This is a genomic window from Wigglesworthia glossinidia endosymbiont of Glossina morsitans morsitans (Yale colony) (assembly GCF_000247565.1).
GTDB lineage: Bacteria > Pseudomonadota > Gammaproteobacteria > Enterobacterales > Enterobacteriaceae > Wigglesworthia > Wigglesworthia glossinidia_B.
This window is the reverse complement of sequence record NC_016893.1, coordinates 576715-634385: the sequence shown is the minus strand read 5'-3', so window position 1 is coordinate 634385 and position 57671 is coordinate 576715. Positions and strand designations below refer to the sequence as shown.

Annotated in this window: 50 protein-coding genes (2 of these 50 only partly in view); 14 read left to right on the top strand and 36 right to left on the bottom strand. The window is 25.3% G+C overall.

Annotated elements, in window-relative coordinates; translation table 11 throughout:
- Together lipB and lipA are read left to right on the top strand one after the other, a co-directional pair.
- Window positions 1-404, top strand: partial view of a lipoyl(octanoyl) transferase LipB gene (gene lipB / locus WIGMOR_RS03055; protein ID WP_014354360.1) — the 3' portion only. It extends 247 nt beyond the left edge of the window; only the last 404 of its 651 coding nucleotides appear in the window; its start codon lies off the left edge, out of view; its stop codon occupies window positions 402-404.
- 86 nt (window positions 405-490) lie between these two features.
- Entirely contained in the window at window positions 491-1423 is a 933-nt protein-coding gene (lipA, locus tag WIGMOR_RS03050; RefSeq protein WP_014354359.1) for a lipoyl synthase, read from the top strand.
- Window positions 1424-1526: 103 nt separating this feature from the next.
- Here the strand turns inward: lipA and cspE are convergent, their stop codons facing one another.
- From cspE to phrB, 6 genes are all read right to left on the bottom strand, one after another.
- A complete protein-coding gene (gene cspE, locus WIGMOR_RS03045) occupies window positions 1527-1736 on the bottom strand; it encodes a transcription antiterminator/RNA stability regulator CspE (RefSeq protein ID WP_011069981.1) in 210 nt (69 codons plus the stop codon).
- A 275-nt stretch (window positions 1737-2011) separates the two neighbouring features.
- On the bottom strand, window positions 2012-2764 hold the full coding sequence (gene rlmB, locus WIGMOR_RS03040) for a 23S rRNA (guanosine(2251)-2'-O)-methyltransferase RlmB (RefSeq protein WP_014354358.1): 753 nt from the start codon (window positions 2762-2764) through the stop codon (window positions 2012-2014).
- Between the two features lie 344 nt (window positions 2765-3108).
- A complete protein-coding gene (locus WIGMOR_RS03035) occupies window positions 3109-4389 on the bottom strand; it encodes an adenylosuccinate synthase (RefSeq protein WP_014354357.1) in 1281 nt (426 codons plus the stop codon).
- Window positions 4390-4689: 300 nt separating this feature from the next.
- A complete protein-coding gene (gene pta / locus WIGMOR_RS03030; RefSeq protein WP_014354356.1) occupies window positions 4690-6816 on the bottom strand; it encodes a phosphate acetyltransferase in 2127 nt (708 codons plus the stop codon).
- A 35-nt stretch (window positions 6817-6851) separates the two neighbouring features.
- A complete protein-coding gene (locus WIGMOR_RS03025; protein WP_014354355.1) occupies window positions 6852-8060 on the bottom strand; it encodes an acetate kinase in 1209 nt (402 codons plus the stop codon).
- 141 nt (window positions 8061-8201) lie between these two features.
- A complete protein-coding gene (gene phrB, locus WIGMOR_RS03020) occupies window positions 8202-9635 on the bottom strand; it encodes a deoxyribodipyrimidine photo-lyase (protein WP_014354354.1) in 1434 nt (477 codons plus the stop codon).
- Window positions 9636-10050: 415 nt separating this feature from the next.
- On the opposite strand from phrB, the gene miaA reads away from it, so the two are divergent.
- From miaA to hflC, 4 genes are all read left to right on the top strand, one after another.
- Window positions 10051-10998 (top strand): tRNA (adenosine(37)-N6)-dimethylallyltransferase MiaA, encoded by a 948-nt coding sequence (gene miaA, locus WIGMOR_RS03015; protein ID WP_014354353.1) that lies wholly within the window; start codon window positions 10051-10053, stop codon window positions 10996-10998.
- 84 nt (window positions 10999-11082) lie between these two features.
- Window positions 11083-11373, top strand: a complete 291-nt coding sequence (gene hfq, locus WIGMOR_RS03010) for an RNA chaperone Hfq (RefSeq protein WP_014354352.1) — start codon at window positions 11083-11085, stop codon at window positions 11371-11373.
- 435 nt (window positions 11374-11808) lie between these two features.
- Window positions 11809-13032, top strand: a complete 1224-nt coding sequence (hflK, locus tag WIGMOR_RS03005; RefSeq protein WP_184486937.1) for an FtsH protease activity modulator HflK — start codon at window positions 11809-11811, stop codon at window positions 13030-13032.
- A gap of 21 nt (window positions 13033-13053) precedes the next feature.
- Window positions 13054-14031, top strand: coding sequence for a protease modulator HflC (gene hflC, locus WIGMOR_RS03000; protein ID WP_014354350.1), 978 nt, complete (start codon window positions 13054-13056; stop codon window positions 14029-14031).
- Window positions 14032-14040: 9 nt separating this feature from the next.
- On the opposite strand, the gene WIGMOR_RS02995 is transcribed toward hflC, so the two are convergent.
- The 5 genes from WIGMOR_RS02995 to coaE form a co-directional block, all read right to left on the bottom strand.
- A complete protein-coding gene (locus WIGMOR_RS02995) occupies window positions 14041-14721 on the bottom strand; it encodes an amino acid ABC transporter permease (RefSeq protein WP_014354349.1) in 681 nt (226 codons plus the stop codon).
- A 20-nt stretch (window positions 14722-14741) separates the two neighbouring features.
- Window positions 14742-15470: an amino acid ABC transporter permease gene (locus WIGMOR_RS02990; protein ID WP_014354348.1), complete on the bottom strand. Its 729-nt coding sequence runs from the start codon at window positions 15468-15470 to the stop codon at window positions 14742-14744.
- A gap of 10 nt (window positions 15471-15480) precedes the next feature.
- Window positions 15481-16260, bottom strand: coding sequence for an amino acid ABC transporter ATP-binding protein (locus WIGMOR_RS02985; protein ID WP_014354347.1), 780 nt, complete (start codon window positions 16258-16260; stop codon window positions 15481-15483).
- Window positions 16261-16290: 30 nt separating this feature from the next.
- Window positions 16291-17085, bottom strand: coding sequence for a transporter substrate-binding domain-containing protein (locus WIGMOR_RS02980; RefSeq protein WP_014354346.1), 795 nt, complete (start codon window positions 17083-17085; stop codon window positions 16291-16293).
- A gap of 379 nt (window positions 17086-17464) precedes the next feature.
- Complete coding sequence (coaE, locus tag WIGMOR_RS02975; protein WP_014354345.1) at window positions 17465-18052, bottom strand: dephospho-CoA kinase; 588 nt, start codon at window positions 18050-18052, stop codon at window positions 17465-17467.
- Between the two features lie 527 nt (window positions 18053-18579).
- Here coaE and lepA point away from each other — a divergent pair.
- The 6 genes from lepA to WIGMOR_RS02945 all read left to right on the top strand — a co-directional run bounded on the left by lepA (window position 18580) and on the right by WIGMOR_RS02945 (window position 24279).
- Complete coding sequence (gene lepA, locus WIGMOR_RS02970; RefSeq protein WP_014354344.1) at window positions 18580-20370, top strand: translation elongation factor 4; 1791 nt, start codon at window positions 18580-18582, stop codon at window positions 20368-20370.
- A gap of 33 nt (window positions 20371-20403) precedes the next feature.
- Window positions 20404-21369: a signal peptidase I gene (gene lepB, locus WIGMOR_RS02965; RefSeq protein ID WP_014354343.1), complete on the top strand. Its 966-nt coding sequence runs from the start codon at window positions 20404-20406 to the stop codon at window positions 21367-21369.
- Between the two features lie 76 nt (window positions 21370-21445).
- On the top strand, window positions 21446-22126 hold the full coding sequence (gene rnc / locus WIGMOR_RS02960) for a ribonuclease III (protein WP_014354342.1): 681 nt from the start codon (window positions 21446-21448) through the stop codon (window positions 22124-22126).
- Between the two features lie 117 nt (window positions 22127-22243).
- Window positions 22244-22978 carry a pyridoxine 5'-phosphate synthase gene (locus WIGMOR_RS02955; RefSeq protein WP_014354341.1) on the top strand — a complete coding sequence of 245 codons (735 nt, stop codon included), beginning with the start codon at window positions 22244-22246 and terminating at the stop codon, window positions 22976-22978.
- On the top strand, window positions 22975-23403 hold the full coding sequence (acpS, locus tag WIGMOR_RS02950) for a holo-ACP synthase (RefSeq protein WP_014354340.1): 429 nt from the start codon (window positions 22975-22977) through the stop codon (window positions 23401-23403). The genes WIGMOR_RS02955 and acpS overlap by 4 nt, the downstream gene beginning before the upstream one ends.
- A gap of 135 nt (window positions 23404-23538) precedes the next feature.
- Window positions 23539-24279: an RNA polymerase sigma factor FliA gene (locus WIGMOR_RS02945; protein WP_014354339.1), complete on the top strand. Its 741-nt coding sequence runs from the start codon at window positions 23539-23541 to the stop codon at window positions 24277-24279.
- Window positions 24280-24286: 7 nt separating this feature from the next.
- Here the strand turns inward: WIGMOR_RS02945 and secA are convergent, their stop codons facing one another.
- The 16 genes from secA to ftnA all read right to left on the bottom strand — a co-directional run bounded on the left by secA (window position 24287) and on the right by ftnA (window position 44190).
- Window positions 24287-26800, bottom strand: a complete 2514-nt coding sequence (secA, locus tag WIGMOR_RS02940; RefSeq protein ID WP_014354338.1) for a preprotein translocase subunit SecA — start codon at window positions 26798-26800, stop codon at window positions 24287-24289.
- Between the two features lie 511 nt (window positions 26801-27311).
- Window positions 27312-28187 carry a UDP-3-O-acyl-N-acetylglucosamine deacetylase gene (lpxC, locus tag WIGMOR_RS02935; RefSeq protein ID WP_014354337.1) on the bottom strand — a complete coding sequence of 292 codons (876 nt, stop codon included), beginning with the start codon at window positions 28185-28187 and terminating at the stop codon, window positions 27312-27314.
- Window positions 28188-28254: 67 nt separating this feature from the next.
- Window positions 28255-29418 carry a cell division protein FtsZ gene (gene ftsZ, locus WIGMOR_RS02930; protein ID WP_014354336.1) on the bottom strand — a complete coding sequence of 388 codons (1164 nt, stop codon included), beginning with the start codon at window positions 29416-29418 and terminating at the stop codon, window positions 28255-28257.
- A gap of 57 nt (window positions 29419-29475) precedes the next feature.
- Window positions 29476-30732: a cell division protein FtsA gene (gene ftsA / locus WIGMOR_RS02925; protein ID WP_014354335.1), complete on the bottom strand. Its 1257-nt coding sequence runs from the start codon at window positions 30730-30732 to the stop codon at window positions 29476-29478.
- A gap of 26 nt (window positions 30733-30758) precedes the next feature.
- A complete protein-coding gene (locus tag WIGMOR_RS02920; protein WP_014354334.1) occupies window positions 30759-31496 on the bottom strand; it encodes a cell division protein FtsQ/DivIB in 738 nt (245 codons plus the stop codon).
- Window positions 31497-31537: 41 nt separating this feature from the next.
- Window positions 31538-32968 carry a UDP-N-acetylmuramate--L-alanine ligase gene (gene murC, locus WIGMOR_RS02915; RefSeq protein ID WP_014354333.1) on the bottom strand — a complete coding sequence of 477 codons (1431 nt, stop codon included), beginning with the start codon at window positions 32966-32968 and terminating at the stop codon, window positions 31538-31540.
- Window positions 32969-32993: 25 nt separating this feature from the next.
- On the bottom strand, window positions 32994-34070 hold the full coding sequence (murG, locus tag WIGMOR_RS02910; protein WP_014354332.1) for an undecaprenyldiphospho-muramoylpentapeptide beta-N-acetylglucosaminyltransferase: 1077 nt from the start codon (window positions 34068-34070) through the stop codon (window positions 32994-32996).
- Entirely contained in the window at window positions 34067-35218 is a 1152-nt protein-coding gene (gene ftsW / locus WIGMOR_RS02905) for a cell division protein FtsW (RefSeq protein WP_014354331.1), read from the bottom strand. Before ftsW ends, murG begins: the two co-directional genes overlap by 4 nt.
- A 15-nt stretch (window positions 35219-35233) precedes the next feature.
- Entirely contained in the window at window positions 35234-36550 is a 1317-nt protein-coding gene (gene murD / locus WIGMOR_RS02900) for a UDP-N-acetylmuramoyl-L-alanine--D-glutamate ligase (protein ID WP_014354330.1), read from the bottom strand.
- Window positions 36551-36557: 7 nt separating this feature from the next.
- The gene (gene mraY, locus WIGMOR_RS02895) at window positions 36558-37640 is read right to left on the bottom strand and encodes a phospho-N-acetylmuramoyl-pentapeptide-transferase (protein WP_014354329.1); all 1083 of its coding nucleotides are present in this window, start codon (window positions 37638-37640) and stop codon (window positions 36558-36560) included.
- Window positions 37621-39006 carry a UDP-N-acetylmuramoyl-tripeptide--D-alanyl-D-alanine ligase gene (gene murF, locus WIGMOR_RS02890; RefSeq protein WP_014354328.1) on the bottom strand — a complete coding sequence of 462 codons (1386 nt, stop codon included), beginning with the start codon at window positions 39004-39006 and terminating at the stop codon, window positions 37621-37623. The genes mraY and murF overlap by 20 nt, the downstream gene beginning before the upstream one ends.
- On the bottom strand, window positions 39003-40499 hold the full coding sequence (gene murE / locus WIGMOR_RS02885; protein ID WP_014354327.1) for a UDP-N-acetylmuramoyl-L-alanyl-D-glutamate--2,6-diaminopimelate ligase: 1497 nt from the start codon (window positions 40497-40499) through the stop codon (window positions 39003-39005). The genes murF and murE overlap by 4 nt, the downstream gene beginning before the upstream one ends.
- A gap of 11 nt (window positions 40500-40510) precedes the next feature.
- Window positions 40511-42202 carry a peptidoglycan glycosyltransferase FtsI gene (gene ftsI, locus WIGMOR_RS02880; RefSeq protein WP_014354326.1) on the bottom strand — a complete coding sequence of 564 codons (1692 nt, stop codon included), beginning with the start codon at window positions 42200-42202 and terminating at the stop codon, window positions 40511-40513.
- A gap of 17 nt (window positions 42203-42219) precedes the next feature.
- Window positions 42220-42510: a cell division protein FtsL gene (gene ftsL, locus WIGMOR_RS03610; protein ID WP_408068266.1), complete on the bottom strand. Its 291-nt coding sequence runs from the start codon at window positions 42508-42510 to the stop codon at window positions 42220-42222.
- A 34-nt stretch (window positions 42511-42544) separates the two neighbouring features.
- Window positions 42545-43468, bottom strand: a complete 924-nt coding sequence (gene rsmH / locus WIGMOR_RS02875) for a 16S rRNA (cytosine(1402)-N(4))-methyltransferase RsmH (RefSeq protein WP_014354325.1) — start codon at window positions 43466-43468, stop codon at window positions 42545-42547.
- 227 nt (window positions 43469-43695) lie between these two features.
- Window positions 43696-44190, bottom strand: a complete 495-nt coding sequence (gene ftnA / locus WIGMOR_RS02870; protein WP_014354324.1) for a non-heme ferritin — start codon at window positions 44188-44190, stop codon at window positions 43696-43698.
- A 67-nt stretch (window positions 44191-44257) separates the two neighbouring features.
- On the opposite strand from ftnA, the gene WIGMOR_RS02865 reads away from it, so the two are divergent.
- Complete coding sequence (locus WIGMOR_RS02865) at window positions 44258-44482, top strand: DNA polymerase III subunit theta (RefSeq protein ID WP_014354323.1); 225 nt, start codon at window positions 44258-44260, stop codon at window positions 44480-44482.
- 10 nt (window positions 44483-44492) lie between these two features.
- Here the strand turns inward: WIGMOR_RS02865 and WIGMOR_RS02860 are convergent, their stop codons facing one another.
- Window positions 44493-45590, bottom strand: a complete 1098-nt coding sequence (locus WIGMOR_RS02860) for a D-alanine--D-alanine ligase family protein (RefSeq protein ID WP_014354322.1) — start codon at window positions 45588-45590, stop codon at window positions 44493-44495.
- Window positions 45591-45841: 251 nt separating this feature from the next.
- Here WIGMOR_RS02860 and gpmA point away from each other — a divergent pair, with 251 nt between their 5' ends.
- A complete protein-coding gene (gene gpmA, locus WIGMOR_RS02855; protein WP_014354321.1) occupies window positions 45842-46540 on the top strand; it encodes a 2,3-diphosphoglycerate-dependent phosphoglycerate mutase in 699 nt (232 codons plus the stop codon).
- 29 nt (window positions 46541-46569) lie between these two features.
- On the opposite strand, the gene WIGMOR_RS02850 is transcribed toward gpmA, so the two are convergent.
- The 8 genes from WIGMOR_RS02850 to infB all read right to left on the bottom strand — a co-directional run.
- Window positions 46570-48324, bottom strand: a complete 1755-nt coding sequence (locus WIGMOR_RS02850; protein ID WP_014354320.1) for a SmdB family multidrug efflux ABC transporter permease/ATP-binding protein — start codon at window positions 48322-48324, stop codon at window positions 46570-46572.
- A 13-nt stretch (window positions 48325-48337) separates the two neighbouring features.
- Window positions 48338-50083 carry an ABC transporter transmembrane domain-containing protein gene (locus tag WIGMOR_RS02845; RefSeq protein ID WP_014354319.1) on the bottom strand — a complete coding sequence of 582 codons (1746 nt, stop codon included), beginning with the start codon at window positions 50081-50083 and terminating at the stop codon, window positions 48338-48340.
- Window positions 50084-50316: 233 nt separating this feature from the next.
- Window positions 50317-52062 (bottom strand): DEAD/DEAH box helicase, encoded by a 1746-nt coding sequence (locus WIGMOR_RS02840; RefSeq protein WP_014354318.1) that lies wholly within the window; start codon window positions 52060-52062, stop codon window positions 50317-50319.
- A gap of 122 nt (window positions 52063-52184) precedes the next feature.
- Window positions 52185-54272 carry a polyribonucleotide nucleotidyltransferase gene (gene pnp, locus WIGMOR_RS02835; protein ID WP_014354317.1) on the bottom strand — a complete coding sequence of 696 codons (2088 nt, stop codon included), beginning with the start codon at window positions 54270-54272 and terminating at the stop codon, window positions 52185-52187.
- Window positions 54273-54375: 103 nt separating this feature from the next.
- The gene (rpsO, locus tag WIGMOR_RS02830) at window positions 54376-54648 is read right to left on the bottom strand and encodes a 30S ribosomal protein S15 (protein ID WP_014354316.1); all 273 of its coding nucleotides are present in this window, start codon (window positions 54646-54648) and stop codon (window positions 54376-54378) included.
- Window positions 54649-54749: 101 nt separating this feature from the next.
- Window positions 54750-55676 (bottom strand): tRNA pseudouridine(55) synthase TruB, encoded by a 927-nt coding sequence (gene truB, locus WIGMOR_RS02825; protein ID WP_014354315.1) that lies wholly within the window; start codon window positions 55674-55676, stop codon window positions 54750-54752.
- A gap of 17 nt (window positions 55677-55693) precedes the next feature.
- Window positions 55694-56047 (bottom strand): 30S ribosome-binding factor RbfA, encoded by a 354-nt coding sequence (gene rbfA / locus WIGMOR_RS02820; protein ID WP_014354314.1) that lies wholly within the window; start codon window positions 56045-56047, stop codon window positions 55694-55696.
- Between the two features lie 41 nt (window positions 56048-56088).
- Window positions 56089-57671, bottom strand: partial view of a translation initiation factor IF-2 gene (infB, locus tag WIGMOR_RS02815; RefSeq protein ID WP_236607842.1) — the 3' portion only. 1021 nt of this gene lie beyond the right edge of the window; the window shows 1583 of its 2604 coding nt (coding positions 1022-2604); its start codon lies off the right edge, out of view — the gene reads right to left on this strand; the stop codon is at window positions 56089-56091.

Below are 57671 nucleotides of genomic sequence, written 5' to 3'. Positions count from 1 at the left end.
ATTTTTTATTAAATGTTAAAAAATTAAAAATTGGAATTAAACAATTAATATTAATTTTAGAACAAATTGTTATTTCTACATTATTATATTTTAAAATCTACAGTTATCTTATTAAAGGATATCCAGGAGTATATGTACAAAATAAAAAAATTTGTTCTTTAGGATTAAGAATTTATCAAGGTTATTCTTTACACGGATTAGCATTAAACGTAAAAATGGATTTATCTCCTTTTTCATATATATATCCGTGCGGTAATGCTAATATAAAAATGACACAAATAAGTGAATTTTTTCCTAAAATTAATTTAAATATGATTTTGCCAATTTTAATTAAAAATTGTAAAAAATTTTTAATGATAGAAAAAAAAAACATTAATTTTTTTCATTCTATTAAATTATGTTAATTTTTAAGAAAAATATCGCTGTTTATTGATTTAAAAAAATTTATTTTTTATAAAAACAACAAATAACAATTTTACTAATTTAAAAAATGCAAAATATATCAAACAAACAGAACAAAAATATAATATCAACTATTACTTTGATTAACAGACAAGATAAGTTAATTCTTAATAAACCAAATTGGTTAAAAATTAAACTTCCTACAAATACGGATCAAATAGATAAAATTAAAAAAATTATAAAAAGTCAAAATTTACATACTGTGTGCGAAGAAGCTGCATGTCCTAATTTGCCAGAATGTTTTAATCGGGGAACAGCAACATTTATGATTTTAGGCGCTATTTGCACGCGTCGTTGTCCATTTTGCAATGTTATGTCTGGAAGACCAAAAATAATTGATAAACAAGAACCTGAAAAATTAGCAAATACCGTTATAAAAATGCAGCTAAAACATGTTGTAATTACTTCTGTAAATCGAGATGATTTAAAAGACGGTGGCGCACAACAATTTGCCGATTGTATTTATTCAATCAGAAAACTTAATTTTAAAATTAAAATTGAAATTTTAGTACCAGATTTTCGTGGATGTAATAAATATGCTTTAAACATTCTTAATAAATTTCCTCCAGATATATTTAATCACAATATAGAAAGTGTACCTCGATTGTACGCGAAAGTTCGACCGGGAGCTAAATACGATAGATCTATAAAATTATTAAAAAATTTTAATTTACTTAATCCTAAAATTCCAACTAAATCTGGATTGATGTTAGGTTTAGGAGAAACTAAAGAGGAAGTGATTCAAGTTATGAAAGATCTGAGACAATCATCTGTTAGTATGTTAACGATAGGACAATATCTTAGACCTACACCTAAGCATTTACCTGTTGTCAGATACGTTCACCCCGAAGAATTTTCAAATTTCAAGAAAATTGCAATAAATTTGGGTTTTACCAGTGCTATGTGTGGTCCTTTTGTACGTTCTTCGTATCATGCAGAAAAACAAAAAAATAATATTTAAAAATAAAAAAATCAAAGATGCAGTTTTTCTTAATTCAAATTATTTTAAATAATATATAATGATTAAAATTTTCACTGCATCTGATTTTTATTTCAAGTTTAATTTAAATCGTAGTCACATGAGCAGCCGATGGTCCTTTGGCTCCATTAGTGATTTCAAATTCTACACGTTGCCCTTCTGCAAGAGTCTTAAAGCCATTGCTTTGAATTGCAGAAAAATGTACAAATACGTCTTTACTTCCATCTTCTGGAGTAATAAATCCAAATCCTTTTGATTCATTAAACCATTTCACATTACCTTTAATTTTAGACATGCAACTTACCTTTAATAAAATTATAGAAATAAAACTTATATTGTTTGCTAGTAAAAATTAAATTATTTTTCTAGCATGTAAATCATAGCATAAATTTTTAATAATCGTTAAAAGATAACTCTCTAATAACTTTTATTTTTAATAAAAATTTTTGAACATAATGAGTTTTTAATACAATTAAAAATAATATATTTATCTTAAATAAAAGTATTATCAATTTTTAATTTAACTCTTATTAATATTATTATTTTTTTTTAAAAAATCAAATAAATAATTTAGTTGTGAGATGATTTATTATAATATTTTTGTCGAATAATCTCAAATAAACAAATTCCAGTAGCTACTGAAATGTTTAAAGGAAATTTTTTATTAACTACAGGAATTTTTATTATTTGATCACAATTTTTCTGAACTAGATTACTAATTCCTTTATTCTCTGCTCCCATCACTAATGCGATAGATTGATTTAAATTTTCTAAATATAAATTATTTGCGCTTACATGTGATGTTCCGATAACTTTCACATGATATTTTTTCAATAATTTGATTGTATATATTAAATTTGTTACCTGTATTATTGGTATAAGATCTGTAGACCCACTAGAAGTTTTTTTTACTGTAGAATTAATTTTTACAGAACGATTTTTTTTTATAATCACTCCGCTAATTCCTGCTAAATAAGCTGATCTTATACATGCTCCTAAATTTCTTGGATCATTGATATTATCAAAAATTAAAAATAAATATGATTTTTCTTTTTTAAGAATTTCTAACAAGTTTTTTTCTTTTAACACTTGAGATGATTTTATATAAGCTATTAAACCTTGATGCTTGTTATGTTTAACAGTTTTTGTCAACCATTTTTTTAAAACAAATTTTATTGCAATATTATTTTTCTTTGCTTGAGAAATTAATTTTTTAAACTTTAAATCTTGTCTGGTATGTGAAAAAAAAATACATATTATCTTATTTGGATGATTATCTAATAATTCTTCTATTACGTGGATACCATATACTATTTCGCTCATATTTTTATATTTAAATTTTTATCAAAACATAGATTAATATTTTATATACGATATATAAGATTATCTATTTAGTATATAAATTTATTTAAAATTATGCATTTGTATTTTTTTCTTGCATGATATTAATTTTTTTAAAAATGAATTTAATAAAATAATTAACAATTATTAAGTAATAAATTTATTTCTTTTAATACACATTTAATTTTTTAAGTGATTAAAATATTGTATTTAATATTAAATTTCAACTAATATAAACATATTGAGTTCAAAAATTAACAATTCAAATTTTTTAAATAAAAAAATTCCGTTTAAATTAATTTTTATAATCATTCAAAAATTTAATTTTATAATACAATTATGTCGTTTCTTTCTGATCCAGTAGAAATCATTTTTATCGGAATTTTAATTAAATCTTCTATTCTTTTTATATAATTTTGAGCAAGCACAGGAAGATTATCAAATTTTTTTATTCCATGTGTTTTGCTATTCCATCCTGGCATAGATTCATATATAGGTTTCGCATAACTCCAATATTCTGAATAATTAATATTATTAAATTGAAAATTTTTTGGAAATTTATATGCAATACAAATTTTTAGTTCTTGTAAATTATCAAGTACATCGATTTTTGTTAAACAAAATTCTGAAAAAGAATTTAACTGTATAGAGCGTTTTACTGCTACAACATCAAACCAACCAATTCTCCGATTTCTCCCTGTAGTAGAACCAAATTCTTTTCCTTTTGTTAACAAAATATTACTGATTTCATTAAATATTTCTGTAGGAAAAGGTCCTTTGCCTACTCGAGTAGAATATGCTTTTAATATTCCTAATATAGAATCAATCTTAAAAGGAGAAAATCCGGTACTAGAAATAATTCCTCCTATAGTTGTATTCGAAGAAGTAACATATGGATACGTTCCATAATCGATATCAAGTAATGCACCCTGAGCCCCTTCAAACATAATAGATTCATGATTTTTTGTAGCAATTTTTAAAAAATTCGGAATATCTATAATCATAGATTTTAAAATTTTAGAATATTGTATCAATCTTTCAAAATTTTCTTCATAACTAATAGAATTAACTCGGTAATAATTTACTAATTGAAAATTGTAATAATCCATAATAATTTTTAATTTATATTTTAATTTTTTTTCATTAAACAAATCATTAATACGTAAAGCGCGCCTTGCAATTTTATCTTCATAGGCAGGTCCAATGCCACACTTTGTAGTACCAATATGTATTGTATTTTTATTATTTTTTTCTCTCGCTATATCTATAGCAATATGGCATGGTAGAACTAACGGACATAAAGCTGAAATAAAAATTCTATTTTTCAAATCAACTTGATTATTTTCTAACATACGTATTTCTGATACTAAAGCATCTAAAGATACTACTACACCGCTCGAAATAATGTTAATTGTTTTTTTATTTAAAATGCTTGAAGGTATAAGATGCAAAACAATTTTTTTATTTTTAATTACTATTGTATGTCCTGCATTATTTCCTCCTTGACATCGAATTACGTATCGTATTTTTTGAGATAAAAAATCAATAATTTTTCCTTTACCTTCATCTCCCCATTGAGCACCTAAAATAACAATATTTTTTTTCATAATTTTATTAAATCTCAAATAATAAACTATTAGAAATTTTCTTAAAATAAAATTATTACATTATCATTTAATCTTTTATAAAAAAATTTTAAGTATTTTTAAAAATTAAAATTATATGATTTATTTTATTTTAAATTTAAATAGGTTTTAAAAAAATTAAAGTATTAAATAAAAAAATAAATATTTAAAAATATTAGATAGATAATTTTAAAAATTAAATCTAAATAATATTTAATACATTATGTGATTCTTACTATATACTTGTATGTATTTATTTTCAATAAATCCATAATAATTATACTATTTCATAGACTGAATTGCAGTCACAGCGATTACATATATAATATCTTCGACGCTTGCACCTCTAGATAGATCATTTACTGGTTTTCGAATACCTTGTAATATTGGACCTATACAAGAAATATTAGCTGATCTTTGTACAGCTTTATATGTTGTATTTCCGGTATTTAAATCTGGAAAAATTAATACTGTTGCATTACCAGAGATACAAGAGTGTGGAGATTTAGATTGCGATATTTTTTGCACCATAGCTGCATCATATTGCAATGGCCCATCAATAATAAATTCTGGATATTTCGATTTAACTATACAAGTAGCTTGTCTGACTTTTTCTACACTTATACCGGTTCCTGAATACCCAGTAGAATACGAAATCATAGCAATTTTTGGATCAATGCCAAATTGTATTGCAGAATTAGCAGATTGTATTGCAATTTCAGCAAGTTGGTAAGCATTTGGATCTACATTAATTGCGCAATCCCCGTATATTACAGTTTTTTCTGGTAGTAACATAAAAAAAATTGAAGAAATTAGTGAATTTTTTTGTGTAGTTTTAATAAATTGAAAAGCTGGCCTCAATGTATCTGCAGTAGTACTAATTGCTCCGGCAACTAATCCATCAACGACTCCTGCATCTAACATTAGCGTAGCTAATATAATATTGTTTTTTAGTTGTTTTATTGCAATTTTTTCGGATATTTCTTTTTTTTTTCTTAAATTCATTATACGAGGAATATATTTTTTTTGTATATCTAAAGGATTAACAATATGAATATTTTTTTCTAACACAATTCCATTTTGGTATGCTATTTGTTGAATATTTTTAGGATCTCCTAATAATGTGCAGCGAGCAATATTTTTTTTAGCACATATATTCGCTGCTTTTAATATTCTGAGATCACAAGCTTCTGGAAGAATAATATTTTTTAGTTCTTTACGTGCTAATTGTAATATATTGTATTGAAAGATTTGTGGAGAATCAATTTTTTGTATATATGAGGATGTATTTAAAGAAGAAATCCAAGTATTATCAAAAAATTTTGCAATGTATGCATTTGTTTCAAAAATATCTTGATTACTTTTTAAGTATTTCAATTTTAGATATTTTAATTTTTTCAGAATACTTAAGTAGTCTGTTTCTAATGAAAGTAAAATAATTTTTTTATTATCGGCTATATTACAAATATTTTGGATTTTTTTATAATTATTTTCTGAACCAACTAATAAAATTGCTTGAAATTTTTCTAAAATGCTATAAAAATTTTTATTGATTTGGTTTGTTAATATAATTAATAAAGATTCTTTATAATATTTTGCATATAAAAATCTTTCAGAATTCTGAAAAATTGCAATGAATTTTATAATCAGATCTTTTCTATAATTGTTAATAATTTTCGCGTTAAAATATTTTTTTAAATTATATAAGCGTATAAAATCTAAATTAGAGTCCCATGGAATTTTAGCAATTATTGGAATAGAATTGTTATCTTTTAATTTTTCTAAATTTTTATCAATTTTTTTTGTATATTTATATTTATTAACTTCTAATAATCTTATCCAATCTAAATCTTTTTTTATATTAGAATTTTTTAAAAAATTAATTTGATTTAATATTACTCCTTTAATTCTTTTATTTTTTGTTCCACCATATGGCAAACTAATAAACTCAATATACTCTACAAAAGAATCAAAATAATTTTTATTAAATTTTGATATTAAAATAATATCAGCATTTAACATTTTAGCGATTTCACAATTTAATTGCATAAAATCAAAATATTTATTATGAATAGAAATTCCGGGTATTAAAGTAATTGCGCTATTTTTTTGTTGTTGATAGAAAGTTTCAATGATGTTTTCCATTAAAATATGTTTTTGATTAGAACATAATAGTTGAATTATATTTTTAAGAGAATATTGTGATCGCATTGAAGTATACGATATATTATAAATGCTAGATGAATATTTAATAATATCAAATTTATTTTCATCCTCATAAATATAATCAATAGGACGAAAAACAGTGTAAAGAATACTTGCTTGACTTATAGCATGCATAATTCCAGAAAATACATGAGACAGTCCGATATTTTTTTCTGTAGGAATAAGCATTATTGTACGAGACATATATATTTCTCCAGCACATAAATTATATTTTTTAATTATAATTTTCCAGTGATTCGAAAAGTTTCTTGCGCGATCACCAGCTCTTCATTCGTTGGAATTACTAATACAGGTCGACTATTTTTTTTCGTAATAATTCCTGATTTACCTAAACGTATTGTTAAATTTTTTTCTATATCGATAAAAAATCCTAAAAATTGTAACTTTTTAATTGATAATTCTCGCATATTACATGCATTTTCTCCAATTCCTCCGGTAAAAACAATACCGTCTAATTTATTATTCATTAATGTACTGTATGCACCAATATATTTGGTTAGACGATGACAGTATATTTTCATAGTTCTTTCAGCAATAGGATCACAAAAAAAATTTTTTTCAACATAACGAAAATCGCTACTTGTTTGTGTTAAACCTAATAATCCAGATTTTTCAGACAAAATTTTACGAATATTTTTGATTGGAATATTAAATTTTTCATTTAAATAAAAAATTATAGCTGGATCTATATCTCCACATCTTGTACCCATAACTAAACCTTCTAATGGTGTTAAACCCATAGAAGTATCAACACATTTTCCGTGCAAAATAGCAGCAACAGATCCTCCGTTTCCTAAATGACATGTAATAAAGTTAGATTTTTCAATAGGAATTTCTAAAATTTCTGCAGCTTTATGACTTACGTAATAATGACTAATTCCATGAGCACCATATCTACGAATATCATAATTTTTATAAAAAGAATATGGAATAGCATAAAGATATGATTCTTCGGGCATAGTTTGATGAAATGCTGTATCAAAAACAGCTACATTCTTTTTTATAAGATTTGGAAATATTTTAAAAGATTCTTGTATTCCTATTAAATGTGCTGGATTATGTAATGGAGCGAAAGGAATAGCATTTCTTATATTTTCTAAAATTTTTTCATTTATAATTACAGATTTTGTGCATTTTTTGCCGCCATGCACGATACGATGTCCTATGCCGCATATTTGTTGCAATATTGTTTTTTTTTGCGGTAAAATTACATTTACAATAAAATTTAATGCGTAATTGTGATTAGAATATTTTTTTAAGCTTTTTTTATGTGCAACATGATCAGTATTCCATTGAATTGAAGCTTCCGGTAAGTTTAAACATTCGGCAATACCAGAAATGTATTTAGTTTCTGTATTTGGGTGGATAATAGAAAATTTTATAGAAGAACTGCCATAATTTAATACTAGTATTAGTTCTTTTGACATAAAATACCTTTTTAAAATTCTAATATCTATTGTATAAATAATAAATACTATTTTAAATAGTATTACATTCCACATTATTAGTATATGATTTAATTTAAGTTTTTAAAACATATTAATTTTTACATTTATGTGAATATAAACTTATTTTAAATTATTTTTAGCATATAAATATGCTGTTCGAAATTTTATATACGAAGTTTTATATTGTACTATTGGAGCGGGATAATGAATTTTAATATTATTTTCTACTGCCCAGTTATGTGGAAAATGAATACAATGATCTGGAACTGCAGATAATTCTGGAATCCAAAATCGTATAAAGTTCCCATAATGATCAAATTTTTTTCCTTGCAGAATAGGATTAAATATTCGAAAGTAAGGCGCTGAATCTGTTCCTGTTGATGCAGACCATTGCCAACCACCGTTGTTTGAAGATAAATTGCCGTCAATTAAATGCGAAATAAAATACTTTTCTCCAATCCTCCAATCTACGAACAAATTTTTAACTAAAAAACTTGCGGAGATCATACGTAATCGATTGTGCAACCAGCCAGTTTGTTTTAGTTGATGCATGGATGCATCAATAATTGGATATCCTGTAGATCCATTTTTCCATGCTTTTATATATTTAGGATTATTTTCCCAACATATTTTATTTGTCCATTTTAAAAATGGCTCAGACATAGATAAAAAAGGGTACGCTATCATTAAATGTTGGTAAAATTCTCTCCATATTAATTCGCTATACCATTTAAATAAACCTGGATTTTTTTCGTTAGTAAAATTTTTGCTATTTTTTTTAATTAAATATAAGCATCTGCTTGCTGATAATGCTCCTACGGTTAGATAAGGAGATAATTGGCTTGTAGAATTTATAGAAAAAAAATCTCTATTTATATGATAATTATTTAATTTTGTATCTACGAATTTTTTCAATTTTTTTAACGCATAATTTTCTCCAGGTAAAAAATAATTATATTTTTTATTGTTGAAAATTTCACATCTATCAAATTCTAATAAATTATTTTTTATAGTACTATATTTGCGTATTTTAGGTGGTGGTAAAATATATAGTATATTTTTAGAAAAAATTTTAGTGCATCGTTTTAAAAAAGGTCTGTACACTCGATAATTTTTTATTTTTTGTGTCATGATTTGTTTTGGAGAAATAAGTAAATTTCCATTAAAAGTAATACATTCAGTAATATTGTGTAATTTTAATTTTACTAAATTGTCTCGTTTTTTCTCATTATATTCGTATTGACGATTAAAATATAATTTACTTATTTTATTTCTATGACAAAAATTAAATATCCAATCTGCAGATTCTATAAAATCTTTACATGTATGTATAATTAATTCAATTTGTATTTCGAGTAAGTTTTTTTTCAATTCTAATAAGTTTTTATATATAAAATTAATTTGACAATTTGCAACAAAATGTTTTTCCCACTGTTTAGGCGTAGCAACAAAAACACCGGATACTAGTGCTTCGGGATTTGTACATGCGTAGTGCAAAGCTGGATTATCATGTATTCTAAGATCATTTCGAAACCATACTAAATATTTATTCATAAAAAAATTTAAGTATTATATTAATAAAAAGTATTATATGTATTTAAATATAAAACATTAGCATAGTTTGTTTTAAAATTTTTGAATTAATCATTTGAAATTGTTTCATAAATAAGTAAATTTTAATATTTTTGTTAAACTAAATATTTTTTATATTTTAAAATATTATTAATATAATATTGCAATTAAATATATTCATGTAAATTTCTTTTTTTTAAGATTTGATACAAAAATAAAAATATTTTTCATTGTTTAAAAAAATGTATATTTAAATACAAAAAATTAAAATATTTATTATTCAGTTAAAAAATTATATTTAATGCTTTAAATATAAATGATATTGAAAAAAACTAATAAAATATATTAAAATATATTTTAATTCAATTATATAACATTTTATGTTGATATTTAACTTATGCATGTGACTTTAAAGCTTAAAAAATATCCTCAAGCTATTTTTCTTATGGGTCCAACAGCTTCAGGTAAAAGTGAAATAGCAGAAAAGCTCAAAAAAAAATTGCCAATTGAAATTATTAGCGTAGATTCAGCATGTATTTATCGAGATATGAATATCGGTACTGCAAAACCTTCTTTAAGTGAGATGGGATATGCTCCATATCATTTAATTGATATTTGTGATCCATCAGAAAGATATTCAATCAAAGATTTTAAAAATGATGCATTAAAAATAATGCATAAAATCATTTCAAATGGTCGTATACCACTTTTAGTAGGTGGAAGTATGTTATATTTTTACAGTTTATTTTATGGATTATCGCCGTTACCTCCATATACGCCAAAAATTCGCAATAACTTAAAAAATAAAGTTAAAAAATTTGGTTGGGATTATATATATAGAAAACTAAATAATGTTGATCCAAAATCTTCATATCGTATTCATCCCAACGATCATCAAAGATTAATACGTGCTTTAGAAATATATATTGCTTCTGGGTTTACACCTACTGAATTGTTTAATTTTCCAAAAAAAAAGTTTCGATATGATGTATGTCAATTTTTTATATTACCTAAAAAAAATATTTTACATCAAAATATTGAAAATCGTTTTTATAATATGCTCAAAAATGGTTTTCAACAAGAAGTATATAATCTTAAACTTAGAAAAAATCTAAATAAAAATTTACCTTCAATGAACTGTGTTGGTTATCGACAAATGTGGGATTATTTATCTGGAGAAATAAATTATGAAAATATGGTTTATCTCACGCTGAAAGCGACGAAAAATCTTGCCAAAAAACAAATTACATGGTTAAGTAAATGGAAAAAATCATGCTATATTATTAATACTTATACTAGTGCTTTTGCTGCGGAAAAAATATATGATCTTTTTAAGAAAAAATAATTTTTCAAATCATACTTGATTTTAAAAATTTTTTCATAGAAATGTATTAGATATATTTTTATAATATTTTATTGGGAAATAAACATGTCTAAAGGACAATCTTTACAAGATCCTTTTTTAAATACTTTACGACGCGAACGTATTCCGGTTTCTATTTATTTAGTAAACGGTATTAAACTTCAAGGTCATATTGAATCGTTTGATCAATTTGTAATTTTATTAAAAAATAGTATTAGCCAAATGATATATAAACATGCTATCTCTACAGTTGTACCAAACAATGTAAAAAAGCAAGAAACTACTTCTGATTTATGTCGCAATATAAATTACGTATGTACATCGAAATCTTCAAGTAAAGATTTTATTAATAAATAAAAAAATTTTTATTTATTAGTATGTAGTTATTTTAATGAATTAATTTTTTTAAAAAAATTATTAATATATATTTATATATATTTTACTTATTTATTTTTTTGGGTATTAACGAGTTGTTCTATTAGAAAATTTTGTTTAAAAATTTATACAACTATAATATGATATAAATTTCATGATTTTATTTAATTATTTATTTTTTTATAAAAAATGAATTAAAACTTTTCAAAATTTATTAATTTAGAAAAATTAAAAATAAAAAAATTTTTTTATATATTCACGATAGTATTCATGAAAATAAACATATATTTTTTATTCTTAATTACATTGATTTAAGTTGCGCATAATATTTAAATATTAATATTATTTAATATAAAAATTTTTTTAAACCATAAAAATCTTAAAAAATTTCTATATGAGTAAAACATGGAACATAATATGACATATAAAAATAATATCAGTCAATACAATGATCCTTGGAAAAAAGATCAGAAATATTCTGATTGCAAAGATAAAAAAGTTAATGAATATGATGCATTACCTCCAGATCTTGATGATATTTTTCGAAAATTAAGCAAAAAGTTTAACAAATTTAAAAAGAAAAATATTACAAACAAAACAAAAAAAAATCCAAAATTTTATATTGGATTTGTATTAATATTTATTTTGATTACATGGATAAGTAGTGGATTTTATACTATTAAAGAAGCAGAAAGAGGAGTAATTCTTAGATTGGGAAAATTCCATCATATCGTGCAACCAGGTTTAAACTGGAAACCAAGTTTTATTGATACAATATATCCAGTAAATGTAGAGTCCGTTAGAGAATTAGCTGCATCTGGAATTATGTTAACTTCCGATGAAAATGTAGTTAGAGTAGAAATGAATGTGCAATATAAAGTAATTCATCCTAAAAATTATTTGTTTAGTGTAACTAATGCAGATAATAGCTTACGTCAAGCTACCGATAGTGCACTGCGTGGAGTTATCGGAAAATATACTATGGATCGTATCCTGACGGAAGGACGCACACTAGTACGTAGTGATACACAAAAAATACTAGAAGAAACTATCCAACCATATAACATGGGAATTGAACTATTAGATGTAAACTTTCAAACAGCTAGACCTCCCGAAGAAGTAAAAGCAGCTTTTGACGATGCAATTGCTGCACGTGAAAATGAGCAACAATATATTAGAGAAGCAGAAGCTTATGCAAACGAAGTGCAGCCGCAAGCAAATGGAAAAGCGCAACGTATTTTAGAAGAAGGAAGAGCGTATAAAGCTCGCACTATCCTAGAAGCACAAGGAGAAGTACAAAGATTTACAAAAGTTCTACCAGAATATAAAATAGCTCCTAAAATAACAAGAGAAAGGTTATATATTGATACTATGGAACGTATTTTAAGTAAAAATAAAAAACTTTTTATTTATAATTCGCAAACTAATAATCATAATTTACTTTTATTTCCATTAGATCAGTTGCTTAAATCTTCTGAATTTAAAAATTCCACACAAAATTTAAATTCTGATAATTTTTATCAAAATCGAAATGAAACGAATAATAAAAACGACCAAGAAAATCTTGAAACGTCTCAGAACTACAAAAAAAACTTAAATACAAAAAGAAATAACATCAGAAATGAATTAATTTTACGATAAAATAAAAAATGAGTATATATAATGAAAAAATATCTCGTAACTATTGCTTTTTTATTAATTTCTTTATTTTTATATTCTGCACTTTTTATCGTGCAAGAAGGTCAAAGAGGACTAGTATTAAGATTTGGAAAAGTATTACGCGGAGTAGATAATACTCCAATAATATATGCTCCTGGAATGCATATAAAAATGCCACTAATAGAAACAGTGAAACATCTTGATGCAAAAATACAAACTATGGAGAATCAAGCAGATCGATTTGTTACTATGGAAAAAAAAGATTTGATCGTAGATTCTTATATTAAATGGAAAATAATAGATTTTAGTAGATATTATTTAGCGACAGGAGGTGGAGATGTAGCACAAGGAGAAGTACTATTAAAAAGAAAATTTTCCGATAGATTACGTTCAGAACTTGGTCGTTTAGATGTAAAAGGAATTGTTACAGATTCTAGAAACAAGCTAATGAGCGACGTACGTTTTTCATTAAATAATGGTACATCCGGAATAGAAGAAGAAGATAATACATATAATAAAAAGATAGATACTATTTCAGTAGAACAAACACAAGAAATTGGCATACACCCTAATAGTATGGCCGCATTAGGCATCGAAGTAGTAGACGTAAGGATAAAACAAATTAATTTACCATCTGAAGTTTCTGATGCTATTTACCAAAGAATGCGTGCTGAAAGGGAAGCCGTAGCAAGACGACACAGATCACAAGGAAAAGAAGAAGCAGAAAAATTGCGTGCTACTGCGGATTATAAAGTCACTCGAACTTTAGCAGAAGCTAAACGACAATCTTTAATTATTAAAGGAGAAGCGGATGCTGAAACAGCAAAATTATACGCACTTTCATTTAATGCAGATCCGGAATTTTATGTTTTCATAAGAAGTTTACGTGCATATGAAAATAGTTTCAATAATACACAAGATTTAATTTTAATTGATTCTAAAAGCAACTTTTTACGTTTTATGCATAATACAAATAATTAAAAATTTTATCTAATAAATTTTAGGCAAAAAATATTTGACAATAATTTCAAAAGATTTACATAGCATATAATATAAAAAAGCAACAAATAAAAAAATTTCTAAAGAATATACCTGGAAAACATTGTTTAATTGACTTCCTACTGTAGTAAGTTCTGGTACATTTAAAATAAATGCTAAAGAAGTATCTTTAACTAAATTTATTATTAAATTATTCCAAGAAGGAAAAGAATTTTTAATAGCTTGAGGAAGTAAAATTTTGCAGAAAATTTGTAAATTACTTAATCCCTCTGCCAGTCCAGCTTCGTGTTGACCTTTAGGTAAAGCATAAATTCCAGATAAAATAATATGCATAACAGCTGATGAATTAAACCAAATTAAAGAAAAAATTATCGTAATTTCTCTTGAAATGTAATTTGAAAAAAAAAATGGAAAAATAAAATACATCCAAAAAATAATAAATATTAAAGGTATTCCTCTAATAATTTCAGAAATAAAAAATAATATTTTTTTAAAAATTTTTGGAATGCACCATGATAGCATTGCCAAAAGTATTCCTAGTAAAATGGAAAAAATTCCTGCAATTACAGTAATAAAAAATGTCAGAAATAAACCTCCGGGTTCGCCAAAAAAAGTATTTCCAAAAATAAAATATGAAATATTTTCTAAAATTACTGACCATTGGAAATGCATAATTTTTCACCTTAAAAATTTTACGATTTTTTTTGAAAAAAATAAGATAAGCTTGTACTTAATAATAATCCTAAAATTAAATATAAAAATGTTCCGATGGCAAACGCTTCAATTGAATGTGCATTAAAACTTTCTATTTGATGAATATGATATGTTAATTCTCCAAAACCAATAGCAGAAGTTAAAGAAGATAGTTTTATTAAATTTAAATATTGACTAATTATCGGTTGCCAAGCATTTTTTATGCCTTGAGGCAATAATATTTTGTAATATATACACCACATACTTAAACCTTGTGAAAGAGCGGCTTCTTTTTGACCTTTAGATAATCTATTTAATCCCGATTGTAATTCTTCTATTAAATAAACAGAAATAAATAAAGATAAAGACCATACTGAACAAATAAATTCCGAAGTAAACAAATAAATATCATATTCAAATATTTTAATATTTGAATAATTAGATATAGTTTCAATCCAATAATTAGGTAGTGCATTCCAAGCAGCAAAATACCAAAAAAATAATTGTATTAAAAATGGAGTTTTTCTAATAATTGATGTCAATAAATCAATGAGAATTGTAATTAAATGATGAGAAGTTTTTTTAAAAAAAAATAAGATTATAGTCAAAACTGTCGCAAAAATAGAACTAATTACAGTAATTAATACGGTATTAATTAGTCCAGTTATTATCCAATTAATAGATTCTCCCTGAAAAATAGTAACCCAATCGAATTGTAAACGTTCCATATACTTATCTTTAAGTGTGTTTTAATGGAAATAATATTTTTTTTAAAAATTTTTTAGCACGCGGATGTTTAGGGTTAGAAAAAAAATTTTTAGGATCAGATTTTTCTAAAATTTCTCCGGATGACAAAAATACTATTTGATCTGCTATTTTTTGTGCAAATTGAATTTCGTGTGTTACTACTATCATAGTAATTTTATAATAAATCAAATTTTTTATTACTATCATGACTTCGCTAATCATTTCTGGATCTAATGCAGATGTGGGTTCATCGAATATAATAATTTGAACATTGGAAGCTAAAACTCTTGCAATAGCAACCCTTTGTTGTTGACCTCCCGAAAGCTCATGAGGATAAGATTTAATTTTATCTAGCAGTCCTACTTCTTTCAGTTTTTCAATGGCATGCTGGTGCGCTTTTTCTTTTTCCCAATTTTGAATTTTAATTAAAGATAAAGCTACATTATTTAAAACATTAAGATTTTCATATAAATTAAATTTTTGAAAAACAAATCCTATTTTCATACGCAATTTTCTTAAAGCATTACCTTGTAAATTAGATATCGGTTTTCCATAAATAAAAATTTCTCCATTATCAAATTCTTCTAATCGATTAATTAATCGTACTAAAGTAGATTTTCCAGATCCAGAAGGACCACAGATTACAATAACTTTTCCAGATAAAATATTTAAATTAATATTATTCAAAATTTGTACTTTATTAATTTTTTTATATACTTGGAAAAATTTAACTGCTACTTTTGTAGTATCTTGTATTTTTTTTTCTTCCATAAATAGCCTAAATATAATTTAAAATTATTTTTATTGTTTATATTTATTCAAATTGAACCATTTATTATAAATATTATTCTTTATTCCAGAATTTTCTAATTTCATCAAATTTTTATTAATTTCGTTTAATAATCTTTCTTCCCCTTTTTTAACACCTATTCCTATAGTTTCTTCGCTAATAGAATTTGATAATATTTTATATTGATTTCGGTCGGGAGCTCCAAAAATTAATCCTTCTAAAATAGTGCTGTCTTGAGTAATAGCTTTAACATTTTTATTTCTTAAAGCAGAAAAAGCCATTGGTATATCGTTATAAGCAATGATTTTTGCTTCTGGAAAACGATGACTTAATGTTTGCTGACCAGTAGTGCCTTTTACCACACCAATACGTTCCTTCGCGTAATCCTGCAAATTATCTGAAGAACTTATATGTGTTAAAATTTTTTGTTTTGTAGAAAAATATGGGATAGAAAAATTAATTACTTTTTTTCTTTCTGGAGTAATGGTGATATCCGCAATTATTAAATCAACTTTTCCTGATTGCAATAGTGGTATTCGATTAGATGGATTAGTAGAAATTAATTGCAATTGAACTTTTAGCATTTTAGCTAATTCTTGAGCAATATCTGCATCATATCCTATAATTTGATGTGATTTAAAATCAATTTTTCCAAATGGAGGGTTAGAATCAAATATTGCTACTTTTAAAATTCCTGATTTTTTAATATCATTTAATTTGTCAGCAAATACTATTTTTAGTGGTATTAATAAAATAATTAATAACGTAATTTGACGAGATAAATTTAAAAAGAACTTAGTAAACATTATTTTATACCTAATAAATTTTTATTCAAACTGGTTAATATTGTGTTATTAAAACTACTTATAAAATTTTTATAAAAAATTTTTTCATTTTTAAAAAATAAATAAAAATATATTTTATAATATTTATCCGAAATAAACTTATTTCAAAATATTTTATGAAATTGCATGTTGCACTAAAAATTAAAATATTTATTTTTACGAAATTTTTAACAGCTTAAATATAATAAAAATTAAGAGTTTTAATGTAATACGTTATTATAAATATAACAAAGTTTTATTTTAAAATTTTTTTTATCATAAAAATAAATATATTATGTTAAAAAAAACAAATCGATTTAAGGTTGATTTTTTAACATTATTAATTTTTTAATAGATTCACTTAAATAATATTTGTGTAAAAAAAAACCTTTTTTTTTACTGTATCTAAATTATAGTTATTAATAACATCATGAGCATATTGTAATCTGTTTTCTTGAGAAATTTGAAAATTAAAAATTTTAAATATTTTTTCTTTTTCTAATTTGTCTCTTAGCGATGCTCTTTTTAATTGTAAATCTGGATCAACGTTAATTAATAACACTCGATCTACAAAAAATTGAAGATTATTTTCGATTAGTAAAGGACTGACCCATATGATATATGGAAATTTTGTATATTTTTTGATTATATTTTTTATTTTTCGAATCACTATCGGATGTATTAATTGATTTATCCACAATAAATTATGACTAGATTCAAAAATATATTCTCTTAAAACAAAATTTTTATTTTTTAATTTTGTATTCATTCCTACTTTACTTTTTATTTTTTTATAAATGTCTTTTTTGAAAAAAATAATATTTTTTGCAACTAAATCTGATTCTATTATGGGTATATTAAATTTTTTAAACATTTTTGATATTGTACTTTTCCCGCTTCCAATTCCTCCGGTGAGTCCAACGATATAAGGATTATTAATATATTTCATATAATTAAAATATTGATTGCAAATATATATGATAAATGAAAATAAAATTTCAAAATGTTTTAAATAGATAATACTTATTATTTAATAAGAAGTAAATTTTTATTTTCAATTTAAAATTTAATTATATTTTTTAAAGTATTAATAAATTTTATTTTTATTAAAATTTTAATTATAAAAATTCAATTTAAATAAATAATGAAAATAGGTATGTATAAAATATATTATTTAATACTTTATGTTATTATTTTAATATATTTATTTTGTAATATAAAAAATTAATAAATTGAACTATATTTACTTTATACAAATAAAGTATATGATATATTCAATATATAAACTTTATTGATTTTAGATTTTTTTATATTTAAAATTTTCTATTAAATTATATTTTTAATGATTAAATTTAAGCATAATATATACAGATAAAAATATCATTATCGTGTATATAAAAATAATGTAAAACTGTTAAATATAAAAATTTTTAATTAATACTAAGTTAATACTAACTCAAATTAAATTTATTTTTTATGAAAAATATAAGAAACTTTGCCATTATTGCGCATATTAATCATGGTAAATCTACTTTATCTGATCGATTTATTCAAATTTGTAATAATTTGTCTTCTCATGAAATAAAAAATCAAATGCTAGATACTATGGAGTTAGAGCAGGAAAGAGGTATTACAATTAAAGCACAAAGTGTTAGACTAGATTATACAGCAAAAAATAAGAATCAATACCAGTTTAATTTAATTGATACTCCAGGACATACTGATTTTTCATATGAAGTTTCTCGATCTTTATCAGCTTGCGAAGGTGCATTGTTAATTATTGATGCATCTCAAGGAATAGAAGCGCAAACTATTGCGAATTTTCATATTGCATCAAAAATGCAAATTAAAATTATACCGATTTTAAATAAAATAGATTTGCCTCATGTTCGTCCTGAAAAAATTACTAAAGAAATTGAAAGTATTATTGGTATTAAATCAAATAATATTTTGCAGTGTTCTGCAAAAACTGGTTTAGGTGTGCCTTACATTTTAGAATATATTACAAATAATTTAAATCCACCATGTGGAAATCCCGATTCTGAATTGCAAGCATTAATTATAGATTCTTGGTTCGATAACTACCTTGGAGTAATTATATTAGTTAGAATTAAAAATGGTTATTTAAAACAAGGTGTAAAAATAAAAATTATGAGCACCCAAGAAATTTATTCTGTTGTTCATATGGGAATATTTACTCCAGAAAAAACTAATATCAAATCTCTCAAATGTGGAGAGATAGGCTGGATTGCTTGTTCTATTAAAAAAATACATGGAGCACTTGTAGGTGATACAATTACTCTTGCTTCACGTGCATCTCAAAAAATGTTACCTGGCTTTAAAAAAATTTCTCCTAAAATATTTGCAAGCATATTTCCAATTGTTTCAGAAAAATATACATCTTTAAAAGATAGCTTAAAGAAACTCAATTACAATGATTCTTCTTTTTTTTATGAACCTGAAAATTCTTATGCATTAGGTATGGGATTTAAGTGTGGATTTCTTGGATTATTGCATTTAGAAATTATTCAAGAACGTTTGGAAAGAGAATATAAGATCAACGTAATTGTAACTTCTCCTACAGTGATGTATGAGGTATTAACAAAAGATAGAATTATTATGCACATTCAATCACCATCTCAAATACCTGAAAAAAAATACATATTAGAATTAAGAGAACCGATTGCTTTATGTTATATTTTGTTTCCATCAGAATATTTAGGCAAAATAATTACTTTATGTAATGAAAAAAGAGGAACACAAATCAATTTGTTATATTATGATATGAATGTTATGTTAGTTTACGAATTACCTATGGCAGAAATTATATTAAATTTTTTTGATCGATTACAATCTATTTCTAAAGGTTATGCATCTTTAAATTACAAATTTAAATTTTTCAAAAAAACTAGCTCTGTCATAATAAAAACACTTGTGAATAAAACAGTTTTAGATGCTCTTACATGCATAGTACATAAAAATTATATACATATTTATAGCCAAAAAATTATAGCAAAATTAAAGAAATTAATTCCTCGTCAACAATTTGATATTGTAATTCAAACGTCAATAAATAATCAAATTATTGCAAAAGGGACAGTAAAACAATTAAGAAAAAACGTTTTATCAAAATGTTACGGTGGAGATGTAAGTAGAAAAAAGAAATTACTTAAAAAACAAAAGATAGGAAAAAAAAGAATGAAACAAATAGGAAACTTTTGCTTACCTCAAGAGGTTTTTTTTTCTATTTTAGATGTTAAAAAATAATATATGGATACATGGATAATTTGAGGAGAAAATTTGATTAATTTATTTTCTTTACTATTAATTAGTATTACGTTAATTACAGGAATTTTATGGGTTTTTATAAAATTTTTAAAAAACAAAATATACAAAATACAACTTAATTCTGATGCTAAATACAATAAATTAATTCAATTTACAAAAAATAAATATTTTACTTGGATTCATTCAATTGCATCAATGTTTCCAGGATTATTGTTAGTAATTATAGTAAGATTTTTTTTATTTGAACCATTTCAAATTCCTTCTGGTTCGATGATGCCAAATTTATTAATTGGAGATTTCATTTTAGTTAACAAATTTATATATGGCATCAAAGAACCAATTACACAAAATACTATGATATCCGTTAATTCTCCATGCAGAGGCGATGTTATTGTATTTAAATATCCTTTAAACAATAAATTAGATTATATCAAAAGAGTCGTTGGAATTCCTGGAGATAAAATCTCATATAATCCAATAAATAAAGAAATTACTATTCAGCCGCAAGTAATTTCAAAACATACAATTTCTTCATCACGTTCTTTATCAACTACTTATAGTTATTCTGTACCAAGCATTTTCGTGCAAACTTTATTATTTCAAAAAAAAAATCAAATTAATAATGAATTTATAGAATTAGATTTTAACAAACCTGTTTCTATGGGCATTCGTATGTTATTAAAAAAAGAAAAAATTGAAAATCATAGTCATGATATTTTAACGTTACCAATATATCAAGATCAATTAAATAACTACTATGCACAATCTAACCAAAGCTTAGGTAATTGGGTGGTACCTAATGGTAATTACTTTGTCATGGGAGATAACCGTGATAATAGTTCAGATAGTAGATATTGGGGTTTTGTACCTGAAAAAAACGTCGTAGGAAAAGCTTTTTTAATCTGGATGAGTTTAGAAAAAAAAGAAAATCAATGGCCTACTGGAATACGCATACATCGTATTGGAAAGATACAATAACGATTTATAAATTATATTTTAAATATTTTTAATTAAACAAAAAACAATTTTAATTAATTAAAATTTACTTATTTATATGAAGATAGATACTGCAAGAACATTACAAAAAAAAATAGGATATATTTTTAAAAAAAATACACTTTTGCAGCAAGCTTTAACACATCGTAGTTTTAGTAATAAACATAATGAAAGATTAGAATTTTTAGGTGATTCTATCTTAAATTATATTATTTCAGATGTATTATATCGTAATTTTTTAAATATTGCAGAAGGTGATTTAAGTCAAATGCGTGCCTCTTTAGTAAGAGGTTATACATTAGTAGAAATTGCAAATGAATTTTGCTTAGGCAACTATTTACTTTTAGGTGTTGGAGAGATTAAAACAGGAGGTCGAAAACGTGAATCTATTTTATCTAACACAATAGAAGCATTAATAGGAGGAATTTTTTTAGATAGTAATATACAAACAACTTATAAAACAGTTATTCATTGGTATCAAACAAGATTGAATATTATTCAACCAGGAAATATACAAAAAGATCCTAAAACAAGATTACAAGAATATTTGCAAAGTAATCGATATCCATTACCAAATTATTCTTTAAAAGAAATCCAAGGAGAATCGCACAATCAAGAATTTATTATATATTGCTTAATTCATGGATTAAATACACAGACGATTGGACGCGGTACTACGCGTAGAAAAGCAGAACAATCTGCAGCTAAAAAAGCTTTAATATTATTAAATATAGTTTAAATTAAATTTATTTTTTAATTAAAAAATAGAATATATAATAATATTTCTTGACAAAAACATAATATACTTATATTTATATTTTATTCGTTATCATTATAAAATTTTAAAACTAAATTTATGTCTCAATTATCTTTAGGTATTAATATCGATCATGTAGCTACTTTAAGAAATGCACGTGGAGGGAAAGATCCGAGTCCAGTACACGTTGCTATAATTGCTGAATCTGCAGGAGCAGACGGCATTACAATGCATCTTCGCGAAGATCGTCGACATATTCATGAAAAAGATCTTTTTTTAATAAAAAAAATTATACATTCAAAAATTAATTTAGAAATGGCTCCTACAGAAAATATGTTTAATATTGCACAAAAATTACTTCCAAATTCTTGCTGTTTAGTGCCAGAAAATAGAGCAGAAATTACTACAGAAAGCGGTCTTGATATCATTAAACAAAAAAAAAATTTACATAATTTAATTTTAAAATTAAAAAATATTGGCATTAAAGTTTCTGTATTTTTAGATCCTATAAAAGAACAAATTTTAGCTGCTTCTAAAATTTCTGCAGACTGTATTGAAATAAATACGGGAAAATATGCAAATCAAAATAGTTTAATAAACAAACGAATAGAACTAAAAAAAATTCAAAATTGCTCTAAGTATTGCAATGACCTTGGTTTACAAGTACATGCAGGACACGGATTAAATATTTTTAATGTTTATGACATTGCAAAAATTGAAAATATAAAAGAAATTAATATAGGACATTCTATAATTAGCAGAAGTATAATATTAGGTATTTTTAAATCTATTCAAGAAATGAAAAATATTATATATATGGCACGTAATACATGACAATAATCGGAATAGGAATAGATATTGTAAGCATAAAAAGAATTAATAAAGTTATTTTATATTATGGAAATAGATTTATAAAAAAAATTTTGTCTAAGAATGAAGAAATTCAATATTATGGATTATTAAATACTCATATCAGAAAATCTATTTATTTTCTTGCAAAACATTTAGCAGCTAAAGAAGCAGCAAGTAAAGCACTAGGCATTGGAATGCGAAAAGGATTATCATTTGCGCATTTTGAAATTTTCCACGATCATTTGGGAAAACCTTATTTAAAATTAAATTCAATAGCCAAAAATCTTTTAAAAGATTTAAATATCACTGATATACATCTTAGTTTAACTGACGAACGCAAGTATGCATGTGCTATGGTAGTACTCGAAAGTAATTTAATTAATAAATTAGGAACAAAAAATATTTAATTTAATAAAAATATATTTTATAAAATTTCTTATCTGACCTCAAAAAATGCAAAATATCTATTTTAAGCATAAATTATTAAATTATTATTCGCATACAATATATAAAATAACAAATTTATAATAAATGAGATAAAAATGCATACAAATACTGTGTATACTCAATCAGGATATGTATTAAACAAAAATGATATTTTTTTATGGAAACAATACATACCTATGATTCGTCATGAAGCATTAAGATTGCAAGTTAAACTTCCTAGTAATGTTGAATTAGACGACTTAATTCAATCAGGAATGATAGGATTTCTCTCTGCTATAGAAAATTTTGACATTAATCAAGGTGCGAGTTTTTCTACGTATGCTCGTTCCAGAATTCGATGGAGCATGCTAGATGAACTCAGAGAGCGTGACTGGGTTCCTCGTAGTGTTAGAAGAAATGCAAGAGATATTGCATCTGCCATACAAAGATTAGAACAAAAATTAGGATTATCTGCTACCGAAAAGCAAATAGCAGAAGAACTCGGAGTATCTTTATTAGAATATCAAAAAATGCTTCAAGAAACTAATTGCAGTCAAATTTTTTCTTTAGAAGATTTAGGTAATTACCAAGAGACTCTTGGTTTTAAAGGGATTAATATACTTGAAGACACTAAAGATCCATGTCAATTATTGTTAATAAATACTCTAAAAATGAAAATTATTCAAGAAATTCGTAATTTGCCTAAACGCGAACAAGTCTTATTGAATCTATATTATCAACAAGAATTAAATTTAAAAGAAATCGGTTTAGTATTAGGAGTTGGAGAATCACGTGTCAGTCAGTTGCATAGTTTAGCTATAAAAAGATTGCGTGCTCGTTTAAAAGATAACATTTAAAAAAATTTTACTTGCATTTGCTTATTTTAAATTGAAATGAATTTATTTTGATTGTACTTAATGTTTTAATTACTTCATGTTTTAATGTATATAGCATGTTTTCGAACATAGTAAACGATTCTCTTTTATATTCTTGTTTTGGATCTTTTTGTGCATATCCTCTTAAGTGTATCCCTTGTCTTAAATAATCTATAGATGCTAAATGTTCTCTCCAAAGAGTATCTAAAGTTTTTAGCATAATATTTTTTTCAAAATTTCTTAAAGTTTTATAACCAATTTTTTGTTCTTTTTTTTGATAATTTTTTAGCATTTCTTCCAAAGTACGCTGATATATTACATGAATATTATTTTGTAATACTTCAATTGATAAATAAACATCAAAGTTTTCTTTTATTTTTTTTTGCAAATCTTTTATTTTTAATGATACATGGGATTCTTGCGTAGTATACTGTTTGAAAAAATATTTTAATACATCTTTACGTATATTATGAATTATTTCTTGAACATTTTCAGAATACAAAATTTCGTTTCTTTGATGATAGATAGCTTTTCTCTGCTCATTAGCAACATCATCATAATCTAATAATTGTTTTCTCATATCAAAATTACGATTTTCTACTTTGCTTTGTGCATTAGAAATAGCTTTTGTAATCCATTTATGCTCAATTGCTTCACCGGAACGCATACCTAATTTTTGCATAGTCTGTATAATACGATTTGAAGAAAAAATTCTCATTAAATTATCTTCCATAGATACATAAAATCTCGACGAACCAGGATCTCCTTGACGACCCGATCTACCTCTTAATTGATTGTCAATACGACGTGACTCGTGACGTTCGGTACCAATAATATGTAAACCGCCTAATTTGATGACTGTTTGATTTCTAACTTTCCAGGCTTCTTTAATTTCTTTAACTTTTGTTCTATTTAAATTTTTTTTATATTTTATAAGTTCAGATTTCCAATTTCCTCCAAGGATAATATCCGTGCCTCTTCCTGCCATATTTGTAGCTATCGTAATAGCTTGAGGATATCCTGCTTGAGAAATAATTTCTGCTTCCAATTCATGGAATTTTGCATTAAGCACTTTATGTTTAATTCCTATTGATCTTAATATTTTTGAAATTTTTTCAGATTTTTCAATAGAAATTGTGCCAACTAAAACGGGAATTTTTTTTAAATAACAATCTTGTATATTTTTTACAATTGCAGATAATTTTTCTTTTTCTGTCATATATACTAAATCGGACAAATCTTGACGAATAATAGGTCGATTTGTAGGAATGACAATAGTATCTAATTTATAAATTGCTTTAAATTCTTCAGCTTCAGTATATGCAGTACCTGTCATTCCAGATAATTTTTCATATAATCTAAAATAATTTTGAAATGTAATTGATGCTAAAGTTTGATTTTCATTATGCACTGGTACATTTTCCTTAGCTTCTATTGCTTGATGTAATCCATCAGACCATCTACGACCAGGCATTGTACGTCCAGTATGTTCATCAACAATAATAACTGTATTATTTTTTATGATATAATCTACATTTTTAAAAAATAATGTATGCGCTCTTAATGCAGAAAGCACATGATGCATAAGTGTAATATTACTAGAAGAATATAAAGAATCTTCTTTATTAATTAATTTATGTTTAATTAATAATTTTTCGATTAATATCAAGCCTCTTTCTGTTAAATTAACTTGACGAGATTTCTCGTCTATTGAAAAATGCCCTTGACCTTGAAAGGTATCAGAATCTTCTTGATCCTGCTTAATTAAATTGGGAATTAATTGATTAATCTTTAAGTAAATTTCTGAACTATTGTTAGTAGGGCCTGAAATAATTAATGGAGTACGAGATTCATCAATAAGAATCGAATCAACTTCGTCGATTAATGCAAAATATAGTTTACGTTGTACTTTTTCATTTATATCAAAAATCATGTTATCTCTTAAATAATCGAACCCATATTCATTATTTGTACCATAAGTAATATCTGATAAGTAGGCATGACGCTTTTCTGAAATAGTTAAACCAGATAGATTTACACCAACAGTTAATCCTAAAAATTCAAATAAAGGTTGATTATTACTTGCATCTCTTTTTGCTAAATAATCATTTACAGTAACTATATGTACACCATGCCCTAATAAAGCATTTAAATAAGCTGGTAAAACTGAAGTAATAGTTTTACCTTCTCCGGTACTCATTTCAGCAATACAACAGCGATTTAATACTATCCCGCCCATTAATTGAACGTCAAAATGTCGCATATTAAATAATCTTTTGCTGACTTCTCTCACAGTTGCAAATGCTTCTGGTAATAGAACATCTAAACTACAACCATCTGAAATACGATTTTTAAATTCTATAGTCTTATTAGATAGTTGTTGATCAGTAAGAATTTCCATGTGAGGTTCGAATCGATTGATTATTAAAACGAGCTTTTGAATTTCTTTTAAAGCTCGATCATTAGTATTTCCAAGAATTTTATTAAAAAATTTTCTGAACATATCTCTGCATAGAATTTTATGAAAATTTATTTTATTTAAAAATTACTATTGTTAAATGATAATGTATATTTGAATATAATATTTAAATAAATTTATCTGATTTTTTTTACGATTAAATTAATATTTAAAATATTTTGAATGATTATGTAATAATTTTTATTTGTTACTGAAATAATAATTTTAATTTTGACTAAAAAATTTAATTTATTAATTAAAAATTATTTTATATTAAAAATATTTTAAAAAAAATATATTTTATACTAATTAAAATTTTTTAAAATATTAACAATTACTCTTATTTAAGATAATTAATAAATAAAAAAATTAAAATATATTAAATAATACATACTACTTAATAAAATACGATATATTTTATATTTTAATATTTTAAAAATTTTATTTGAAATAAATATTTTATGTGTAAAAAAAATATTTAAAATATTTTATATTTATTTTTAATAATTATAAATTACATTTACTTAAAAAGTAACTGAATTTTATTTTTAATAATTTATGAATTTTTTTTCAATTTTTTTAATCCCCAGGTGTTTTTATTTTTTAAAATTTTTTTAAGTAATAAATAATTCATTGTATGACCTGGTTTAAAAGCTCTAAAAGCTCCTAAAATATTATAACCTGGTATAAAAAAATCTCCTATTATATCAAGTATTTTATGACGTACAAATTCATTATCAAATCGTAGTCCATGATGATTTAAAATATTTTTTTCGCCTATAACAATCGCACAATTATAACTGCATCCTAAAGCTAATTTTTGAGATCTTAGAATGTCTATATCTTTTAAAAATCCAAAAGTTCTAGCGCGACTAATTTTCTCAATAAAAGATTTAATAGAAAAAGTAAAAAAGTAATTTTGTAATGTTGCAGATATTACTGGATGATTAAAATCAATAGTGACATCTAAAGTAAATTGATTATGTGGAACAACCTCGATCCATTTATCTTCTTTTTCAACACGTACTAATTTTTTTATATATATAAATTTTTTTTCATATGCTAATTTTTTAACTCCAGCACGTAATATTAAATTTACAAAAGGCCATGCACTGCCATCCATAATAGGAATTTCGGAACCTGTTAATTCAATAACAATGTTGTCAATCCATAATCCTGATAAAGCAGCACTTAAATGTTCGATAGTAGAGATTTTTATTCCATTTTTATCTTCTAAAGACGTACAAAATTTGGTATTTTTAATCATATCAATATGAGAAACTAATTCTACCGGAGGTACTAAATCAATACGTCGATAGATAATTCCAGTATTTTCTGGAGCAGGAAGAAGTGTTAACGTAATCATTTTTCCTGAATGAAGCCCTATCCCTGTACACTGTATAGACTTTTTTAAAGTATTTTGTTTAATCATATATTGCTTTACTTATACTAACATAGTAATAGAGAGCAGTTTTGCTTGTTTCGTTCTTTAATAAAAATTAATCTGCTTGTTTACGTAAAAAAGCCGGAATATCTAAGTAATCAGATTGAAGATTATCTTCTATTATTTTTTTGTTATTTAACAACTTTTTATGTATAAGAGTTTTGTTATCTAGAGATGATCCTTGTGCAGGGTAATTGTAGGTAAAATGATCGATATTTTTTTTATTAACGTCTACGTTTTTAACTAACTTTATTTCAGGTCTTTTATCCATCCCAATTCCAGTTGCTACAACAGTAACACGTAATTCTTCATTCATATTAGGATCTAACGATGTTCCAATTACTACTGTAGCATTATCTGAAGCAAAAGAACGTACTGTATTTCCAACAGATTCAAATTCATCTAAACGTAAATCAAATCCTGCAGTAATATTTACTAGGACTCCACGTGCTCCAGAAAGATCGATATCTTCTAACAAAGGACTAGAAATTGCCATTTCAGATGATTCTTCTGATCTATTTTCGCCTTTAGAAGTACCTGAACCCATCATAGCATACCCCATTTCTGACATAACTGTTTTTACATCGGCAAAATCTACATTAATTAATCCCGGACGTGTAATTAATTCTGCAATTCCTTGAACTGCATTTTTTAATACATCATTTGCTGCACTAAATGCATCTAACAATGAAATTCCGCGACCTAATACTTTCAATAATTTATCATTTGGAATAATTATTAAAGAATCTACACTTTTCGAAAGTAAATCAATACCTTGTTCTGCGAACAACATACGTTTTTTACCTTCGAAGTGAAATGGTTTTGTAACTACTGCTACGGTTAAAATTCCGAGATCTTTAGCAATTTCCGCAATTACTGGAGCGGCACCTGTACCGGTACCTCCACCCATACCCGAAGCAATAAATACCATGTCGGCGCCTTCTAACATGGCACGAAGCGCATCTTTATCTTCTTCTGCAGAATTTCTCCCTATTTCTGGATTTGCACCAGCTCCTAAACCTTTTGTAATACTATTGCCAATTTGAATTGTTTGATTGACTTCAGTTTTTTTTAATGCTTGAGCGTCAGTATTAACTGCAAAAAAATCGACGCCTTCGATACATTCGCGTACCATATGTTCAACTGCATTTCCTCCACCACCTCCAATTCCAACTACTTTAATGACTGCATCACTAGTTAATTCCATTGGTTCAAACATAATATATCTCCAAAACTAATCGCATCAAAAAAATTGATTTGACTTAATTTTCAAGTTTTAAAATTCTTTTTTAATCCAATTATTAAATTTTTTTATCCAATTTGCAAAAAAAGTATATTTTTCTGTTGTTTCAATATCTTTATTAAAAACGTATTCTTTACCATAATGTAATAAACCTACTACTGTTGAATGATATGGATGATTTACAGATTCAGTTAATCCTGAGATATTCTGAGGTCTTCCAATACGTACTTGCATACGAAATACTTGTTGTGCGCAATCGGATAATCCGTCGATTTGGGATGCACCTCCCGTTAACACTATACCTGCAGATAAATGGTGTTTAATTTTTTCAGAACGTAATTGTTTTTGCAAATTTAAAATTTCATCGCTAACTAAATGTAATAACTCTGTATATCTTGGTTCGATAACTTCTGCCAGAGTTTTTCTTTGTAAACTTCTTGTAGGTCTACCTCCTAAACTAGCAATTTCTACGGTTTCTTCTTTATTGACTAATGATTTTAAAGCACATCCGTAATGAATTTTAATTGATTCAGCTTCTAAAGGGGGTGTGCCAAAAGCATATGAAATATCTTTAGTAACTATGTTTCCGGCATATGGAATTACTTTTGTATAGCGTAACGCTCCGGCAGTGTAAATTGCAATATCCATGGTGCCTCCGCCCATATCTACTATGCATACCCCAAGTTCTTTTTCATCTTCGGTTAACACCGAACAACTAGATGCCAATCCAGAAAAAATTAATTGATCTATTTTTACTCCACATCTACGTGCAGCTTTAATCATATTTTTTGCCATATCGTTATGACACGTAATTAAATGAACACTAGCTTGCATTCGTACGCCTGCTAATCCAATTGGATTTTTGATACCTTCTTGATAATCGATAGTATAATCTTGTGGAATTACATGAAGAATACGATGTTCATTTTTTATTCGTACGGATTTTGCAGTATGTACAACATTTTCTATATCTTCTTGTGTCACTTCTTCTTCAGTAATCGGCACCATGCCAATTTCGTTTTGACATGAAATGTGTTTTCCTGAAAGAGCAAGATAAGCAGATTCGATATGACATTTCGCTGTCATTTCAGCTTGGTGAACTGCTTGTTGTACACATTGTACTACTGCTTCTAAATCATTTACTCCACCTTTATCAATTCCTTTAGAAGGAGAATTTCCTGATCCAATAATTTTTATAATTCCATCAGGTAAAATATCTCCTACAAGAAGAGCGACTTTAGACGTTCCAATTTCTAGTCCTACTAGTTTTTTATTCGTCTCTTTCGTCATAAAGTTTGCCTGTACTATTAAATTGATTATTTATATCCAACTGATAATCCTGAATTATATCTAAGATCTATATACTTCATTTTTTTATTTTCTTTCTGAGCTATTTTTAATAATACTGGATATATCGTTACAAATCTTTGTAATCTATATATTTTATCATACCGTCCCAATCTTATCTTTAAATTATTTTCTATTGTTAAATCCCAGTTAAATTGTTCTCCGATATAAATTGTATTTAAAGATATTTGCTCTTTTTCCAAAATACTTTTTATTTTTAATAGCACATGCAAAACGATTTTTTCACTATTTTGCGGTGCATATATTTTTAGTAAATTTTTAATATTATTTAATCGTTTCTTAGGCACATAAAAAATTGTTCCGTTCACATCTATGAAATAGATATCGTTCCAAAATCCTATAGGAATGTATTCAAGAATTTGCACAATTAGAGAGTCTGGCCATTTTTTTTCTATACTCGATTTTTGAATCCATGGAATTTTAGATATATTAGTTTGAATAGTAATTATGTCGTGTTGAATAAATTTTTTAGAATATTTTATACCTAAAATAATTTGATTAATATCTTCTACTGTAGTAAAGTTCTGGTTTCCTTTAATAATGATTTTAGATAATGGAAAAATAAACAAAATGTTAGAAAATTTTACTATATTCCAAAAAAACCAAACTATACATCCTATAGATACAAATAAAAAAATAAATTTATATGATTTTTTAATTTTTTGATATGTTTTTGTATTAAACATTAAAATTTTATTATCTTTATATATTTTATTTTTTCTAAAATTTAAATTTTTTTATTAATTAATTTTTTGAATATCAGTTCAATATCTCCAGCCCCTTGTAATAGCAGTATATCTTGACTGAGGAGTAAAATTTTTAATATTTTATATAAATTATTTATATTTGGAACGAATACAGCATGCGTTTTTTTCAATTTACGAATATTCTTGCAAAAAACTTTGCTATTTATACCAGCAATAGGTTTTTCAAAAGCGGGGTATATGTTTAACAATAATAAAATATCTACAGTAGATAAAATTTCTATAAAATCTCTGTATAAAAATTTCATACGTGTGTATCGGTGTGGCTGGAAGACCATGACTAGTCTTCTATTACACCATAATTTTTTAACAATTTGAATAGTTAATTTTATTTCAGTAGGATGATGTCCGTAGTCATCAATCAATGCAATTTCTCCTATTTTTTTATTAATTTTTTTTAAATTATAATTTTTTATATAATTGAACCTTCTATAAACTCCTGGAAATTTTAACATAGCATTTAAAATCACCTCACTATGAATACCTTCTTCTATTGCTATAGAAATAGCTGCAGTAGCATTTAGAATGTTAAATTTTCCAGGAGTTTTAATATGTAAATATATATGTTTTTTAATTTTTTTAATATATATTTCAGCAGTAAATATAAAATTTTTTTGGTAATATTTTTTTATATAAATATCAGAATTTTTGTTAAAACCATACGTAACAATTTTCCGATTAATTTTTGGAATAATATTTTGAATAACACGATCATCAAGACATAATATGACATATCCTCCTGAAGATGTATTATTTAAAAATTTAATAAAAGCAGATTTTAAATTTTTGAATTGATTTTCATATGCATTTAAGTGTTCTGCTTCAATGCTAGTTACTACAGCTACTTTAGGTTTAAAATATAAAAAAGAAGCATCACTCTCATCTGCTTCAGCAATCCAATAACGACTTGTACCTAAATAACTGCGTGTATTATCTTTTATTAGTTTGCCGCCATTTATATACGTTGGATTTAATTGAGCTGCTTTAAAAATATGATAAAGCATTGCAGTCGTAGTTGTTTTTCCATGTGTTCCAGAAATAATAATATTATATTTAAATTTCATCAATTCAAACAACATTGCTGCTCTTTTAATAATTGGAATATTAAATTTTTTTGCAGCAAAAATTTCTTCATTATTTTCTGGTATAGCACTGGAAACTACAACTAATTTAGAAAAAAAAATGTTATTTTGGGAATGTTTAATAAAAATTTTTATACCTAGTTTTCTAAGATCGTGGATGATTGAATTTTCAATAATATCTGATCCGCTAATGTTATATCCTAAATTTTTCATTAATGCTGCAAGTGCACCCATACCGGCACCTCCAATTCCAATGAAATGAATTTTATCGGATTTTAAAATTTTTGAAAAAAACAAATCATTTTTAATCATATTATTAATAATATTAAAGTTTATTTTATACTTGTATATTCTGATAAATTTCGTATATAATTTTTTTAGTTGAGTTTTCTATTATTGCGCCTCTTGATTTTTTAGACATTTTGAAAGATTTTTCTCGATTCCAATCGCATAAAAAGTTCAAAACATTTTTTTTTGTAAATTTATTTTGTAAAATAATTTTAGCTGCTCCTATAGCTTCTAAGATTTTAGCATTCCAATATTGTTGATTATCTTTGTGAGGATATGGAATAAAAAATGCAGCTAATCCGATGTGAGCAATCTCGCTAACTGTCAAAGCTCCTGAGCGACAGATCACCAAGTCCGCCCAGCTATATGCTGTATAAATGTCTTCTATAAATGTAAAAATTTTATAATTTTTAGTATTTAACAATTTATCATATTTTTCTTTTACTTTATTATATTCATTAAATCCTGTTTGATGTATTATGTGAAATTTATTTGGCAATATTTTTAAAATAGATGGTATAATATTATTTAATACAGTCGCTCCTTGACTACCTCCTAATATTAACAATCTTAAAGGTCCGGAACGATTTTGAAATCTTATTACAGGAGAAGATATTTTTAAAATATCTTCTCTAATTGGATTTCCTACTACTTTAGAATCTGGAAAAGTGTTTGGAAATGCTTGCAATACTTGACAATTAGACAATTTAGATAAAAAATAATTTGCTAATCCCGGGATTGTATTTTGTTCATGTATTACTAATGGAATTTTTAGCATCCACGTAGCTATAGCTCCTGGTAAAGACGCATATCCTCCTATAGAAAAAACAACATTTGGTTTTATTTTTTTTATGAAAATTTTCGCTTTAAATAAAGCATATATCAATTTCGCTATACTAATGAATTTTAAAAAAATATTTTTTCCACAAAATCCGCTGACATAAAAATATTCAATTGGAATTTTATTTTTTGGTATTAACTGAGATTCTATTTTATTTTTAGCTCCCAACCAAGTTACATTACATCCAAGATTGATTAAATGTTTAGCAATTGATAATCCTACAAATACGTGACCTCCGCTACCTCCACCTGAAATCAAAATATGTATATTTTTTTTGTTTTTCATAAATTAATTGCTTGATATTTTTTTAAACGTAATTCAAAATCTAATCTTAATACAAATGCCAATGATACTAAAATAGTAATTAAACTGGAACCTCCATAACTGATTAAAGGTAAAGTTAATCCTTTTACCGGTAAAATACCTATAACTCCTCCGACATTCATAATTGTTTGCAAACTTAACCATATTCCTATTGCATAAGAAAAATATCCAGGTACTTTATTGTGATTTTTTAAAGATCTTTTTCCGATATATAGTGTACGTATAGACATTAAAAATATCATAGATAATATTAGTATTGATCCTAAATATCCAAGTTCTTCTCCTAAAACAGAAAAAATAAAATCTGTATGTGATTCCGGTAAATACTCTAATTTTTGTATAGAATTACCTAGTCCGGTACCAAAAAATTTCCCTCTTCCAAAAGCCATTAATGATTGTGTTATTTGATATCCACTATCAAAAGGATCGTTCCAAGGATTCCAAAAAGCTAATATTCTGCGTATTCTATACGGCTTATAAACGATTAATATCGTAATAGTTAATAATCCGAATAAAAATATAGAAAAAAATTGCCACAATTTAATTCCTGCTAAAAATAACAAAATTAAAGTAGTAAAAAATAAAATTAACGCATTTCCAAGATCAGGCTGCATAAGTAGTAATATTATAAATATTAAAGTAATAATAATAGGCTTAAAAAGACCCCAAAAAGTATTTTTAAGTTCTTCTTTTTTTCTTACTATATAATGTGAAATATAAAAAAATAATACTAACTTAGACCATTCTGAAGGTTGAAAATGTAATGATCCTATAGATATCCATCTTGTTGCTCCATTAATAGTATCTCCATATAAAAATATGGTGCACAATAAAAAAAGAGTTCCAAATAAATTTATTCGGCTATAATTTTCCCAAGAACTTGTTGGATATTTTAATATTTGAAAAAATATTAAAAAAGATATTAAAAAATAAAAAAAGTTACGTTTTGTAAAATAAAATGGATCATTATGTAATCTACTGCCAAATGATATAGATGCTGATGCAACCATAATAAGCCCGATCACACTTAACACTAAAATTAAAAATAGTAATTTTTTATCATAAAATGATATATTTGCAACTTCATTTGTTTTATACTTATATTTCATTTATACATATTTAATTTATCCAAATTGTTTTGCAAGTTGAATAAAACGATTTCCCCGATCTTTAAAATTTTTGAATTGATCTAAACTAGAACAAGCTGGCGATAATAGTACGACATCCCCGGAATGTATATTTTTTTTAATTTTTATGATTGATTGTTTTAACGTACAACTAACTTCCGCATTAGTATGTATTTTAGATAATAGATATGCGTCTTTTCCGAAGCAATATAACTTAACTTTTTTCCTTTTTAAAATGTTTGACAATGTTAACAAGTTAGCTGATTTGCTATCGCCTCCTAATAACAAATGAATGTTTCCTTGAGTATTTGTTGACATTAAAGCTGTTTTAGTGCTTTCTACATTTGTAGATTTAGAATCATTAATCCAAATAACATTGTTTCTTTTTAAGACTAATTGAAATCTGTGTGATAATCCAGAAAAGTTTTTTAATGCTTTTACGATAGCTATACGAGGAAAATTTACAATATCTGCAATTGCTAATGCAGACAATGCATTCATATAATTATGATAACCTCGTATTTTCATATGTGAACATTTTAATACAATTTGTTTGTTTGCTACTAACCACATATCATTGTGAATGTTTTTAATTTGATATGTGCCTGAATTTTTTGAAAATCCTACACAATTTTTATTATCGTTATCAATTGGCCATGTTAATGGGTCATCTAAATTTATTAAGTTTATTTTTGAATAGCTATAAATTTTTAATTTATATGCACGATATTGATTTATTCCTAAAGGATAGCGGTCCATATGATCATGAGTAACATTCAATATTGATGAAACTAATGTATTTAACTTAAATGTACTTTCTAATTGAAAACTTGATACCTCAATAATATATAATTGACAGTCTTTTTTGTTTAATAAATTTAATGCTGGTGTACCTAAATTACCTCCCATACCTACTGGGATACCTGCATAAGAAGCTATTTTTCCGAGCATTGCTGTTACCGTACTTTTTCCATTAGATCCAGTAATGGCTATAATTGGTTTTTGTGCTTCTCTTGCAAATAATTCTATATCTCCAATAATTTCTATTTTTGCTTTTTTTGCAGCAATTAATGATGGATGTGATAAAGGTACTCCTGGACTAATCACAATTAATGTAGATTTTAATATCCATGCTATATTTAAACTTCCTAAATGACAGGGAAGATCCGATGGAATTTGTTTTAAAAATTTTGGTGAATTATCTTCATCCATTAACCATGGCTTAACACCTTGACGATAAAAAAAATTTATACAGGAAAGCCCTGTTTTTCCTAATCCAATAATAATAATTTTTTTTCCTAAATAGGATATCATTTATATTTTATCTCATTTTTAATGTTAAAATCCCTAATAAAACCAAAATAAAAGAAATAATCCAAAATCGTACTATTACTCTAGGTTCCGGACATCCTCGTAATTCATAATGATGATGAATTGGCGCCATACGAAAAATTCTTTGACCAAAAAATTTAAAACATATTACTTGTAAAATAACAGAAATTGTTTCTAATACAAATATTCCACCCATGATAAACAATAATATTTCTTGTCTTACTAAAACAGAAATTATTCCTAATCCTCCACCTAAAGCTAATGATCCTACGTCGCCCATAAAAATTTGCGCAGGGTATGCATTAAACCATAAAAACCCTAAGCCTGCTCCAACAATAGAAGCACATATTATTACTAATTCCCCGGAAAATTGAATATAAGGAATGTTTAAATAATAAGCAAAATGTATATTTCCAGTTATCCATGATATTATTGAAAAACCGGAAGCAATAAAAACTGTTGGCATAATAGCTAAACCGTCTAAACCATCTGTTAAGTTCACTGCATTACTAGTTCCAACAATTACTAAATAAGTAGTAATAATATACCACCATCCCAATTGAGGCATAACCTCTTTAAAAAAAGGTATAACCAGCTGTGTAACGTTAGAATTTTGATATTTTAAAAATATTAAAATAGCAATAATTATTGCTATAATTGATTGCCAAAAATATTTCCATTTTGCCGATAACCCTTTAGAATTATTTTTGATAATTTTCATGTAATCATCATAAAATCCTACTATTCCATACCCTATTAATATATATAACACGTACCAAACATAAGGATTAGATAAACGACACCAAACAAGTGTAGAAATAATGATTGTAACTAAAATCATAATTCCTCCCATTGTTGGAGTGTCATTTTTATATAAATGAGATTCTGGACCATCTGTGCGAATAATTTGATTAATCTGAAATTTTTTTAAGAAAGCAATAATGTAAGGACCAAACCAAAGTGATAAGAAAAAAGCTGTAAATAAACCAGTAATAGCACGTACTGTTAAGTATGAAAAAATATTAAAAACAGAACAAATATGCATTAATTTTTCAAATAAAAATGCTAGCATATTTAGTGTTCCTTATTAATATTTGCACTATTTTATATATTTGAGTATCATGTGAACCTTTCGCTAAAATAGTAGTTATCGGATATTGGTTGAGAATTTGCATAATATCTTGTAATAATAATTCTATATCATAATAATGTTTGCCTTTTTTGCTTATATAACTTGAATACTGACTCATATAGCCAATACTAAAAACTCGATGAATATTAGATTGCGATAAAACTGTTCCTAATTTTTTATGAAAAAAAATTCCGTTGTTTACACCAAGATCTAACATATCACCAATAATTATTACGCGATATCCTGGCATTTTTCTTAATACTGAAATAGCTGCAATCATAGATCCTATATTAGCATTATAACTATCATCGAATAATATTTGATTCTTGTTTAAAAAAATAGGAAATAATCTTCCTGGAAATGAAAAAAAATTTTTTAATCCAAATGCTATAGTACATAAATTTACGCCTAATAAATACGATAATATACTTGCTGCTATAGCATTTGATATATTATGATTTCCTATTGTATTTAGTTTAATATTTAATGTTCCAGTTGGGGTATTTAATCGTATTTTTGTTATTAAATTTTTTTGGATTATATCAATTAAATGAAAAAAATTTTTCTGACATTTTTTTAATCCAAACCAAAAAACTGATTGATTTTTTATTTTATTTTTCCATAATGACCAATTATGACTATCAGAATTTAAAAGTATCATGCTGTCATTTAACATGCCAGAAAAAATTTCTCCTTTTGCTTGAGAAACGCCATACAAAGAGCGAAAACCTAGTAGATGTGATTCTACAATATTATTAATTAATATTAAATTTGGGCGTATTAAATATGAAGAATGTTGGATTTCATTGAATCGACTGCCTCCTACTTCTATTACTGCAAATTTATGTTCTTTTTTTAATTCTAATAATGTTAACAATACGCCTAAGGTATTGTTAAAATTTTTTTTTGTTGCAAGTGTTTTTTCACATATATTCAAAATTTTAAATACCATTTCTTTTACTGAAGTTTTACCGCATGATCCAGTAATTGCAACAATTTTGACATTAATCTTATTACGCAACCACTTGGCAATTTTTCTTAAAGCTTCTATGGTATTACGAACAATAATTTGAGGCATATCAATTGGTAATAATCTGGTATTTAAAATAGCAATGGCTCCATTTTTAATTGCTTCATGTATAAAAATTTCGCTATTATTTTTTTTTCCTTGAATAGTCACGAAAATACATTTTTGATTTTTTTTAATTGTTCTCGAATCAATAGATATTGTATGAATTTTACAGTTTTTTCCTATATATGGAACATTCAAAATACAAGATATATCTTTTAAATATAAAGGAATCATATGATTTTTTTTAATATTTCTTTTACAACAATTTTGTCTGAATAAAAATATTTTTGAGAATAAAATTGTTGATATTCTTCATGACCTTTTCCTAAAATCATAACAATATCTTTTTTATTACTGTTTTGAACAGCAAATTTTATAGCTTTTTTTCTAGATGGAATAAATTTAACATTATTAAAATTTTTTATTCCAATTTTAATATCAGAAAATATTTGTTCTTCATTTTCATATCGAGGATTATCATTTGTAATGATAATATTTTTAGCATATTTCTCGCATATTTTACCCATTATTGCACGCTTTTCACGATCTCGATTACCTCCACATCCAAATATAACATACATATCTGTTTTAAAATGCAATTTTATTGTAATTAACAATTTTTCTAAAGCATCTGGAGTATGAGCATAATCTATAATAATTTTAGGTAATTTTTTCAAATAAAATATTTCCATACGTCCTTGAGGCATATGAATTTTTTCAATATAATTTAAAATTCTTGTAAAAGAATGTCCTTGTATTAATAATACAGCGCAGGCAATTAATAAATTATTAATATTAAATTTTCCAAATAATTTTACATTTACTATTTCTGTGCCCCAACTAGAAACAATTGTTATTTTTGTTCCATAACAGTGAAAAAAAATTTTTTTTACATATATTTTAAGATTTTTAAATTTTTTAGATAAATTATATTTTGTAGAAACTATAATAGCTTGAGGAAATTTTTTTGCCCAATTTTTTCCAACATTATCGTCGATATTAATAATATATTTTGATACAGATAATTCGGAAAATAATTTCCATTTTGAATTCTCATATTGAATCATATTTTTATGATAATCTAAATGTTCATGACTTAAGTTAGTAAAAACAGCTATTGTAAAATACAAGTAATTTACTCTATCTTGAGATAATCCATGTGAAGATACTTCCATAGAAATAATGCGAATATTTTTTTTCAAAAAATTTTTTAAAACTTTTTGACATTTAATAGCAGAATAAGTAGTGTTTTCGGATTTATGAAGTTTGTTAATCTGCCCATATCCTAAAGTACCCATAATACCGCTTTTTTTTCCTAAAAAATTCAGCCATTGTGTAATAAAATATGCCACTGTAGTTTTTCCATTTGTCCCTGTAATACCAATTAATTGCATATATTTTGACGGATGATAATAAAATTTACCTGATAATTCTGAAAGATGACGATTTAACTGATAAAAATAAATTATCGGTATTGTATTAACATAATACATTTTTCCATGTTTACGCATATTATTTGTTTCTACAAGTATGGCTGTAGATCCATTTTGAATTGCTTCAAAAATAAATTTTTTTCCGTGTTGTTTATTTCCCGATATAGCAATAAATAAAGTATTTTGAGTTACTTTTTTGCTATTTAATGTCAAATTATCTAATTTAATACTGGGAATTTCTTTTGAAGAAACCCAAGGAAAAATTAATTTTTTTAAATCTATATAATTAACCATTTTTTATTTTTTTAACGATTTACTATTGTAGTATTCTCGGGCAATTTGTCTGGCAGAATATTCATGTAATGCAATACAATATTCATAATCTCACTAAATACTGGAGCAGATACAGAACCACCATAATATCTACCTCCTTTTGGATCATTAATTACGACAACTAATGCAAAACGAGGATTTTCTACCGGCGCTATACCTGCAGCACATGCAATATATTTATTCACGTAAATTCCATCAGATCCCACTTTTTTAGAAGTTCCTGTTTTTACAGCTATCCTATATCCATGTACAGCTGCTTGTACACCGCTACCCCCAGGTAATGCAACACTTTCCATCATACGAATTACCTGACGTATTATTATTGGTGAAAATATTTGTTTACCGATATTAGTTTTATTTATTTTTATAATAGATAAAGGATGCATAAATCCAATCCCACCTATTGTCGTATATACTTGTGCTAATTGTAATGGAGTTACCATTAAACCATATCCATAAGAAAGTGTAGCTTTTTCAATTCCAGTCCATTTTTTATTTTTTGGAAAAAAACCATTACTTTCTCCAATCAAACCTAATTTAGTAGATTTATCTAGACCAAATAATTGATATGTTTCCAAAAGAGTTTCTATTGGCATAGATAATGCTATTTTGGATACACCTACGTTACTAGATTTTTTTAAAATTCCTTCTATTGTTAAACTTTCATAATCTACTACATCTTTTATACGATATCCATTTAGAACATAAGGGCGTGTATCAATAATACTATTTTCTGTGATAACACCTTTTTGCAAAGCAGAAACGATCACTATTGGTTTAATAATAGAACCTGGTTCAAAAATATCTGTAATAGCTCTATTACGCATCATACTATTATTAGTTTTAGTGAGATTATTAGGATTATATGAAGGGACATTTGTCATAGCCAATATTTCACCGGTATTTACATCAACTAAAATTGCAGTACCTGATTCTGCTTTATTTAAAGCTACTGATTTTTTTAATTTTTTATATACTATAGTTTGTAAATTTCCGTCAATGCTTAATATTAAATTTTTAGATTTTTGAGTTTTTTTTAATATAATATGTTCAATAATTTTTCCAAACCTATCTTTTCTAATTTTTCTTTTTCCTGGAATTCCAGATAACCATGGATCAAAGCTTTTTTCAAGCCCCTCAATACCTTGACCATCAATGTTTGTTATTCCAATAATGTGTGCTGCTGCTTGTCCGATAGGATAATACCTACGTGATTCTTCTTTTAAATGTATACCTGGTAAATTTAACTGATGAATATATTCACCAATTTCAGAATTTACTTGACGTGCTAAATATACAAAACGGCTATTTGGATTATTGTTAATACGTTGAAACAATTGTTCAAAAGAAATAGATAATGCGTTTGATAATGCTTCCCAATATATATTTTTAATAATTCCACCACGATTATTCAATTCTTTAGGATCTACCCATATAGCATGTACTGGTACACTAACTGCAAGAGGATGTTTATTTCTATCTAGAATCATACCTCTTGAAACAGGTATGGTTTCTATACGCAAAGATCTCATGTTGCTTTCATGGATTAAATTATTTGGATTAATAATTTGCAAATAAGTTATTCGCATGATTAAACTTAACAAAAAAATCAAAATAAAACTTAACAAAATTAAAAAACGCCATTTAATTATAAAAATTTTCATATAAAAATATATTTAAATTATTTAATAGCATAAATTATAATATTTTCTTTTAACAAATCTATGTGACACATATTTAATGTTTTAAGCGCAAATAATTCAATTCGACGATGATTACTTAATGTATATTCTTCTAATATTAAATGGCTCCATTCATTTTCTAGTGAAACTTGATCAAATAAAATACGTTCATATTCATAAATAGAGTAACGTGTTTGATATTTAATATAAATTGAAAATATCGATGTAATAATTATTAGTAATACTATTACTATTGATAATTTAGAATAATTTAATATATCTTGTAAAATTATTTTTGTAAGATTTTTTTTTTGTTTTTATCATCTAAATTTTTTCTACAAAACGTAAAATAGCACTTTTCGAGCGAAGATTATTTGATATCTCTTGTTGAGATGGTTTAATTTTTTTAAATTTTTTTAACTTGACTGGAAATTTTTTTTGTATTTGACTTTCTAAAATCGGTAGATTATGAGGATGAATTTGTATTTTACTATTATAGTTAATAAAATTTTTTATTATACGATCTTCGAGTGAATGAAAGCTAATAAAAACTATTCGACCGTTTTCTTTTAATAAAGTTAATATTTGTTTTAGCGTCTCTTTTATTTCTTTTAACTCATTATTGATGTGTATCCGAATTGCTTGAAAACTTCTACGTGCTGGATGTTTATTTTTTTGATAGTAAATACCACATGTATTGCATATTATAGATGACAATTCGCTTGTTTTAGTAATTAATTTTCTTTTTTTATTTTCTATAATAGCTTGTGCTATTTTTTTTGCATAACGTTCTTCTCCAAAATTTTTTAATACAAAATAAATTTCTGATAATTTTGCACGGTTTATCCAATCTGCTGCAGATATTCCGTGCATGTTATTCATACGCATATCTAATGGACCATCTTGTAAAAATGAAAATCCTCTATTTTTATCGTCAATTTGGAAAGAAGAAATCCCAAAATCAAACAAAATTCCATTAACTTTTCCAATAAGATTATATTTTTTTGCATATTGTGTAATTGATGAAAAATTTCCGTGAATAACTTTAATTCTAGGATCTTGGAGGTTGCTTGCTATTTTTATAGCAAGTGGATCTCGATCAATAACGATTATTTGACCTTGAGAATTTAATTTAGATAAAATTTTTTTTGTATGACCCCCTCCTCCAAAAGTTGCATCAATATATGTTCCGCTTGGAATAATATTAATTACATGAATTACTTCATTTAACATTACTGGTATGTGCATATCTCTTTTATAATAACTATTATAAATAATAATATCAGTTAAATACGAATATTTTTATTTAAAAAAATTTATTCTTGAAATAAACAATTAAATTTTAAATTTAATTTTTTTAAAAACACTAATTAGCTGTTAAAAATAAATCTTATAATTAAGATTGCATTTTTTAAATGAAATATTGATACGCTAATTTTTTAATAATATTTAAAAATTATATTTTAATATAACAATTACACTTTTCGAATTTCTTTTAAACTTTGATCAATAAAATATAATCCATGCATATCAGAATTTATCAGCTCTATTCGATCTAAAATAGATTTAAACATTCTTTCTTCTTCATATTGTTCTGAAACGTACCATTTTAAAAAATGAAAAGTTCGATAATCTTGAATTTCTGTTGCATAATGTGATATTTTATGAATTCTTTTACTAATCATTTTTTCGTGGTCATAAGAAAATTGAATGATATCTTTGAAAGATGGGAAATGTTCTGGAGGTGCATCGATAGCTCCTATTCTAGGCGTACTGTCTGAATCATTTAAATAGTCAAATAAACGATACATATGATTCATTTCTTCGTTAGATTGTTGTTTAAAAAATTTACACCCTTCTAATAATTTATTATTATTGCACCAAACACTCATTTGAAGATATAAGTTAGATGAAAATAACTCAAGATTAAGTTGTTTATTTAAATGTGCTATCATTTCTTTTTGAATCATAATTTGAGCATCCTGTATTTTAATAAATTTGTTTTAATTTACACTAAAAATTAATAATAATATATATATGAAAAAAATAACATTTAATATATCTGAAATTTCTAATTTAGAAAAAGAAAAAATTATTTCTGATTTGGCAGCTTCCGGGATTGCTTTCCAAGAAAGGCACAATATGTCTGTCCTAGTGCAAAAAATTGCAAATAAGCAACCCGAACATTTATTGTCGTATTTTTATAAAAGACTAGATCATTATAGAGCAATTGCAAAAAAAATTAAAAGGTCTTTTTTATAATAAAACAAAATTAAAAATTTTTTAAATATTTTTTTTTATAAAATAATTTATTTTTGTTTTTAGCTAAAGTTAATTCGATTAATTTATTAATTAATGAAGAAAAATTAACTCCTGAAGCCTCCCATAATTTAGAATACATGCTATTTTCAGTGAATCCGGGTATCGTATTAATTTCATTTAAAATGATTTCTTCTTTTTTTGTTATAAAAAAATCTATACGAGCCATAATGCTACATTCTAGCATTAAAAATACTTTTTTAGCTATTTGACGAATATTATTTGATAAATTATTTGAAATGTTTGCTGGAATAATTAATTTACTATCCTTGATGTATTTGGCTTGAAAGTCATAAAATTTATTTTTATGTTGAATTTCACCACATATACTAGTAACGGGTTGTTCGTTGCCTAAAATTCCAACTTCTATTTCTCGACCAGAAATTAAAGGCTCAATAAGTATCTTATTATCATAAAAAAAAGAATTTTTTATTGATTTTTTTAATTCAAAAAAATTTGATGCTAAATTTACACCGATCGAAGATCCTTGTGTAGCTGGTTTGACAATACATGGAAAACCAATTTTTTTTATAATTTTTGAATATTTTATTTTTTTATATTTTTTTTGATTTTTTATAGTAATTGAAGGTGTTACAAGAATATTGAAAGTTTTTAAAATACGTTTTGTCATGTCTTTGTCCATACATATACTTGATCCTAAAACTCCAGAACCTACGTAGGGTACATTTAAAACATTATAAAATCCTTGAAAACTACCATTTTCTCCTTTTTCACCATGTAAAACTGAAAAAATTAAGTCTACTTGCAACGTTTTTTTATTACTTAAATTTAAAAACTTAAATTTCCACTTCCCTGGTATGACTGCTATATATCCAGTAGCTGGACCTAATTGTATACGATTCATGTCATTTGGATATAAAACATATTTTTTATGTGTTCTTATTCCTAATTTTCCATTTTTTTCAACACCAATTAAAATAAGATGATATTTATTTTTATCAATAGATTGAATAACATTAATTGATGATTTTAATGATATTTGATGTTCTGAAGATTCTCCTCCAAAAAAAATAGCAATGTTTATTTTCATTTTATTCTAATCTTTATTAAAGATATTATGATAGTGCACATTTTAAAAAATTTATAAAATGTATGTAATACAATAATTTTTTTTATATGCTTGTATTTTTTAAATAATATTATATTATCAGTTTAATTAAAAATTTTTAAGTGATATATTTATAATTTAATACACACTAGTATTATTGTAATGTATATAAATTAAAAGATCTCAAAATATTAATTATATTGCAGAAATTTACTAATTAAGGAAATATTTACATGTCTATAATTAAATTGGTTTTGATGCGTCATGGAAGAAGTATATGGAACGATCAAGATCGTTTTACTGGATGGACAGATATTGAATTATCTGAAAAAGGCGAAAAAGAAGTAAAATATGCAGGAGAAGTATTAAGATCTTTTGGGTATTTATTTGATTTTGCTTATACATCTTTATTAAAAAGAGCTATTCATAGTTTATGGATTCTTTTACAAGAAATAGATCAATCTTGGATTCCAATAGAAAAATCTTGGAGATTAAACGAAAGACATTACGGAGCTTTACAAGGATTTAGCAAAAATGAAATTAAAACAAAATATGGCAGTGCACAATTAAAAGAATGGCGTCGTGGATTTTTAAGTATCCCTCCGAAATTAAACACAAATGACATACGATTTCCAGGAAATGATCCGCGATATCTTCGTTTAAAACTTTCTGGTCAACTTCCTACTACAGAAAGCTTAAAATCTACAATTGATCGTATTATACCGTATTGGAAAAAAAAAATTTTCCCCAAATTAAAAAATAAGAATAAATTAATTATTGTTGCACATGGAAATTCTATTCGAGCAATTATGAAATTATTAGATAATCTTGACGAAAAACAAATAACCCAGTTAAATGTGCCCACTGGAGTACCATTAATATACGAATTTGATAAAAATGTATGTCCTAAAAAGCACTATTTTTTGTTTTAAAAAGTAATAATTTAAAATATAAAAAAATTTTAGTATGTATAAGAAAAATTTTTATCATATTTTTGAATATAGTACATTTGATAATATTTTCCTTTCGATCTTAATAACGATTGATGAGTACCTTTTTCAATAATTTTACCATGATGGAGCACTAAAATTTGATCAGCATTTAATATAGTACTTAATCGATGTGCAATTACGATTAAAGTAGTAGTATTTTTTATTTTATACAAAATATAATTAATTTTTTGTTCTATATCTGCATCTATATTTGCGGTAGCTTCATCAAGTATCAATATACTTGGTTCAGAAACTAATACTCTTACAAAAGATAGTAATTGCTTTTGCCCCATAGATAATCTATTGCCGTATTCATCTAACTTAGAAAAAATGCCTTTTGGAAAAGAATTGATAAAAGAAATTAAATCTAAACTAGATAAAATAGACCAAACTTTTTTTTCACTAATATTTCTGCCAAGTACAATATTATCGTAAATTGTTTTTGCCATAAAACAAGGTTCCTGTTGTACCATAGCAATACTATTTCTCATAGAATACTTAGACAACGTTTTTATTGATCTATTATCTATTAATATATGTCCTTCTTGAATTGGATAATGACCCATTATTAAATTTGCTAAAGTAGTTTTTCCGCTGCCTGTTTTACCTACTAATGCTAAAAAACTTTTTTCTGGTATTGAAAAAGATATTTGATTTAGTATAGGATTCTTATGATAGGAAAAAGTTAAATTTTTTACTTCAACTTTACCTTGAAGAATTTTTCGATGATCATTGCCATAACGTTGTATAGGGCAATCTAATAAATAAAAAATTCTTTCTCCTGAAGCGATAGATTGTTGTAAAATAGATTGTTGAGCAGCTAGTTCTATTAAAGGTTCGCTTAATCTACCAAGATAATTAATAAATGTATATAAAATACCAACCCCCATGATTTTAGAGGTATTTAATCCAAAAAATAATAATATTATACAGAGAATTAACGAAAACAATAAACTTAACAAAGGACGAAGTAAAAATCCTTCTAACTTTAAATTTTTCATTCTTACTTGAAAATGCTCATAACCCAGGATATATAATTTTTCTCTAAATCTTTTTTGTTGTTGAAATTGCTGTATAATACTCATATTTTGAATAACTTCGTTGAAAAAGTTATTAATGTTTGCAACACAAGTCCGTAATTTTCTAAAAATTGGTATGCTATAATATTGATATAAACGCATTATATAAAATAAAATTGGAAATAAAAAAAATAAAATACATCCTAATTTAAAATTTAATATTAGAATAGCTATAAACATACTCCCAACTAATGCTATATTTTTTAGTAGTGACGATATAAAATGTGTAAACAAGTCTTTAATAACTTCCGTATCGTTAACAACAATCGAAATTAATTTACCAGTAGATTGGGCATCAAACCAAGATAAAGGCTGTTTAAGTAAAGTACGCATTATCTCAATCCTGATTGTTTTAACAATGCTAAGAGATATCGTACTAAATAAAAACATTTGATGATATCTTAAAATAGCTGATAAAAATTGAAAACTTATAAAAGTTAAAATTAAAACTACTATAATATGCGAAGAAATTTGAATTTCACTAAAAAAACAATCAATAAAATAACTAATAATTATTGGTCCCGAAATTTCCATAATAGAAGAAGTCCACAACAATATGCATATTAAGAAAATTTTTTTTCGAAATGGAAAAGCATAGCGTAGTAATCTTTTTAAAGGATGAAGAGTATAATTTTTTTTACACATCGTATGAAGCTTCCTAATTTTTGTTTAGTGTATTGCTATATTTAAATTTTTGATACTTATACATTTTAGAATACCATCCTTTTTCTTTAACAAGCATATTATGACTTCCACGCTGTTTAATCATACCGTTTTGCAATACTAAAATTTCTGAAGCTTCTTTCAAAAGAGATAGTTGATGCGTACTAATAATCAAAATTTGATAATTCTTTATCTTTTTAATATTTTTTATTATGTTATATCGCGTATAATTATCTACAGAAGAAAATGCATCATCTAAAATTAATATTTCTGAAGGAAATAATAATGCTCGTGCAATTGCAATACGTTGTTTTTGTCCGCCCGAAAGCATCACACCTTGATCTCCAATTTTTGTATGATAACTTTTTGGAAAGCTTATTATATCCTTATGTATACATGCTAATTTCGCTGCGCATTCAATTTGATTGTGTGTTGCGTTAGGATATCCTAAACAAATATTATTTTTAATACTATCTGAGAATAAAAACGGGGCTTGATCAACAAAAGAAATCAAGCTTCTCCATTCATCTAAAATTATAGAATTTAGAGGTAAATTATGAAACAATATCTTACCTTCATACACATCAAAATTTCTTAATATTAAAGAAATTAATGTACTTTTTCCTGATCCAGTTGGACCACATAATCCAACATAACTTTTTGGTTTAATATTAATTTTAATATTTTTTAAAATTATCTGATTATTAGTAGGATAAAAAAATTTATTAATTGAAATTAATATGTTTCCTTTACGACTTGGTAAAGAAATTTTGCCGTCCGTAAATGTTTCTGTATTCAAATAAGTGTAAATTCTATTATATGCTACATTTCCTCTTTCAACAATATTAAATGTCCAAGCAAATGCTAACATAGGCCAAATCATTAAACCAAGATACATAATAAAACTAGTTAATTCTCCTATAGTAATAATATTTTTATGAATTAAATAAATTCCTCCGGAAACTGCTAATAAATTAGATAATCCTACCGATAAATAGATTACTGGATCAAATTTAGCATCTATTTTAGAGGAATGTATATTTTTGATATGAGATTTTTTAATAGAACTAATAAAAAAATTAAATTGATATTTTTCAGATCCAAATGATTTTATTGTACGTATATTTTTAAGATTTTCATGTATTACACTATTTAATTGAGAAAAAGCATTTTGCGCAATACAAAAACTGTAATATAATTTTTTACCGAATCCATTGATACATAACACCATGAATGGCATAGGAATTAATGAAAAAAATGCAAGATACATATTAATTTTAATACTCATGATTAACATTACAGAGAATCCAAGAACTAAAGAATCAACTAGTGTTAGTACTCCTTCTCCAACAGCATAAACGATCTTATCGACATCATTAATAGCTCTAGTAATTAGATCGCCTGTTTTATTTTTTAAATAAAAAATTTTTTTTTGTTTACTTAAAATAAGATAAAATTGATCACGTAAATCTAATGCTAATCGATATGCAGAGCCAAACAATATTATTCGCCAAATATAACGTAAATAATATACCAAAATAGATGAACTGATAATTCCACAAATTAATATTAATAAACCTTTCGTTGTGGAACGTAAATTAATTACATTATCTACAATGATTCCTACTAACCAAGGAGAAATTAATTTTAATATCGAAATAATAATTAATAATAATATTGATAAAATATATTTTTTCCACTCACGCTTAAAAAACCAACTTAATTTTAAAAATAATTTCACAATTAATTTCCAAATGTGTATAAATTAAAATTTATATAAAATTAATATTTTAGTATAATTATACTGTAATTAATCAAATTAGTCTTATAATATTATACTAGATAAAACATTATAATTAATAATTTAATTATTTATTTTAACTAATGAATAATTCATATAAATTTTTAATTTTATCAAGATTTTATTTGATACAATATTATTTATGTCAAATAGTAAAGGTATTTAAAATTAAATTAATATTGTTTGCTCGAAGATATTTTACTTTGATTTTTGATGAATTTTGAAATACGATGTGGATATTGGGAATATGTATTTTTTGATATATAATTTTTAGATTTTTGATTTTTATGAATTAATTTTATTTTTAAAGATTTATGAAAAGTTGATGTATTGGTTAATAACCGAATTGCATCTTTAGATAAACTAGTTGATAATTCTATTACGGAATAATCAAAAAATAATTTTATATGTTTAATAAATTTTTTGCTGATTTTTCCTATATTAATCATCAATTCGAAGATATTTTGAACAAATATTGAATCTTTTTTTCCAAGATTAAGACGATAAAAATAATTTGAATGTAATGATTTAAGATGAGATTTTTCATGTTTTTTGATTTTTAATTTTTTTCTATAATTTAAATTTAAAATTTTTTTATCTTCAGATAGTATTAGAGGTTTATTTTTTTGTATTAATTTGAGTAAAATAGTTGCTATTACTTTAGTATCGGAAACATCTATAATACGCATTATTTTCAATAATAAATGATTATATTTCTCTAGATCTCGATATTTTATTTGTTCTTGAATTTTTTTAGATAAATTATTTAAACGTTTTTCAACTAAATCTTTTGTTTTAGGTAATGAAATTTCTGTAATTTTTAATTTTGTACAACGTTTAATGCTATAAAGTATTTTTTTTTCTCTATTTTCTAAAAATAATAATGCTTTTCCTGTCCTACCAGCACGACCGGTTCTTCCAATACGATGTATATACGCTTCGGAATCTAATGGGGCGTCATAATTAATTACTAAATTAACGTGTTCAACGTCTAATCCTCTAGAAGCTATATCTGTAGCAACTAAAACATCTAATTTCTTAATTTTAAATTTGTTTAATGTATTTTCTCGAAGTAATTGGTTCATATCTCCGTTTAAAGCAGAACTATTGTATCCATTTCTTTCTAAAATTTCAGAAATTTCTAAAGTAGCATGTTTAGTACGTACGAAAATAATTACTGCTTCAAAATTTTCCATTTCTAAAAATCGTAAAAGTGCATCTATTTTTCTTATTTTATAAGCTATCCAATAATATTGTTGAATATCTGGTTGTGTATTAATATTACATTGGATTCGAATTTCTTTCGGTGATTGCATGAAACGACGTGCTATTTTGTTAATTGCTTGTGGCATAGTTGCTGAAAAAAGCACAGTTTGATGTTGTTTTGAAGTTTTCGATAGTATATTTTCTACATCTTCAATAAATCCCATTCTTAACATTTCATCAGCTTCATCTAAAATACAACTAGTAATTTTAGATAAATTTAAATATTTTTTATTTAATAAGTCTAAAATTCGACCGGGTGTTCCAACAATAATTTGAGGTAATTTTTTTATTTTTTTTAATTGAGTTTCATAACTTTGACCTCCATATAATGCAATAATATAAATATTTTTTGTATGTTTTGATAAATTAGAACATGCAAATTTTATTTGTAATGCCAATTCTCTTGTAGGAGTAAGAATTAGTATTTGTGGAAAATTATATTGTGATCTAATGTTATTTAATAAAGGTAAAAAAAAAGCAGCTGTTTTTCCACTACCAGTTTGTGCAACTCCTAACACATCGTGTCCTTTTAAAAGATGCGGTATGCAAGCTTCCTGAATAGGAGAAGGACGTATATAACCGAGATCATGTAACGATTTTAAAATTTCATTATTTAATCCAAGCTCAGAAAAAGAAATTTGTTTTTTATACATGCGTTAATGTGACCTCTCTCGATTAAATATTTTAATAGTTTTAATGCGATACAGATGTTTAATTTTTAAATATTTTTGTGAAAATTAGTAGCGATAAATTTAAATTTTATTTTTTTTAAAATTTATATTTTCATTGTTAAACGTATTCTGCCGTATCTATCTATTTCTACTACTTTTACAGAAACTTTTTGGCCTAATTTTAGATGCTTTGAAATATCGTTGATTTTATGATGCGAAATTTGTGAAATGTGAATCAATCCTTCTTTTCCATTGCTTAAGCTTGCAAAAGCACCAAAATTAACGATACGCGTAATTTTTGCAAGATAAGTTTGATGTATCTTAGTTTCGTCGGTAATGTTCTGTATTTCTTTTAAGGCTTTTTGAGCGTTTTCTGCATTATTTGAAATTACTTTTACTGTGCCATCATCTTCTATTTCAATCGCAGATTGAGTTTTTTCTGTTAACATTCGAATTACTGAACCGCCTTTTCCGATAACATTTTTGATTTTTTCGGGATTAATGTTAATTTTATAGATTCTTGGTGCAAAAACAGAAATTTCATTTTTAGGTTCTTTAATGCATTTATTCATAGCATGTAGAATATGTATTCTTGCTTCTCTAGCTCGATACAAAGCTTCTTTTAATATTTCTGAAGTTATTTCTTCTATTTTAATATCCATTTGTAATGCTGTAATTCCTTCTGTATTGCCAGCTACTTTAAAATCCATATCCCCTAAAAAATCTTCATCGCCTAAAATATCTGATAAAATAACAAATTCATTTTTTTCTTTAATTAATCCCATTGCAATTCCTGCAATAGAACTTTTAATGGGTACTCCTGCATCCATTAATGCTAGAGACGCTGCACATACCGATGCCATAGATGAAGATCCATTAGATTCTGTAATTTCTGATACTATCCGTACGGTATAGGGAAAAGCACTTGAATTTGGCATTACAGCCATTAAGCTACGTTTGGCTAATTTTCCGTGACCTATTTCTCGGCGCTTTGGGGAACCAATTATTCCAATTTCTCCTACGCAATATGGAGGAAAATTATAATGAAACAAAAACCTATCTGTTCGATCTCCTATTAATTCATCTATATTTTGAGCATCTCTTTCAGTACCTAATGTTACTATAGATAGTGATTGTGTTTCTCCTCGCGTAAAAATGGCAGATCCGTGAGTTCTTTTTAAAATGCCTATCTGAATATTTAAATCTCTAATTACGTTATTTTTACGTCCATCGATACGTGGTTTTCCGGATAAAATTCTATTTCGAACAATTTCACGTTCTATGTTTTTAATTACAAATTCTACTTGTTCTATATTAGCGTTGTTGTTATTTTCTATTAAATTGTTAAAAATTTTATTTTTAATATCTGCGATTTTTTCAGATCTTTTTTTCTTTTCAGAAATTAAATATGCTTCTTTTAATTCTTTACGAAAGTTATTACTAATATACTCTTGTAGTTCGAGATCTATATTTTTTAGTTTATCCCATTCGCACTTAGAACATGAAACTTTTTTTACTAATTCATTAATATTTTTTATTATGATTTGTTGTTTTTTATGTCCATATAACATGGCTTGCAGGATTTGGTCTTCTGTCAATATCTTTGATTCTGATTCTACCATTAAAATTGCATTGGAAGTTCCAGAAATTACCATATTTAACTTACTATTCATTAGTTCAGTAGTAGTAGGATTTAAAATATATTCTTCATTTATGTATCCTATCCTAGCTGCTCCTAGAGGGCCTTTAAAAGGTAACCCGGATAAGCTTAGTGCTGCAGAAACACCGATCATTGATGCAATATCTGGATTTATTTCTGGATTGACCGATAAAACCGTGGCTATTATTTGAACGTCATGAAAAAAATTTTTTGGGAATAAAGGACGTATAGGTCTGTCAATTAATCTTGATACTAATATTTCATTTTCGTTTGGACGTCCTTCACGCCTAAAAAATCCACCTGGAAAGCGTCCTGCGGCGTATGCTCTTTCTTGATAATTAATTTTCAATGGAAAAAAATTCTGCTGTGTACCTGACATTCGTTCTTTTGTATCGCTTACTACAGAAATTAAAACTGTAGTATCATCCATATTAATTATTACAGCAGATGTCGCTTGACGTGCTATTGTGCCTGTTTCAATAGTAATAATATGTTTTCCATATTGAAACTTTTGAATGACAGAATTTAACAAATTAAAAATTCCTTTTTTTCTTATTAGAGTTTATTTTAGTTTAATTTAATTTAAGTATATTAGATTATGCATTTAATTTGAATGTTTTAATCAAAAAATTAAACTAATTTCTTAATTTTAGATCTCTTATTAAATTAGAATAAATTTTTATACTTTTACTTTTTAAGTAATTTAGTAGTTTTCTGCGTCTTGATACTTTTTTTAGCAATCCACGACGACTATGACGATCTTTTTTATTTTTTATAAAATGTTGCTGTAATTCATTAATTTTTTTAGTCAAATTTATAATTTGATTTTTAGTATTAAAATGATTATTTTCATTCTCTTTTGTAAAAGAAGAAATTATGTTTTCTTCTTTTTTAACTTTTTGAAGCATTTTCAATCCTAATTTTTTGAAATATTTTTAATTTCAAACTGTAAAAAATTATTCAATTTTAAGTTTACTCTTAGTTTCATCGAATCGCAAGAAAATTTATTTTATTCTTTTATTAGTTCTCTTGAAATAATATTTCCAAATTTATCTATTTTAATAATTCCAAGGAATTTTTTAGTATTTTCTAATACTATTTGATAGGATCCGCTTTCTTTGTTTAAGATATTTATTTTTTTTCCTTGAAATATTTGTATAAAATCTGAATTCGTAACCACAATTTTTGGAATATCAAAAATTATTGTTTCTGTAGGAAATAAGTATTTATAAAAATAATGATGATTTTGTGTTTGATAATAATTTAATTTATTTATATCAATCATATTTTTTTCTTGATAATGAGAAATTTGAGTTCTTCTTAATTTCACTACGTGTGCTCCACAAAATAGTTTTTCGCCTATATCGTCTACAATTTGTCTAATATATGTGCCTTTAGAGCACGTAATATTTAAAGAAAAATATTTTTTTGAAAATTTAATTAGTTTTATGTTATAAATATGAATTTTGCGTTTTTTTCTTGGCAAAAAAATATTTTTTCTAGCATATTTATATAGTGGTATTCCGTTGTATTTTAATGCAGAAAACATAGGCGGCACTTGATAAGTTTCGCCTTTTAATTCAGAAATAATCTGATAAATATGAGATTTTTTAATTTTTATTGGACGTATAGATATTAATTTTCCGTATGCATCTAAAGTATCTGTTCGTTCGCCTAATTTTGCTACTACGTAATATTTTTTATTAGTATTTAATAGATATTGAGAAAATTTAGTAGTGATTCCAAATAAAATTGGTAGCATCCCGGATGCTAAAGGATCTAAAGTTCCTACATAACCAGCTTTTTTTGCTTGTAATAGAATTTTTACTTTTTGTAAAATATAATTTGAAGAATATCCTGTAGGTTTATCTAATAATAGCATTCCGTTTATATTTTTTGTTTTTTCCTTATTTTTATATATTTTATTATGCAACATATTTAAGCTATATAAATTTAATATATTGATCTTACTAATTTATCAATACGTTCCCCTTGAATCAAAGAATTATCATAAATAAAAGTTAATTTGGGAACATTCCTTAATTTTATACTTTTATGAAGTATTTTTCTAATAAATTGAGCAGAGTTGTTTAATATAAATATATTTGTATTAATTTTTTTTTGTGTATTTTTGTTTAAAAATGTTACAAAAATTTTTGCATGCGAAAAATCTCGAGATAATTCTACTCCAGATATAGTTGACATTCCTAGTCTGGGATCATTAATTTTTTGATGTATAATAATTGCAATTTTTCTTTGAATTTCTTTAGAAATTCGATGCTTTCTAGTATTTTTTTTCTCTAACATATATAAATTATTAATTATAAAATTATTTAATCAATACAATTTTACTCTTCTATGGATTCGATAACATCTAGAAGATTAAATTCATTAAAATTTTTTACTCCAATTCCACATTCTATACCAGTTTTTACTTCATTCACATCTTCCTTAAATCTGCGTAGAGAACAAATTTTACTTTGATATATTAAAATATTATTTCTTAATATTTTTACTTTGTGATTCTTTTTAATTATGCCTTCTTTAACTATGCATCCTGCAATTGTGCCATATTTCGGTAATTGAAATATATGTTTTACTTCTAATATACTATTTACTTTTTTACAAGATTTTATAGAATTTTCTAAATTAATTTTGTTTTTTACATAGTTAATTAATTCATAAATTATAGAAAATAATTTAATGTTCAAATTTTCTGATTCAATTATTTTCGTTGCTAAAATATCTACTCGTACATTAAATCCTATTAAAATTGCATTAGAAGCTTTAGACAAAGTAACATCTGTTTCTGTGATTGAACCTACTCCTGCGCCTATAATTTTAACTTTTATTTTATCACTAGATAAATTTTTCAAAGAATCTGAAATAGCTTGTAAAGTGCCTTGTACATCGGATTTAAGAATAATATTATAAATTTTTTTATCTGTTAATTTTGAGTTAAAAAATGAATTTTGTGTATGTTTTATTTTATTATTTTTTAATTTATTTTCTCTCAATTTATTTTGCCTATATATTGCAATTTCTCGTGCTTTTTTTTCATTTTTTAATACTGTAGTAGTATCTCCTGCTATAGGAACTCCAGATAATCCTAATATTTCGACTGGTATTGATGGTCCGACGGAACTAATACTTTTCCCATATGAATCCTTGATTGCTCTTATACGTCCATATTCACAACCGCATAAAATTGTATCCCCTCGATTTAATTTACCTGAATTAATTAAAATAGTCGCTATCGGTCCTTTACCTTTATCTAATCTTGATTCAATAACTACTCCGTGTGCAGTTCCAGAATGATCGGCTTTTAATTCTAAAATTTCTGCTTGTAAAAGTATCGCTTCTAACAATAAATCTATTCCTTTTCCTGTTTTTGCAGATACTAAAACGCATTGATTTTCTCCGCCATATTCTTCTGGAACAATTCCGTGTTGTATCAGTTCTTTTTTGACTTTTAAAGGGTCCGCTGTATTTTTATCAATTTTGTTAATTGCGATTATTATTGGTACTTGAGCGTTTTTTGCGTGTTGAATTGCTTCTATTGTTTGTGGCATAACACTATCATCTGCAGCTACTACTAAAATTACAATGTCTGTAATTTTAGCTCCTCGAGCACGCATCGCAGTAAATGCAGCATGCCCTGGAGTATCGAGAAAAGTGATATTACCATTTTTTGTTTTAACTAAATATGCACCAATATGTTGCGTGATACCTCCAGCTTCTTTTAAAGAAACTGTACTGGTACGAATATAATCTAATAAAGATGTTTTTCCGTGATCAACATGTCCCATTACAGTTACAATTGGTGCTCTAGGTAAAATTTTAGGGGTGTCATTTCCGTTGTTGAGTAGCATAAGAGATTCTTCTAAAGCATTTTCGCGAATTAACTTTACTCTATGCCCCATATCTTCGG

What these genes read in the sequence shown, in the direction of transcription:
- miaA (WP_014354353.1), top strand. Translation starts at nt 10,051, where the DNA reads ATGCATGTGACTTTAAAGCTTAAAAAATATCCTCAAGCTATTTTTCTT.
- WIGMOR_RS02985 (WP_014354347.1), bottom strand. Translation starts at nt 16,260, where the DNA reads ATGGAAGAAAAAAAAATACAAGATACTACAAAAGTAGCAGTTAAATTT.
- WIGMOR_RS03025 (WP_014354355.1), bottom strand. Translation starts at nt 8,060, where the DNA reads ATGTCAAAAGAACTAATACTAGTATTAAATTATGGCAGTTCTTCTATA.
- ftnA (WP_014354324.1), bottom strand. Translation starts at nt 44,190, where the DNA reads ATGATTCAAAAAGAAATGATAGCACATTTAAATAAACAACTTAATCTT.
- ftsW (WP_014354331.1), bottom strand. Translation starts at nt 35,218, where the DNA reads ATGAAATATAAGTATAAAACAAATGAAGTTGCAAATATATCATTTTAT.
- cspE (WP_011069981.1), bottom strand. Translation starts at nt 1,736, where the DNA reads ATGTCTAAAATTAAAGGTAATGTGAAATGGTTTAATGAATCAAAAGGA.
- WIGMOR_RS02920 (WP_014354334.1), bottom strand. Translation starts at nt 31,496, where the DNA reads ATGTTTAATACAAAAACATATCAAAAAATTAAAAAATCATATAAATTT.
- rlmB (WP_014354358.1), bottom strand. Translation starts at nt 2,764, where the DNA reads ATGAGCGAAATAGTATATGGTATCCACGTAATAGAAGAATTATTAGAT.
- WIGMOR_RS02990 (WP_014354348.1), bottom strand. Translation starts at nt 15,470, where the DNA reads ATGGAACGTTTACAATTCGATTGGGTTACTATTTTTCAGGGAGAATCT.
- ftsZ (WP_014354336.1), bottom strand. Translation starts at nt 29,418, where the DNA reads ATGTTTGAACCAATGGAATTAACTAGTGATGCAGTCATTAAAGTAGTT.
- murF (WP_014354328.1), bottom strand. Translation starts at nt 39,006, where the DNA reads ATGATTCCTTTATATTTAAAAGATATATCTTGTATTTTGAATGTTCCA.
- murC (WP_014354333.1), bottom strand. Translation starts at nt 32,968, where the DNA reads ATGATTAAAAATGATTTGTTTTTTTCAAAAATTTTAAAATCCGATAAA.
- lepA (WP_014354344.1), top strand. Translation starts at nt 18,580, where the DNA reads ATGAAAAATATAAGAAACTTTGCCATTATTGCGCATATTAATCATGGT.
- WIGMOR_RS02955 (WP_014354341.1), top strand. Translation starts at nt 22,244, where the DNA reads ATGTCTCAATTATCTTTAGGTATTAATATCGATCATGTAGCTACTTTA.
- ftsA (WP_014354335.1), bottom strand. Translation starts at nt 30,732, where the DNA reads ATGACGAAAGAGACGAATAAAAAACTAGTAGGACTAGAAATTGGAACG.
- WIGMOR_RS03035 (WP_014354357.1), bottom strand. Translation starts at nt 4,389, where the DNA reads ATGAAAAAAAATATTGTTATTTTAGGTGCTCAATGGGGAGATGAAGGT.
- murE (WP_014354327.1), bottom strand. Translation starts at nt 40,499, where the DNA reads ATGGTTAATTATATAGATTTAAAAAAATTAATTTTTCCTTGGGTTTCT.
- ftsI (WP_014354326.1), bottom strand. Translation starts at nt 42,202, where the DNA reads ATGAAAATTTTTATAATTAAATGGCGTTTTTTAATTTTGTTAAGTTTT.
- WIGMOR_RS02840 (WP_014354318.1), bottom strand. Translation starts at nt 52,062, where the DNA reads ATGTATAAAAAACAAATTTCTTTTTCTGAGCTTGGATTAAATAATGAA.
- WIGMOR_RS02980 (WP_014354346.1), bottom strand. Translation starts at nt 17,085, where the DNA reads ATGTTTACTAAGTTCTTTTTAAATTTATCTCGTCAAATTACGTTATTA.
- pta (WP_014354356.1), bottom strand. Translation starts at nt 6,816, where the DNA reads ATGTCTCGTACAATAATGCTTATTCCTACAGAAAAAAATATCGGACTG.
- rnc (WP_014354342.1), top strand. Translation starts at nt 21,446, where the DNA reads ATGAAGATAGATACTGCAAGAACATTACAAAAAAAAATAGGATATATT.
- WIGMOR_RS02945 (WP_014354339.1), top strand. Translation starts at nt 23,539, where the DNA reads ATGCATACAAATACTGTGTATACTCAATCAGGATATGTATTAAACAAA.
- rbfA (WP_014354314.1), bottom strand. Translation starts at nt 56,047, where the DNA reads ATGTTAGAGAAAAAAAATACTAGAAAGCATCGAATTTCTAAAGAAATT.
- murD (WP_014354330.1), bottom strand. Translation starts at nt 36,550, where the DNA reads ATGATATCCTATTTAGGAAAAAAAATTATTATTATTGGATTAGGAAAA.
- hflK (WP_184486937.1), top strand. Translation starts at nt 11,809, where the DNA reads ATGACATATAAAAATAATATCAGTCAATACAATGATCCTTGGAAAAAA.
- lpxC (WP_014354337.1), bottom strand. Translation starts at nt 28,187, where the DNA reads ATGATTAAACAAAATACTTTAAAAAAGTCTATACAGTGTACAGGGATA.
- gpmA (WP_014354321.1), top strand. Translation starts at nt 45,842, where the DNA reads ATGTCTATAATTAAATTGGTTTTGATGCGTCATGGAAGAAGTATATGG.
- rpsO (WP_014354316.1), bottom strand. Translation starts at nt 54,648, where the DNA reads ATGCTTCAAAAAGTTAAAAAAGAAGAAAACATAATTTCTTCTTTTACA.
- coaE (WP_014354345.1), bottom strand. Translation starts at nt 18,052, where the DNA reads ATGAAATATATTAATAATCCTTATATCGTTGGACTCACCGGAGGAATT.
- lipA (WP_014354359.1), top strand. Translation starts at nt 491, where the DNA reads ATGCAAAATATATCAAACAAACAGAACAAAAATATAATATCAACTATT.
- WIGMOR_RS02860 (WP_014354322.1), bottom strand. Translation starts at nt 45,590, where the DNA reads ATGAAAATAAACATTGCTATTTTTTTTGGAGGAGAATCTTCAGAACAT.
- WIGMOR_RS02850 (WP_014354320.1), bottom strand. Translation starts at nt 48,324, where the DNA reads ATGTGTAAAAAAAATTATACTCTTCATCCTTTAAAAAGATTACTACGC.
- secA (WP_014354338.1), bottom strand. Translation starts at nt 26,800, where the DNA reads ATGTTCAGAAAATTTTTTAATAAAATTCTTGGAAATACTAATGATCGA.
- WIGMOR_RS02865 (WP_014354323.1), top strand. Translation starts at nt 44,258, where the DNA reads ATGAAAAAAATAACATTTAATATATCTGAAATTTCTAATTTAGAAAAA.
- mraY (WP_014354329.1), bottom strand. Translation starts at nt 37,640, where the DNA reads ATGCTAGCATTTTTATTTGAAAAATTAATGCATATTTGTTCTGTTTTT.
- acpS (WP_014354340.1), top strand. Translation starts at nt 22,975, where the DNA reads ATGACAATAATCGGAATAGGAATAGATATTGTAAGCATAAAAAGAATT.
- hfq (WP_014354352.1), top strand. Translation starts at nt 11,083, where the DNA reads ATGTCTAAAGGACAATCTTTACAAGATCCTTTTTTAAATACTTTACGA.
- rsmH (WP_014354325.1), bottom strand. Translation starts at nt 43,468, where the DNA reads ATGCACATACCAGTAATGTTAAATGAAGTAATTCATGTAATTAATATT.
- WIGMOR_RS02995 (WP_014354349.1), bottom strand. Translation starts at nt 14,721, where the DNA reads ATGCATTTCCAATGGTCAGTAATTTTAGAAAATATTTCATATTTTATT.
- phrB (WP_014354354.1), bottom strand. Translation starts at nt 9,635, where the DNA reads ATGAATAAATATTTAGTATGGTTTCGAAATGATCTTAGAATACATGAT.
- truB (WP_014354315.1), bottom strand. Translation starts at nt 55,676, where the DNA reads ATGTTGCATAATAAAATATATAAAAATAAGGAAAAAACAAAAAATATA.
- hflC (WP_014354350.1), top strand. Translation starts at nt 13,054, where the DNA reads ATGAAAAAATATCTCGTAACTATTGCTTTTTTATTAATTTCTTTATTT.
- murG (WP_014354332.1), bottom strand. Translation starts at nt 34,070, where the DNA reads ATGAAAAACAAAAAAAATATACATATTTTGATTTCAGGTGGAGGTAGC.